Annotated in this window: 55 protein-coding genes, 1 tRNA gene, 1 other RNA gene and 3 pseudogenes (2 of these 60 running past the window's edge); 49 read left to right on the top strand and 11 right to left on the bottom strand. The window is 32.1% G+C overall.

What is annotated here, in order from left to right; genetic code table 11:
• From NST35_RS09870 to whiA, 18 genes are all read left to right on the top strand, one after another.
• Positions 1-676, top strand: partial view of a DEAD/DEAH box helicase family protein gene (locus NST35_RS09870; RefSeq protein WP_340747305.1) — the 3' portion only. It extends 407 nt beyond the left edge of the window; only the last 676 of its 1,083 coding nucleotides appear in the window; its start codon lies beyond the left edge, outside the window; its stop codon occupies positions 674-676.
• Positions 669-1,343, top strand: a complete 675-nt coding sequence (locus NST35_RS09865; RefSeq protein ID WP_002445941.1) for a ComF family protein — start codon at positions 669-671, stop codon at positions 1,341-1,343. The genes NST35_RS09870 and NST35_RS09865 overlap by 8 nt, the downstream gene beginning before the upstream one ends.
• A 60-nt stretch (positions 1,344-1,403) precedes the next feature.
• The gene (hpf, locus tag NST35_RS09860) at positions 1,404-1,973 is read left to right on the top strand and encodes a ribosome hibernation-promoting factor, HPF/YfiA family (RefSeq protein ID WP_002445942.1); all 570 of its coding nucleotides are present in this window, start codon (positions 1,404-1,406) and stop codon (positions 1,971-1,973) included.
• 667 nt (positions 1,974-2,640) lie between these two features.
• Positions 2,641-5,175 (top strand): preprotein translocase subunit SecA, encoded by a 2,535-nt coding sequence (gene secA / locus NST35_RS09855; RefSeq protein WP_002445943.1) that lies wholly within the window; start codon positions 2,641-2,643, stop codon positions 5,173-5,175.
• A 195-nt stretch (positions 5,176-5,370) separates the two neighbouring features.
• Positions 5,371-6,487 (top strand): peptide chain release factor 2 gene (gene prfB, locus NST35_RS09850; RefSeq protein ID WP_099816410.1). Its coding sequence is split into 2 segments (ribosomal slippage): positions 5,371-5,442 and positions 5,444-6,487, totalling 1,116 coding nucleotides; the frame shifts between segments, so codons are not numbered across the junction.
• 346 nt (positions 6,488-6,833) lie between these two features.
• Complete coding sequence (locus tag NST35_RS09845) at positions 6,834-7,634, top strand: COG3942 and LysM peptidoglycan-binding domain-containing protein (RefSeq protein WP_002445945.1); 801 nt, start codon at positions 6,834-6,836, stop codon at positions 7,632-7,634.
• Between the two features lie 308 nt (positions 7,635-7,942).
• Positions 7,943-8,584 carry a YfbR-like 5'-deoxynucleotidase gene (locus NST35_RS09840; protein ID WP_002445946.1) on the top strand — a complete coding sequence of 214 codons (642 nt, stop codon included), beginning with the start codon at positions 7,943-7,945 and terminating at the stop codon, positions 8,582-8,584.
• 5 nt (positions 8,585-8,589) lie between these two features.
• Complete coding sequence (locus NST35_RS09835) at positions 8,590-8,823, top strand: CsbA family protein (protein ID WP_002445947.1); 234 nt, start codon at positions 8,590-8,592, stop codon at positions 8,821-8,823.
• Positions 8,824-9,378: 555 nt separating this feature from the next.
• Positions 9,379-11,364, top strand: a complete 1,986-nt coding sequence (gene uvrB / locus NST35_RS09830; protein ID WP_002445948.1) for an excinuclease ABC subunit UvrB — start codon at positions 9,379-9,381, stop codon at positions 11,362-11,364.
• 7 nt (positions 11,365-11,371) lie between these two features.
• Entirely contained in the window at positions 11,372-14,206 is a 2,835-nt protein-coding gene (gene uvrA / locus NST35_RS09825; protein ID WP_002457588.1) for an excinuclease ABC subunit UvrA, read from the top strand.
• 352 nt (positions 14,207-14,558) lie between these two features.
• Positions 14,559-15,491 carry an HPr(Ser) kinase/phosphatase gene (hprK, locus tag NST35_RS09820; RefSeq protein ID WP_002445950.1) on the top strand — a complete coding sequence of 311 codons (933 nt, stop codon included), beginning with the start codon at positions 14,559-14,561 and terminating at the stop codon, positions 15,489-15,491.
• Positions 15,492-15,496: 5 nt separating this feature from the next.
• A complete protein-coding gene (gene lgt, locus NST35_RS09815; RefSeq protein ID WP_002457587.1) occupies positions 15,497-16,336 on the top strand; it encodes a prolipoprotein diacylglyceryl transferase in 840 nt (279 codons plus the stop codon).
• Positions 16,333-16,869, top strand: coding sequence for an acyltransferase (locus NST35_RS09810; RefSeq protein WP_002445952.1), 537 nt, complete (start codon positions 16,333-16,335; stop codon positions 16,867-16,869). The genes lgt and NST35_RS09810 overlap by 4 nt, the downstream gene beginning before the upstream one ends.
• On the top strand, positions 16,836-18,275 hold the full coding sequence (locus NST35_RS09805) for a tetratricopeptide repeat protein (RefSeq protein WP_002457585.1): 1,440 nt from the start codon (positions 16,836-16,838) through the stop codon (positions 18,273-18,275). Before NST35_RS09810 ends, NST35_RS09805 begins: the two co-directional genes overlap by 34 nt.
• Before the next feature lie 64 nt (positions 18,276-18,339).
• The gene (gene trxB, locus NST35_RS09800; RefSeq protein ID WP_002457584.1) at positions 18,340-19,272 is read left to right on the top strand and encodes a thioredoxin-disulfide reductase; all 933 of its coding nucleotides are present in this window, start codon (positions 18,340-18,342) and stop codon (positions 19,270-19,272) included.
• Between the two features lie 175 nt (positions 19,273-19,447).
• On the top strand, positions 19,448-20,356 hold the full coding sequence (rapZ, locus tag NST35_RS09795; RefSeq protein ID WP_002457583.1) for an RNase adapter RapZ: 909 nt from the start codon (positions 19,448-19,450) through the stop codon (positions 20,354-20,356).
• Positions 20,356-21,351, top strand: coding sequence for a gluconeogenesis factor YvcK family protein (locus NST35_RS09790; protein ID WP_002457582.1), 996 nt, complete (start codon positions 20,356-20,358; stop codon positions 21,349-21,351). The genes rapZ and NST35_RS09790 overlap by 1 nt, the downstream gene beginning before the upstream one ends.
• Positions 21,352-21,480: 129 nt before the next feature.
• Positions 21,481-22,425, top strand: a complete 945-nt coding sequence (whiA, locus tag NST35_RS09785; protein WP_002457581.1) for a DNA-binding protein WhiA — start codon at positions 21,481-21,483, stop codon at positions 22,423-22,425.
• 67 nt (positions 22,426-22,492) lie between these two features.
• Here whiA and NST35_RS09780 read toward each other — a convergent pair.
• Positions 22,493-22,564, bottom strand: a tRNA-Arg gene (locus tag NST35_RS09780).
• 188 nt (positions 22,565-22,752) lie between these two features.
• Between NST35_RS09780 and clpP the strand changes: the two genes are divergently transcribed.
• Positions 22,753-23,337, top strand: coding sequence for an ATP-dependent Clp endopeptidase proteolytic subunit ClpP (clpP, locus tag NST35_RS09775; RefSeq protein ID WP_001829659.1), 585 nt, complete (start codon positions 22,753-22,755; stop codon positions 23,335-23,337).
• Positions 23,338-23,489: 152 nt separating this feature from the next.
• Here the strand turns inward: clpP and NST35_RS09770 are convergent, their stop codons facing one another.
• A complete protein-coding gene (locus NST35_RS09770; RefSeq protein WP_002445958.1) occupies positions 23,490-23,681 on the bottom strand; it encodes a hypothetical protein in 192 nt (63 codons plus the stop codon).
• Positions 23,682-23,711: 30 nt separating this feature from the next.
• Positions 23,712-24,611, bottom strand: coding sequence for a TIGR01777 family oxidoreductase (locus tag NST35_RS09765; RefSeq protein WP_002445959.1), 900 nt, complete (start codon positions 24,609-24,611; stop codon positions 23,712-23,714).
• A gap of 866 nt (positions 24,612-25,477) precedes the next feature.
• On the opposite strand from NST35_RS09765, the gene NST35_RS09760 reads away from it, so the two are divergent.
• Entirely contained in the window at positions 25,478-26,098 is a 621-nt protein-coding gene (locus NST35_RS09760; RefSeq protein WP_020364599.1) for a DUF4887 domain-containing protein, read from the top strand.
• Positions 26,099-26,270: 172 nt separating this feature from the next.
• On the opposite strand, the gene NST35_RS09755 is transcribed toward NST35_RS09760, so the two are convergent.
• Positions 26,271-26,507: a hypothetical protein gene (locus NST35_RS09755; RefSeq protein ID WP_002445961.1), complete on the bottom strand. Its 237-nt coding sequence runs from the start codon at positions 26,505-26,507 to the stop codon at positions 26,271-26,273.
• A gap of 353 nt (positions 26,508-26,860) precedes the next feature.
• Here NST35_RS09755 and NST35_RS09750 point away from each other — a divergent pair, with 353 nt between their 5' ends.
• The 12 genes from NST35_RS09750 (at position 26,861) to ssrA (ending at position 39,516) form a co-directional block, all read left to right on the top strand.
• Positions 26,861-27,874: a sugar-binding transcriptional regulator gene (locus NST35_RS09750; RefSeq protein WP_002457579.1), complete on the top strand. Its 1,014-nt coding sequence runs from the start codon at positions 26,861-26,863 to the stop codon at positions 27,872-27,874.
• Between the two features lie 51 nt (positions 27,875-27,925).
• Positions 27,926-28,936 (top strand): type I glyceraldehyde-3-phosphate dehydrogenase, encoded by a 1,011-nt coding sequence (gap, locus tag NST35_RS09745; protein WP_001829667.1) that lies wholly within the window; start codon positions 27,926-27,928, stop codon positions 28,934-28,936.
• Between the two features lie 193 nt (positions 28,937-29,129).
• Positions 29,130-30,320 (top strand): phosphoglycerate kinase, encoded by a 1,191-nt coding sequence (locus tag NST35_RS09740; protein ID WP_002457578.1) that lies wholly within the window; start codon positions 29,130-29,132, stop codon positions 30,318-30,320.
• 130 nt (positions 30,321-30,450) lie between these two features.
• On the top strand, positions 30,451-31,212 hold the full coding sequence (gene tpiA / locus NST35_RS09735) for a triose-phosphate isomerase (RefSeq protein WP_002457577.1): 762 nt from the start codon (positions 30,451-30,453) through the stop codon (positions 31,210-31,212).
• A 2-nt stretch (positions 31,213-31,214) separates the two neighbouring features.
• Positions 31,215-32,732 (top strand): 2,3-bisphosphoglycerate-independent phosphoglycerate mutase, encoded by a 1,518-nt coding sequence (gpmI, locus tag NST35_RS09730; RefSeq protein WP_002457576.1) that lies wholly within the window; start codon positions 31,215-31,217, stop codon positions 32,730-32,732.
• 138 nt (positions 32,733-32,870) lie between these two features.
• On the top strand, positions 32,871-34,175 hold the full coding sequence (eno, locus tag NST35_RS09725; RefSeq protein WP_001829595.1) for a surface-displayed alpha-enolase: 1,305 nt from the start codon (positions 32,871-32,873) through the stop codon (positions 34,173-34,175).
• A gap of 165 nt (positions 34,176-34,340) precedes the next feature.
• Complete coding sequence (locus NST35_RS09720) at positions 34,341-34,799, top strand: hypothetical protein (protein ID WP_002457575.1); 459 nt, start codon at positions 34,341-34,343, stop codon at positions 34,797-34,799.
• A 68-nt stretch (positions 34,800-34,867) separates the two neighbouring features.
• Entirely contained in the window at positions 34,868-35,101 is a 234-nt protein-coding gene (gene secG, locus NST35_RS09715) for a preprotein translocase subunit SecG (RefSeq protein WP_001829669.1), read from the top strand.
• Between the two features lie 299 nt (positions 35,102-35,400).
• Positions 35,401-36,141: an alpha/beta hydrolase gene (locus NST35_RS09710; RefSeq protein ID WP_002457574.1), complete on the top strand. Its 741-nt coding sequence runs from the start codon at positions 35,401-35,403 to the stop codon at positions 36,139-36,141.
• Between the two features lie 34 nt (positions 36,142-36,175).
• Complete coding sequence (gene rnr, locus NST35_RS09705) at positions 36,176-38,554, top strand: ribonuclease R (protein ID WP_002457573.1); 2,379 nt, start codon at positions 36,176-36,178, stop codon at positions 38,552-38,554.
• A gap of 24 nt (positions 38,555-38,578) precedes the next feature.
• Positions 38,579-39,049: an SsrA-binding protein SmpB gene (gene smpB, locus NST35_RS09700; RefSeq protein WP_001829588.1), complete on the top strand. Its 471-nt coding sequence runs from the start codon at positions 38,579-38,581 to the stop codon at positions 39,047-39,049.
• A gap of 105 nt (positions 39,050-39,154) precedes the next feature.
• Positions 39,155-39,516, top strand: a transfer-messenger RNA (tmRNA) gene (gene ssrA / locus NST35_RS09695).
• Between the two features lie 93 nt (positions 39,517-39,609).
• Here the strand turns inward: ssrA and NST35_RS09690 are convergent.
• From NST35_RS09690 to NST35_RS09680, 3 genes are read right to left on the bottom strand one after another with little or no spacing between them, the layout of a single operon-like run.
• Positions 39,610-39,840: a hypothetical protein gene (locus NST35_RS09690; RefSeq protein WP_002457572.1), complete on the bottom strand. Its 231-nt coding sequence runs from the start codon at positions 39,838-39,840 to the stop codon at positions 39,610-39,612.
• A gap of 11 nt (positions 39,841-39,851) precedes the next feature.
• Positions 39,852-40,958: a site-specific integrase gene (locus NST35_RS09685; RefSeq protein WP_032604468.1), complete on the bottom strand. Its 1,107-nt coding sequence runs from the start codon at positions 40,956-40,958 to the stop codon at positions 39,852-39,854.
• A 9-nt stretch (positions 40,959-40,967) separates the two neighbouring features.
• Positions 40,968-41,264 carry a hypothetical protein gene (locus NST35_RS09680; RefSeq protein WP_002457570.1) on the bottom strand — a complete coding sequence of 99 codons (297 nt, stop codon included), beginning with the start codon at positions 41,262-41,264 and terminating at the stop codon, positions 40,968-40,970.
• 53 nt (positions 41,265-41,317) lie between these two features.
• Here NST35_RS09680 and NST35_RS09675 point away from each other — a divergent pair, with 53 nt between their 5' ends.
• The 7 genes and pseudogenes from NST35_RS09675 to NST35_RS09645 all read left to right on the top strand — a co-directional run bounded on the left by NST35_RS09675 (position 41,318) and on the right by NST35_RS09645 (position 47,805).
• Positions 41,318-41,794 carry a hypothetical protein gene (locus tag NST35_RS09675; RefSeq protein ID WP_002457569.1) on the top strand — a complete coding sequence of 159 codons (477 nt, stop codon included), beginning with the start codon at positions 41,318-41,320 and terminating at the stop codon, positions 41,792-41,794.
• Positions 41,795-41,854: 60 nt separating this feature from the next.
• A complete protein-coding gene (locus NST35_RS09670) occupies positions 41,855-42,313 on the top strand; it encodes a pathogenicity island protein (protein ID WP_032604466.1) in 459 nt (152 codons plus the stop codon).
• A 2-nt stretch (positions 42,314-42,315) separates the two neighbouring features.
• Positions 42,316-42,657 carry a hypothetical protein gene (locus NST35_RS09665; RefSeq protein ID WP_002457567.1) on the top strand — a complete coding sequence of 114 codons (342 nt, stop codon included), beginning with the start codon at positions 42,316-42,318 and terminating at the stop codon, positions 42,655-42,657.
• Positions 42,658-42,661: 4 nt separating this feature from the next.
• The gene (locus tag NST35_RS09660) at positions 42,662-43,153 is read left to right on the top strand and encodes a terminase small subunit (protein ID WP_002457566.1); all 492 of its coding nucleotides are present in this window, start codon (positions 42,662-42,664) and stop codon (positions 43,151-43,153) included.
• 159 nt (positions 43,154-43,312) lie between these two features.
• Positions 43,313-44,275, top strand: a complete 963-nt coding sequence (locus NST35_RS09655) for a Kiwa anti-phage protein KwaB-like domain-containing protein (protein ID WP_038812403.1) — start codon at positions 43,313-43,315, stop codon at positions 44,273-44,275.
• Between the two features lie 936 nt (positions 44,276-45,211).
• Complete coding sequence (locus tag NST35_RS09650; RefSeq protein ID WP_002457255.1) at positions 45,212-46,012, top strand: exotoxin; 801 nt, start codon at positions 45,212-45,214, stop codon at positions 46,010-46,012.
• 370 nt (positions 46,013-46,382) lie between these two features.
• Positions 46,383-47,805 (top strand): annotated as a pseudogene (locus tag NST35_RS09645) (IS1182 family transposase).
• A 53-nt stretch (positions 47,806-47,858) separates the two neighbouring features.
• Here the strand turns inward: NST35_RS09645 and sel are convergent.
• The gene (gene sel / locus NST35_RS09640) at positions 47,859-48,581 is read right to left on the bottom strand and encodes a staphylococcal enterotoxin type L (RefSeq protein ID WP_002457254.1); all 723 of its coding nucleotides are present in this window, start codon (positions 48,579-48,581) and stop codon (positions 47,859-47,861) included.
• An 877-nt stretch (positions 48,582-49,458) separates the two neighbouring features.
• Here sel and NST35_RS09635 point away from each other — a divergent pair.
• From NST35_RS09635 to NST35_RS09625, 3 genes and pseudogenes are all read left to right on the top strand, one after another.
• Positions 49,459-50,658 (top strand): IS110 family transposase, encoded by a 1,200-nt coding sequence (locus NST35_RS09635; protein ID WP_340747316.1) that lies wholly within the window; start codon positions 49,459-49,461, stop codon positions 50,656-50,658.
• A 771-nt stretch (positions 50,659-51,429) separates the two neighbouring features.
• Positions 51,430-51,803 (top strand): annotated as a pseudogene (locus NST35_RS09630) (DUF1433 domain-containing protein).
• Positions 51,804-51,836: 33 nt separating this feature from the next.
• Positions 51,837-52,109 (top strand): annotated as a pseudogene (locus NST35_RS09625) (terminase small subunit); the annotation flags it as partial.
• Between the two features lie 59 nt (positions 52,110-52,168).
• Here the strand turns inward: NST35_RS09625 and NST35_RS09620 are convergent.
• Positions 52,169-52,606, bottom strand: coding sequence for a DUF1433 domain-containing protein (locus tag NST35_RS09620; RefSeq protein WP_002457249.1), 438 nt, complete (start codon positions 52,604-52,606; stop codon positions 52,169-52,171).
• A 260-nt stretch (positions 52,607-52,866) separates the two neighbouring features.
• On the opposite strand from NST35_RS09620, the gene NST35_RS09615 reads away from it, so the two are divergent.
• The gene (locus tag NST35_RS09615; RefSeq protein ID WP_340747304.1) at positions 52,867-53,583 is read left to right on the top strand and encodes a hypothetical protein; all 717 of its coding nucleotides are present in this window, start codon (positions 52,867-52,869) and stop codon (positions 53,581-53,583) included.
• A complete protein-coding gene (locus NST35_RS09610; protein WP_002490713.1) occupies positions 53,538-53,780 on the top strand; it encodes a hypothetical protein in 243 nt (80 codons plus the stop codon). Before NST35_RS09615 ends, NST35_RS09610 begins: the two co-directional genes overlap by 46 nt.
• A gap of 131 nt (positions 53,781-53,911) precedes the next feature.
• On the opposite strand, the gene NST35_RS09605 is transcribed toward NST35_RS09610, so the two are convergent.
• Positions 53,912-54,340, bottom strand: coding sequence for a DUF1433 domain-containing protein (locus tag NST35_RS09605; RefSeq protein WP_002457247.1), 429 nt, complete (start codon positions 54,338-54,340; stop codon positions 53,912-53,914).
• A 39-nt stretch (positions 54,341-54,379) separates the two neighbouring features.
• On the opposite strand from NST35_RS09605, the gene NST35_RS09600 reads away from it, so the two are divergent.
• Entirely contained in the window at positions 54,380-55,894 is a 1,515-nt protein-coding gene (locus NST35_RS09600; RefSeq protein ID WP_002490745.1) for a hypothetical protein, read from the top strand.
• A gap of 11 nt (positions 55,895-55,905) precedes the next feature.
• On the top strand, positions 55,906-56,205 hold the full coding sequence (locus NST35_RS09595) for a hypothetical protein (protein ID WP_002457245.1): 300 nt from the start codon (positions 55,906-55,908) through the stop codon (positions 56,203-56,205).
• A gap of 268 nt (positions 56,206-56,473) precedes the next feature.
• Here the strand turns inward: NST35_RS09595 and NST35_RS09590 are convergent, their stop codons facing one another.
• On the bottom strand, positions 56,474-56,836 hold the full coding sequence (locus NST35_RS09590) for a DUF1310 family protein (RefSeq protein ID WP_002490716.1): 363 nt from the start codon (positions 56,834-56,836) through the stop codon (positions 56,474-56,476).
• A 101-nt stretch (positions 56,837-56,937) separates the two neighbouring features.
• On the opposite strand from NST35_RS09590, the gene NST35_RS09585 reads away from it, so the two are divergent.
• The 3 genes in view from NST35_RS09585 to NST35_RS09575 are tightly spaced (at most 4 nt apart) and all read left to right on the top strand, a layout consistent with a single transcriptional unit that may run on beyond the window.
• Positions 56,938-57,195: a hypothetical protein gene (locus tag NST35_RS09585; protein ID WP_002490755.1), complete on the top strand. Its 258-nt coding sequence runs from the start codon at positions 56,938-56,940 to the stop codon at positions 57,193-57,195.
• 4 nt (positions 57,196-57,199) lie between these two features.
• Complete coding sequence (locus NST35_RS09580) at positions 57,200-57,604, top strand: DUF1433 domain-containing protein (protein WP_002457242.1); 405 nt, start codon at positions 57,200-57,202, stop codon at positions 57,602-57,604.
• Positions 57,594-57,671 carry the 5' portion of a DUF1433 domain-containing protein gene (locus tag NST35_RS09575; protein ID WP_002490761.1) on the top strand. The gene runs 309 nt beyond the window's last position, so only the first 78 of its 387 coding nucleotides appear in the window; the start codon lies at positions 57,594-57,596; its stop codon lies beyond the right edge, outside the window. The genes NST35_RS09580 and NST35_RS09575 overlap by 11 nt, the downstream gene beginning before the upstream one ends.

Genomic DNA, 57,671 nt, shown 5'->3' with positions numbered 1-57,671 from the left:
TGTCGATGAGGTAGATGCTTTTCCGTTGTCTATGGATCCACAATTATCAAATGCAATACAACTTGCTTCAAAATTGAATCATTCACATATTTTCATGACGGCCACACCACCGCGTCATTTTTTAAAACAATTCCCCCCAGAAAAAATAATTAAGTTACCAGCCCGTTTTCACCGACACCCTCTACCTATTCCTAAGTTCAAATATTTCAAATTAAAATCAACACGAAAACAAAATTTATTACTTAATTTATTTAGAAATCAAATTAACCAACAACGTTTTACTTTGGTCTTTTTTAATAATATAGAGATAATGAATAAAACGTATCAACAGTATAAAATGGACATCGCTGATTTGATTTGCGTTCACAGTGAAGATGATTTACGATTTGAAAAAATTGAAGATTTAAGACGAGGACAATACAAAATTGTATTCACTACAACTATTTTAGAAAGAGGATTCACCATGACACACTTAGATGTTGTTGTAGTTGATGCAGGAAGTTTTCAACAAGAGGCTTTAATTCAAATTGCTGGTCGCGTAGGACGTAAACAGCAGTCTCCAAGTGGCTTAGTTTTATTTCTTCATGAAGGTGTTACATTATCGATGGTTTTAGCTAAAAGAAACATTATTTCAATGAATCGGTTGGCAATTAAAAGGGGATGGGTTGATGCATAAATGTATCCAGTGCAATCAAACTATTCAAGAAACCATTCATATTTATAACTTATTTAAACCACCTCAGATATTTTGTGAAAGATGTGAAACATTATGGCTTAACTCCAAAATTCATAAAGATGGTAGGTGTCCTAAGTGTCTTAATAACAAAATCTCTACTGATGGCGAATGTCATGACTGTCAATTTTTAAGTAAAACATTTTATTTAATGGAACAATTGTTTTGTGATTATAGTTATGATGGTGTGATGAAAGAAATCATACACCAGTATAAGATTATGCGAGACTTCTATTTAGCAGAAGTATTGGCAAGAAGATTAGTTTTACCTCAAACGCAATATGATTATATAGTTCCAATTCCTTCTCCAATTGAACGCGATATTGAACGTACATTTAATCCGGTGACCACTGTCTTAGATAAAATGGGCATCTCATATCAAGATGTATTAGGTACACATATACGTCCTAAGCAGTCAAAGTTAGGAAAGGTTGAACGTTCAAAAGCCTCTAATCCATTTTATATAAAAGATGAAGAGATAAATATCGAAGGGAAAGTAATACTACTCATAGATGATATTTATACAACAGGGTTAACGATTCATCACGCGGGGTGTAAATTATATGATAAAAAAGTCAGAAAATTCAAAGTGTTTGCGTTTGCACGATAACATAAACATGGTAAAATATAGGTAAGAAGTATCAATATAGAGGTTTAAGGAGAGATTACTATGATTAGATTTGAAATTCATGGAGATAACCTCACTATCACAGATGCAATTCGCAACTATATTGAGGAGAAAGTAGGTAAATTAGAAAGATATTTTAACAATGTGCCAAATGCTGTAGCACATGTTAGAGTTAAAACTTATTCTAATTCTACAACTAAAATTGAAGTTACAATTCCTTTAAAAGATGTCACTCTTAGGGCTGAAGAAAGACATGATGATTTATATGCAGGTATTGATTTAATTACTAACAAATTGGAAAGACAAGTACGTAAATACAAAACTCGTGTAAATCGTAAACATAGAGATCGTGGAGATCAAGATATCTTTGTTGCTGAAGTACAAGAGTCTACAGCAAACAATCAAGCAGATGATATAGAAAGTGAAAATGATATTGAAATTATTCGTTCTAAACAATTCAGCTTAAAACCAATGGATTCTGAGGAAGCAGTATTGCAAATGAATTTATTGGGACATGATTTCTTTATTTTTACCGATAGAGAAACTGATGGTACGAGCATTGTTTATAGACGAAAAGATGGCAAATACGGTCTGATTGAAACAACTGAATAAATTGACTTGTATATTATAGACTATAATATTGCCAAAGTTGAATTAAGAATTCTTATCAGTTTATTGAATAAGGTAATAATGATTAATAGAATCAGGGTTACCAATACACATATGTATTCTTAGTTTGCTTGACTACAAATATAGAAGTTAATAAACATAGGCTGGGGCATTGTTTTGATATGTTCACTTCAAAGTAGATATGACATTAATCAAGCTTTGGAGTTCGTATTCTTAATAAGTGTCTCAGCTTATTTTGTTTGCTTAAATTTTGAATTAATAACCTAAATGAGTAATTAATAGACAGTATGCTTACAAATATGCTAGTGTGATTTGACGATTTATATTTAAACTTTGATTTTAAATTCCTATATTAGTTAAAGGTATTGCGTTACATTATTTTTTAAAAACGTGTTTGATTGCGAGAAAAAAATGATTGCAACGTGTTAAAATAAAATTGTTGTTAATTGAAGTGTCTATAGACATTTTACAATATAAATGAGTGTCTATAAAAATAAGGCTGTTGCTAGTTGAATCAAAGTGAAGTGTTGTGAAATATTGAGTTAACACGCATTACTTCATGAGTATATAAGTATAAATTTAGCGATATAAATGATAAGATAAATTGTTGTAAGCCAAACAGTTTTTAGTTAAAGGAGCGACGCGTGCAATGGGATTTTTATCGAAAATTGTTGACGGCAATAAAAAAGAAATTAAAAGATTAGGTAAGTTAGCAGATAAAGTACTTGCTTTAGAGGAAGATACTGCGATATTAACCGATGAAGAAATACGTGAAAAAACAAAATCTTTTCAAAAAGAGTTAGCAGAAATTGAAGATGTAAAAAAACAAAATGATTATTTAGATAAAATTTTACCTGAAGCTTATGCACTTGTACGTGAGGGGTCAAAGAGAGTATTTAATATGATTCCTTATAAAGTACAAGTAATGGGTGGTATTGCTATACATAAAGGTGATATTGCGGAAATGAGAACAGGTGAAGGGAAAACATTGACTGCAACCATGCCGACGTATTTGAATGCTTTAGCCGGTAGAGGTGTACATGTTATTACAGTCAATGAATATTTATCAAGTTCACAAAGTGAAGAAATGGCTGAACTATATAACTATCTTGGCTTAACTGTAGGTTTGAACTTAAATAGTAAGTCAACTGAAGAAAAACGTGAGGCTTACGCACAAGACATCACTTATAGTACGAATAATGAACTTGGGTTTGATTATCTTAGAGATAATATGGTGAACTATGCTGAAGAGAGAGTAATGCGTCCTCTACATTTTGCAATTATTGATGAGGTCGATTCCATATTAATCGACGAAGCAAGAACACCTTTAATTATTTCTGGTGAAGCGGAAAAATCTACTTCTTTATATACTCAAGCAAATGTTTTTGCAAAAATGCTTAAAGCTGAAGATGATTATAACTATGACGAAAAAACCAAAGCTGTACATCTTACAGAACAAGGTGCAGATAAAGCTGAACGTATGTTCAAGGTAGATAATCTTTATGATGTTCAAAATGTGGAAGTGATTAGTCATATTAATACAGCTTTAAGAGCTCATGTTACATTACAACGCGACGTTGATTACATGGTCGTTGACGGTGAAGTATTAATAGTTGACCAATTTACTGGACGTACAATGCCTGGACGTCGTTTTTCTGAAGGTTTACACCAAGCAATTGAAGCTAAAGAAGGCGTAGCAATTCAAAATGAGTCTAAAACGATGGCATCCATTACTTTCCAAAACTATTTCAGAATGTATAATAAGTTAGCGGGGATGACTGGTACAGCGAAAACCGAAGAGGAAGAATTTCGTAATATCTATAATATGACAGTTACTCAAATTCCAACTAACAAACCTGTTCAACGTAAAGATAATTCAGATTTAATTTATATTAGTCAAAAAGGTAAGTTTGATGCGGTAGTTGAAGATGTTGTAGAAAAACATAAAAAAGGGCAACCCGTCTTACTAGGTACTGTTGCTGTTGAGACTTCTGAATATATTTCAAATTTACTAAAAAAACGTGGTGTCAGACATGACGTATTAAACGCTAAAAATCATGAACGAGAAGCTGAAATCGTTTCAAATGCTGGGCAAAAAGGTGCAGTTACAATTGCCACAAATATGGCTGGACGTGGAACAGATATTAAACTTGGTGATGGTGTTGAAGAGTTAGGTGGACTTGCTGTTATTGGTACTGAGCGTCATGAATCAAGACGTATTGATGATCAATTACGTGGACGTTCAGGACGCCAAGGTGATAGAGGAGATAGTCGTTTTTACCTATCTTTACAAGATGAATTAATGGTACGTTTTGGTTCAGAACGCTTACAGAAAATGATGAACCGTTTAGGAATGGATGATTCGACGCCAATCGAGTCGAAAATGGTATCTCGTGCTGTAGAATCAGCTCAAAAACGAGTAGAAGGTAATAACTTTGATGCGCGTAAACGTATTCTAGAATATGATGAAGTTTTACGTAAGCAACGTGAAATTATTTATAATGAGCGTAATGAAATCATTGATAGTGAAGACAGTTCTCAAGTCGTTAACGCGATGTTACGTTCTACATTGCAACGTGCGATTAATCATTTTATTAATGAAGAAGACGATAATCCGGACTATACGCCATTTATTAATTACGTTAATGATGTGTTCTTGCAAGAAGGAGATCTTCAAGATAGAGAAATTAAAGGTAAAGATTCAGAAGATATTTTTGAAATTGTGTGGTCTAAAATTGAAAAAGCGTATGCACAGCAACAAGAAACATTAGGAGACCAAATGAGTGAATTTGAGCGGATGATTTTATTACGTTCAATTGATACACATTGGACTGATCATATTGATACGATGGATCAATTGCGTCAAGGTATTCATTTACGTTCATATGCACAACAAAACCCACTTCGTGATTATCAAAATGAAGGTCATGAATTATTTGATATCATGATGCAAAATATCGAGGAAGATACATGTAAGTATATCTTGAAATCAGTGGTTCAGTTTGAAGATGATGTAGAACGTGAAAAATCTAAAAGCTTTGGTGAAGCAAAACATGTAACTGCTGAAGATGGCAAAGAAAAAGCAAAGCCACAACCGATTGTAAAAGGTGATCAGGTAGGTAGAAATGATCCATGCCCATGTGGTAGTGGTAAAAAATATAAAAATTGTCATGGAAAAGCGTAATCAATAAAATAGTTTAAATTTAAAGGCTGAGGCATATCTAATTATGAATGACTCAGTCTTTATTTACATCGCTTGTAAGTTAAATGCTTAGTAATATGATATAGAGATGAAATGGCCGTTTATTTTTAAAAAATAGGCATATACTGTATGATATAAATATTATGACATAGTATGATTAAATAGGAGAGAAGATGAATGGAATTATCTGAGATTAAACGAAATTTAGAAGAATATCAAAATCACTTAAATCAAATTAGGGGGTCTCTTTGACTTAGAAAATAAAGAGACCAACATACAAGAGTATGAAGAAATGATGACTGATCCCGATTTTTGGAATGATCAAACTAAAGCACAAGATATCATTGATAAGAACAATGCACTAAAATCTATAGTAAGTGGGTATTATCAACTGACAAATGCTGTCGACGATATGAGTGCGACGAGAGAGTTATTACAAGAAGAATATGATGAGGATATGAAGAAAGAATTAGAAGAGGAAGTTCAGCAATTTGAAGAACAAATCGATCAATATGAGTTACAATTACTCCTCGACGGACCACATGATGCAAATAATGCTATATTAGAGCTTCATCCCGGTGCTGGCGGTACAGAATCACAAGATTGGGCAAGTATGCTTCTTAGGATGTATCAACGTTACTGTGAACAAAATGGCTTTAAAGTTGAAACAGTTGATTATCTTCCAGGAGATGAAGCAGGCGTTAAAAGTGTTACATTACTTATAAAAGGGCATAATGCTTATGGATATTTAAAGGCAGAAAAGGGTGTTCATCGTTTAGTTAGAATTTCACCTTTCGATTCATCTGGTAGACGACATACTTCTTTTGCATCATGTGATGTTATTCCTGATTTTAATAATGATGAAATTGAAATTGAGATTAACCCAGATGATATTACAGTGGATACTTTTAGAGCTTCAGGCGCTGGTGGACAACATATTAACAAAACTGAGTCTGCAATTAGAATTACACATCACCCTACAGGTATTGTAGTCAACAACCAAAATGAACGATCTCAAATAAAAAATAGAGAAGCTGCAATGAAAATGTTGAAGTCCAAACTTTATCAATTAAAGTTAGAAGAGCAAGAGCAAGAAATGGCTGAAATTCGTGGCGAACAAAAAGACATTGGATGGGGAAGTCAGATTCGTTCTTACGTCTTTCATCCATATTCAATGGTTAAAGATCATCGTACGAATGAAGAAACTGGTAAAGTAGACGCTGTTATGGATGGAGAAATAGGCCCATTCATAGAAGCTTATTTAAGAAAAGAAATGGATCGACAAGACATATAATTGATACACGCATAATCATTATTTGATTTATCGATGATTATGCGTATTTTTCATTAAACAGAAAACAGACAAAATAGGGAGTTTATTTTTTAAGCTATATGTACTTTATATGTAGTCTGCATTTTCTAATGTTACCGAAGTAAATTTAGTCTCAGACGAGAATGACTTAAATTTGACCTGTACATCATAAGGTTAGGAACTAGTAGAGTAGATAATTATTTCCGGGTGTAAAAACACTCTTTTTAACTATTATATTACATCAATATAACAATACCCTTAGCCTCATTTGATTGTGCTATATTAAATTTGTGAATTAATAATCAACTAGCAAAGGAATGACAACTAGATGAAAAAAACGCTAACTGTAACGTTAAGTTCGATTGCAGCTTTTATTGCAATTAACACTGCAGCTAACGCACAAGAATCTGAGACGTCGCAACTAGACTCATATGCAACGAGTGATGTAATTACAAATCAATCAAACTTAGGTATTTACACTGTAAAACCTGGAGATAGTTTATATAAAATTGCTTTAGAACATCATCTTACTTTAGAAGAACTTTATGCTTTAAATCCTGGTATAGAACCTCTTATTTTTCCAGGAGATGAAATTGTAGTATCTGAAACTGCATTTGAACAATTTAATAACACAAACACATTCGTAAATTATGAAACTAACTATATTCCAGTAGGATATAATAATGTATCAACTGATACATCCAACACTACTTATGATAATTATAACAGTGAATCAACTGATACATACTCTGTGCCAAACGCCTACAATGGTCTAAGAAGTGTATCTAACTCAGGTAATTTATACACTACTGGTCAATGTACTTATTATGCATTCGATCGTCGCGCTGAGCTAGGGAAACCAATTGGAAGTCTATGGGGCAACGCTAGTAACTGGGCATATTCAGCTAATCAGGCTGGCTTTAATGTAGATCACACACCTGAGGTTGGTGCTGTATTCCAAAGTGGTTCGGGTCAAAATGGGGCTGGCGCTTATGGACATGTTGGCGTTGTTGAATCAATCAATTCTAATGGTTCTGTAACTGTTTCGGAAATGAACTGGAATGGTGGCGTTAACGTAAAATCTTACAGAACTATTAGCAATCCTAATTCATATAATTACATTCACTAAATGACTATTTATATTCAAGGTGTGAATGAATTTCGCGTATAACTGTCTCTTATGTTATATAAACGTTCTAGACAATTAAATTGAACATCATGTTGGTAGAACAACTTCTTCATATATATCAACATGTTTTATCCATAAGTTACGTATTAGAGTAGAATAGTGAGTTCAAAATGAATTCATTATTCTACTTTTTCTTTTATAATAAAATAGAAATGATTTACATGATAATTTACTTTCAATAATAATATTGATTGATATAATAACAATAAGAATATAGACTAATTTTAATATTAAGGAGGTGTCTTATTATGGGAATGCATCAATATTTTAAAAGACTATCAGATTTAGAAAAATTAACAAGATTACCAGGTAAATTTAAATATTTTGAACATAATGTTGCTGCTCATTCTTTTAAAGTAACTAAAATTGCGCAATATTTAGCTACTGTCGAAGAATATCATGGAAATAAAATCGATTGGAAGAGTCTCTATGAAAAGTCACTCAACCACGACTTTGCTGAAGTGTTTACAGGTGATATCAAAACACCGGTAAAATACGCAAGTAAGGAATTAAAACATTTATTCTCCCAAGTTGAAGAAGAAATGGTAGATACGTTTATCAAAGAGGAGATACCAACACAATATCAGCACGTGTATCGTGAACGTTTACAAGAAGGTAAAGATGATTCTCTAGAAGGACAAATTCTATCTGTTGCTGATAAAATTGATTTATTGTATGAAACATTTGGAGAAATACAAAAACGTAATCCTGAGCCACTATTTTTTGAAATATATGAAATGAGTTTAGAAACTATTATACAATTTGATCACTTAGAATCTGTAAAAGATTTTATTGAAAATGTAATACCTGAAATGCTCACAGAAAACTTTATTCCTCGAACTGAATTACGTGAAACAACAATGTCAATTCTAAGCAGAAGAAATGGGTGACGATAATGATTTGGTATGTTTGTGCGGCCTTCTTTCCTTGTATATTAGTTGTGCTGTTTAGTGTGGTGACTAGAAGTAAATGGATTGGTACATTAGTCACATTGATAATAATAGGTGCATCAGTTTATAAAGGATTCTTTCACAACGAATGGATTATTTTTATAGATGTGACAAGTTTATTAGCTGGTTATTTAATAATTGATCAACTTGAATTTCATAAGAACCAAAATGATTCTTAAGATGTGTTTATGCAAACAAAAATTTTGAAGTATTTGTTTTTTTGATTTATTATTATTTTAAACTGTAATTATAGTGATTCTGATTTAATTTAAAAATTGTTGGATTATTATTTATTGTTCATTTTTTACTTTAAATTAATGTTTATATTATTTTGAATATTAAGTAATCCATGGTGTAAACATTAATAACTAAATATTAAATAGTAAATATTTTAATGACAATAACATAATAATTGATACATTGTGAATATAAAAGCGAAAGATTTTAAAGTACAGTGTGTATATAATATGTATTTGATTGTACTTTTAAAAAAACATCGCACAGCATACATTACTGATAAATAAAGCTCTAAGACAATTTCTTGCATTAGAAATCATCTTAGAGCTCTTGTTTTAGAATAAGCATTAAAAATGTTAAATTTCACAAGCGAACAAATGTTTGTATTGTTCTTTTAGAATTTGTTAAAATAGAAAATGATATTCATGAAAAAGTAATTGATACGAGATGTGTAAAATCTTTATAAATGATAACAATAATAGGAGGCGTATTTTGGAATGGTAGAACATGTTCCATTTAAGTTAAAGTCTGAATTTGAGCCACAAGGTGATCAGCCACAAGCGATACAAAAAATTGTGGATGGCGTAAATGAAGGGAAACGTCATCAAACCTTATTAGGTGCAACTGGGACAGGTAAAACTTTTACTATGAGTAACGTAATTAAAGAGGTTGGTAAACCTACACTTATTATTGCACATAACAAGACATTAGCAGGTCAACTATATAGTGAATTTAAAGAATTTTTCCCAGAAAATAGAGTTGAATATTTTGTTAGTTATTACGACTACTATCAACCTGAAGCATATGTGCCTTCAACAGATACCTTTATTGAAAAAGACGCCTCCATTAACGATGAAATTGACCAACTACGACATTCTGCTACAAGTTCTTTATTTGAACGTGATGATGTCATTATTATTGCAAGTGTTAGTTGTATCTATGGTTTAGGTAATCCTGAAGAATATAAAAATTTGGTTGTTAGTGTACGTGTTGGTATGGAGATGGAACGAAGCGAATTGTTGAGAAAGTTAGTTGATGTACAATACTCACGTAATGACATAGATTTTCAACGTGGTACATTTAGAGTGCGTGGGGATGTTGTTGAAATATTCCCGGCTTCTAGAGAAGAAATGTGTATTCGCGTAGAATTTTTTGGTGATGAAATTGATCGTATCAGAGAGGTTAACTATTTAACTGGGGAAGTAATTCGAGAACGTGAGCATTTTACAATTTTCCCAGCTTCGCACTTCGTTACTCGTGAAGAGAAAATGAAAGTAGCTATTCAACGAATCGAAAAAGAATTAGAAGAGAGACTAAAAGAATTACGTGATGAGAATAAATTATTAGAAGCACAAAGGTTAGAACAACGTACTAACTATGATTTAGAAATGATGAGAGAAATGGGCTTTTGTTCAGGTATTGAAAACTATTCTGTTCACTTAACTTTAAGACCATTAGGTTCAACACCATATACATTACTTGATTATTTTGGAGACGATTGGCTTGTCATGATTGATGAGTCACACGTTACGTTACCTCAAATTCGTGGTATGTACAATGGGGATAGAGCTCGTAAACAAGTATTAATAGACCATGGATTTCGTTTGCCAAGTGCGTTGGATAACCGACCATTAAAATTTGAAGAATTTGAAGAAAAAACAAAACAACTTGTTTATGTTTCAGCTACACCAGGCCCATATGAGTTAGAACATACAGATGAAATGGTTGAACAAATTATACGACCTACTGGTTTACTTGATCCTAAAATTGATGTGCGTCCAACTGAGAATCAAATCGATGATCTTTTAAGTGAAATCCAAGATCGCGTTGACAAAGATGAGCGTGTACTTGTGACAACACTTACTAAAAAAATGAGTGAAGATTTAACTACATATATGAAAGAAGCCGGGATTAAAGTTAATTATTTACACTCAGAAATTAAAACATTAGAACGAATAGAAATTATTCGAGATTTACGTATGGGTACTTACGACGCAATAGTTGGGATCAATCTGCTGAGAGAGGGGATAGATATACCTGAAGTATCTTTGGTTGTAATTTTAGATGCGGATAAGGAAGGCTTCTTACGTTCTGATAGATCTCTTATTCAAACTATTGGGCGTGCAGCACGTAATGACAAAGGAGAAGTCATTATGTATGCGGATAAAATTACAGATTCCATGCAATATGCGATTGATGAAACACAAAGACGTAGAGAAATACAAATTGCCCATAACAAAGAACATGGCATCACGCCGAAAACAATTAATAAAAAGATTCACGACGTCATTAGTGCTACTGTGGAGAGCGATGAAACAAATCAACAACAACAAACTGAATTACCTAAGAAAATGACAAAGAAAGAACGTCAAAAAACAATAGAAAATATAGAAAAAGAAATGAAAAAAGCAGCCAAAGATTTAGATTTCGAAAAAGCTACAGAGTTAAGAGATATGTTATTTGAATTAAAAGCAGAAGGGTGACGATTAAATGAAAGGACCGTCAATTGTAGTAAAAGGTGCGCGAGCACATAATTTAAAAGGAGTAGATATTGAATTACCTAAAAACAAGTTGATTGTCATGACTGGACTTTCAGGCTCAGGTAAGTCTTCGTTAGCGTTTGATACTATTTATGCTGAAGGTCAACGACGTTATGTGGAATCGTTAAGTGCATATGCACGACAATTTTTAGGACAAATGGACAAGCCTGATGTAGATACCATTGAAGGTTTGTCACCGGCAATATCTATTGATCAGAAGACGACAAGTAAAAACCCACGTTCTACCGTTGCCACTGTGACTGAAATCTATGATTATATTCGATTATTATATGCGCGTGTCGGTAAACCGTACTGTCCTTATCACGGTATAGAAATTGAATCACAAACTGTTCAACAAATGGTTGATCGTATTTTAGAATTGGAAGAACGTACAAAAATTCAATTACTTGCACCAGTCATTTCACATAGAAAAGGAAGTCATGAAAAGTTAATTGAAGATATAGGTAAGAAAGGATATGTGCGTTTACGTGTTGATGATGAAATCGTCGATGTAAATGAAGTGCCTCAATTGGATAAAAATAAAAATCACACAATTGAAGTTGTTGTTGATAGACTTGTAGTTAAAGACGGCATTGAGACGCGTCTAGCGGACTCTATTGAGACAGCACTTGAACTTGCTGAAGGTAATTTAACAGTTGACGTTATTAATGGAGAGGAACTTAAATTCTCTGAGAACCACGCATGTCCTATTTGTGGTTTCTCTATTGGTGAATTAGAACCTAGAATGTTTAGTTTCAATAGTCCGTTTGGTGCGTGTCCAACTTGTGATGGTTTAGGTCAAAAACTAAAAGTAGACCTAGATTTAGTCATTCCAGATAAAAATAAAACTTTAAATGAAGGCGCAATTGAACCATGGGAACCAACAAGTTCCGATTTTTATCCAACTTTATTAAAACGTGTATGTGAAGTCTACAAAATTAATATGGATAAGCCATATAAAAAATTGACTGATAGACAAAAAAACATACTTATGAATGGTTCTGGAGAAAAAGAAATTGAATTTACATTTACGCAACGAAATGGTGGTACTCGTAAACGTAAAATGGTTTTTGAAGGTGTGGTACCTAATATTGACCGTCGATACCATGAATCTCCCTCTGAATATACACGCGAAATGATGAGTAAATACATGACAGAGTTACCGTGTGAAACTTGTCATGGCAAACGTTTAAGCAAAGAAGCGTTATCTGTATATGTAGGCGACTATAATATAGGTGAAGTCGTTGAATATTCAATTAAAAATGCACTTTATTATTTCGAAAACTTAAAATTAAGCGATCAAGATAAATCGATTGCAGATCAAATTTTAAAAGAGATTATTTCAAGATTATCATTTTTAAATAATGTTGGTTTGGAATATTTGACCTTAGAACGTTCATCCGGAACTTTATCTGGAGGGGAAGCACAACGTATTCGTTTAGCAACACAAATTGGTTCACGATTAACCGGAGTACTGTATGTTTTAGATGAACCTTCAATTGGATTACATCAAAGAGATAATGATAGATTAATTAACACTTTAAAAGAAATGCGTGATTTAGGTAATACACTCATTGTCGTTGAACATGATGATGATACAATGAGAGCAGCTGATTATTTAGTTGATGTGGGTCCGGGAGCCGGTAACCACGGTGGAGAGGTTGTCTCAAGTGGTACCCCTAATAAAGTAATGAAAGATAAAAAGTCCTTAACGGGTCAATATTTAAGTGGAAAAAAACGAATAGAAGTCCCTGAATACAGACGCGAAATCACCGATAGAAAGATTCAAATTAAAGGTGCTAAAAGTAATAATTTAAAAAATGTAAATGTAGACTTCCCACTATCCGTCTTAACTGTAGTTACAGGTGTGTCAGGTTCTGGTAAAAGTTCACTCGTCAATGAAATTTTATATAAAGCATTAGCTCAAAAAATTAATAAATCTAAAGTGAAACCTGGGAATTTTGATGAAATCAAAGGAATCGATCAATTAGATAAAATCATTGATATTGATCAATCGCCAATAGGTAGAACACCACGTTCTAACCCAGCCACATACACGGGTGTCTTTGATGACATAAGAGATGTCTTTGCACAAACGAATGAAGCCAAAATACGAGGTTATCAAAAAGGTAGATTTAGTTTTAATGTCAAAGGTGGACGATGTGAAGCTTGTAAAGGTGATGGAATTATAAAAATTGAAATGCATTTTTTACCAGATGTCTATGTACCTTGTGAAGTGTGTGATGGTAAACGCTATAATCGTGAGACTCTAGAGGTAACATACAAAGGAAAAAATATTGCGGATGTGTTAGAAATGACTGTTGAAGAAGCTACGCATTTCTTTGAAAATATCCCTAAGATTAAGCGTAAATTACAAACACTTGTAGATGTTGGGTTGGGGTACATTACTTTAGGTCAACAAGCTACTACATTATCTGGTGGTGAAGCGCAACGTGTAAAACTCGCATCAGAATTGCACAAGCGTTCAACGGGGCGTTCTATTTATATTCTTGATGAACCAACTACAGGATTACATGTTGATGATATAAGTCGTTTATTAAAGGTATTGAATCGTATAGTGGAAAATGGTGATACGGTCGTTATTATCGAACACAATCTTGATGTTATTAAAACGGCAGATCATATTATTGATTTAGGTCCAGAAGGTGGTGAAGGTGGAGGAACAATCATCGCAACTGGTACACCTGAAGAAATCGCTCAAAATAAAGAATCTTACACTGGTCAATACTTAAAACCAGTATTAGAGAGAGACAGAGTTGAATAGTAAGATGTATGACTAGTAATAAAATGATAAATTAACTTAAAAAGCTCTAAGATGACTTTTACACAAAGAATCTTAGAGCTTTATATATCAAATTAATTTCATTAATTTGAGCATAAATCATCAAATAGTTATTTGAATTTCGATTTAGATTGTTATTTAAGGTATATTTTTTAACTCAATCAATCAACTACTCAATTGTATAATGGAAAAAATCTAGTTTGTCTCAAAACAGTAATGATTTAAGAAACTTTTAAAATTTTAAATCATCATTTTAATATAAAACATGAGTTGATTTTTGATATGATAATAGAAAAGGAAGATACGAATGGCTTATGAAATTTGAGGTGAATGCATGTTAACAACAGATAGATTAGTTAATACGTTAAATTTAGAATTACTTACTGGTGAAGAAGGTTTAGATAGACCAATTAAAAACACAGATATTTCACGTCCAGGTTTAGAAATGGCTGGATATTTTTCACATTATGCTTCAGACCGTATTCAATTATTAGGGACAACGGAGTTATCATTTTATAATTTACTTCCAGATGAAGAGAAAAAAGGAAGAATGAGAAAGTTATGCCGACCTGAAACTCCAGCGATTATTGTTACACGTGGGTTAGAACCACCAGAAGAACTCATACGTGCATCTCAAGAAACGCATACACCAATTATTGTTGCGAAAGATGCCACAACGAGCTTAATGAGTAGGTTAACGACATTTCTCGAACATGAACTCGCGAAAACCACTTCTTTGCACGGTGTACTTGTTGATGTTTACGGAGTAGGTGTACTAATTACAGGAGATTCTGGCATTGGAAAAAGTGAAACTGCATTAGAATTAGTCAAACGTGGTCATAGATTAGTGGCTGATGATAATGTAGAAATCAAAGAAATTACTAAGGATGAACTTGTAGGCAAACCTCCTAAACTTATCGAACATTTGCTAGAGATTCGTGGTCTCGGTATCATTAATGTTATGACTTTGTTCGGAGCAGGATCAATATTAACTGAAAAACAAATTCGATTAAACATTAATTTAGAAAATTGGAATAAGAATAAGTTATACGATCGTGTAGGTCTTAATGAAGAAACATTGAAAATTCTTGATACGGAAATCACTAAAAAAACGATACCAGTTAGACCAGGGCGCAATGTAGCAGTAATTATTGAAGTAGCGGCTATGAATTATCGTCTTAATATCATGGGTATTAATACAGCAGTTGAATTTAATGAGAGACTTAATGAAGAAATCGTTCGAAATAGTCATAAAAGTGAGGAGTAACACACATGAATATTACATTAGGATATATCGATCCTGTTGCCTTTAGCTTGGGACCAATCCAAGTTCGATGGTATGGAATTATTATTGCTTGTGGTATCTTACTTGGATACTTCATTGCACAAGCAGCATTGAAACAGGTTGGATTACATAAAGACACTTTAATCGATATTATATTTTATAGCGCGATTGTTGGATTCATAGTTGCGAGAATATATTTTGTTACATTTCAATGGCCATATTACATGAATCACTTGAGTGAGATACCAAAAATTTGGCATGGTGGTATAGCCATACATGGCGGCTTAATTGGTGGGCTTATCACGGGGATTATTGTTTGTAAAATCAAAAATCTACATCCATTTCAAATAGGAGATATTGTGGCACCAAGTATTATTTTAGCTCAAGGGATAGGACGCTGGGGAAACTTTATGAATCATGAAGCGCATGGAGGACCAGTATCTAGAGCTTTTCTAGAACATTTACATTTGCCAGACTTTATTATTAGAAATATGTATATTGAAGGCCAATATTATCACCCAACATTTCTATATGAGTCAATTTGGGATGTGATAGGTTTTGTCATTTTAATTACTTTAAGGAAACGTCTAAAACTTGGAGAGACATTCTTTGGTTATCTTATTTGGTATTCTATAGGACGCTTCTTCGTTGAGGCGATGAGAACCGATAGTTTGATGCTTACGAGTCATATACGTGTAGCGCAACTTGTTTCTGTCGTGCTTATTATGATTAGTGTGATATTCGTAATTTATAGAAGAGTTAAATATCAACCAATAAAATATAAAAATTCAGGACCATTAACATGGCCGATTAAAAAGGCTAAGTGATTATTTTGAGAAGATTAAGTAAAGAGAAGTATCATCAAGTGAATCCTTTATGGCATATATATAGAAAAATTAAATTCATAAAAGTGCTAAAGCAAACGTTGATTATAGAAATTGCAAGATTTATTCCTAGTATGAAACTTAAAAATAAAATATATAAAAAGCTTTTAAAAATGGATGTCGGGAATCATACTTCATTTGCATATAAAGTGTTGCCTGATTTGTTTTATCCAGAATACATTTCGGTTGGCAAGAATACAGTCATTGGTTATAATACAACAATATTAACTCACGAAGTACTAGTTGATGAGTGGAGAGTGGGAAAAGTCATTATAGGCGATTACACTTTAATAGGTGCAAATACGACAATATTGCCAGGAATAACTATAGGAAAGCATGTTAAAATTGGTGCGGGTACGGTTGTGTCTAAAGATGTTCCCGATTACAGTTTTGCATTTGGTAATCCTATGCAAATACAATTAGATTCAGGAGGTGACAACGAATGGCACAAAAAGAAAATAACATCATTCCAATGATTTTTGATGAGGCTTTTTACCGTAAAATGGCTAACCAAAAGTGGCAACAACAGGACTACAAGAAAGCGGCAGAATATTATGAAAAAGTGCTTGAGTTGTCACCTGAGGATTTTGATATTCAACAACACTATGCGCAATGTTTAGTTAAATTAAATATCGGTAAAAAAGCAGAACATCTTTTTTATGAGAATATTGTTAAAGACTTTCATGTAGAAGAAAGCTTCTATGAACTAAGTCAATTAAATATAGAATTAAACGAGCCAAACAAGGCATTCTTGTTTGGTATTAATTATGTAATATTGTCAGATGATAAAGATTTTAGAGAAATGCTTGAAAAAACATTCGAAGTCACGTATACAAGTGAACAAAAAATTGAATTAGAAGCACAATTGTTTTCAACACAACTTTTATTTCAATTTCTCTTTTCGCAAGGTAGGTTAGAAGAAGCCCGAACATTTATTTTGAATCAATCTTACGAGATACAACAGCATAGGGTGATTAGGAATTTACTTGCAATGTGTTATTTGTATCTAGGTGAGTATGATAGTGCCAAAGTAATGTTTGAAGAACTTTTAAAGGAAGATAATTCAGATGTGCATGCACTTTGTCACTACACATTATTACTTTATAATAAAAAAGAAACAGATAAATATCAAAAATATCTTAAAATACTTAATAAAGTAGTACCACTAAATGACGACGAAACCTTTAAATTAGGAATTGTATTGAGTTATTTAAAACAGTATCGTGCTTCTCAGAATTTACTTTATCCACTTTATAAAAAAGGTAAATTTGTCTCTATTCAACTGTATAATGCATTGAGCTTCAATTTTTATTACCTAGGAAATAAAGACGAAAGTATTGAGATGTGGAACAAGCTCACTCAAATTTCTAAAGTTGATGTAGGTTATGCACCTTGGGTAATTGAGGAAAGTAAAACGGTATTTGAATCACGAGTGTTACCATTATTACTAGATGATAATAATCATTATCGACTTTACGGTATTTTTTTACTTCATCAATTAAATGGAAAAGAAATACTAATGACTGAAGATATTTGGTCAATTCTTGAATCAATGAATGACTATGAGAAACTTTATCTCACATATTTGGTACAAGGCCTCACACTCAATAAATTAGATTTTATACACAGAGGTATGCAAAGGTTGTATAATTTTAAGCAATTCAAATATAACACGTCTTTATTTACAGATTGGATTAATCAAGCAGAAATGATTATAGCTGAAAATGTAGATTTAGTAGATGTCGATAGATATGTCGCTGCATTTGTTTACCTATCATATCGTCGTTCTAGCCAACCATTTACTAAGAGACAATTGATGGACGATTTTAATGTTTCTAGATACAAACTGAATAAAACAATTGAATTTATATTGAGCATATAAATTTATGAAATGAAAAGTATGATATATAATGCGCATAATGATTAATAAGTAGGAGGCATTTAAAATGACTGAAGTAGATTTTGACGTAGCAATAATCGGTGCAGGTCCTGCCGGCATGACAGCAGCAGTATATGCATCACGTGCCAATTTAAAAACTGTCATGATTGAACGCGGTATGCCAGGCGGTCAAATGGCAAACACTGAAGAAGTAGAGAATTTTCCAGGATTTGAGATGATCACAGGCCCTGATTTATCTACGAAAATGTTTGAACATGCAAAAAAATTTGGTGCGGAATACCAATATGGCGATATTAAATCTGTTGAAGATAAAGGTGACTATAAAGTTATCAATTTAGGGAATAAAGAAGTAACAGCTCATGCAGTTATTATCTCAACTGGAGCAGAGTATAAAAAGATTGGCGTTCCTGGTGAACAAGAATTAGGAGGACGTGGAGTAAGTTATTGTGCGGTTTGTGATGGAGCATTCTTTAAAAATAAACGTCTTTTCGTAATTGGCGGTGGAGATTCAGCGGTAGAAGAAGGAACTTTCTTAACTAAATTTGCAGATAAAGTAACGATTGTTCATCGTAGAGATGAATTACGTGCACAAAACATCTTGCAAGAACGTGCTTTCAAAAATGATAAGGTTGACTTTATTTGGAGTCATACACTTAAAACAATTAATGAAAAAGATGGTAAAGTTGGTTCAGTTACACTTGAATCAACTAAAGATGGTGCTGAACAAACTTATGATGCCGATGGTGTATTCATTTATATTGGAATGAAACCACTCACAGCGCCATTCGAAAATCTTGGTATTACAAATGACGCAGGATACATTGTCACACAAGATGACATGAGTACTAAAGTACGAGGTATTTTTGCTGCAGGTGACGTTCGTGATAAAGGATTACGTCAAATTGTTACTGCTACAGGAGACGGTAGTATTGCGGCGCAAAGTGCAGCTGATTATATTACAGAATTAAAAGATAATTAAAATTTAACTCATTTTACACATAGCTAGAACATTGTTTGCGTCAAAGTATCGTCATCAATGATTCTAGCTTTTTTAATTACAATATAAGTATGTTACTTTGCATATTTGAGTGTGATAAGATGAATTTAATATAATGATATTGATTGAAGATTATAATTGGCGGTGACTTAAGAAAATGGCAAGCAATGAAAAAGAAATGGGTAAAAGTGAATTGTTAGTTGTTACAGGTATGTCTGGAGCGGGTAAATCATTGGTGATTCAAAGTCTCGAAGATATGGGCTTTTTCTGTGTAGATAATTTACCACCTGTACTGTTACCTAAATTTGTAGAATTGATGGCTCAAGGAAATCCTTCATTGCAAAAAGTAGCAATTGCAATAGATTTAAGAGGTAAGGAATTATTTAAATCTCTAGTTAAAGAAATTGATATTATTAAAAGTCGCAATGACGTGATTTTAGATGTTATGTTTTTGGAAGCTAAAACTGAAAAAATTATTTCGCGTTATAAAGAATCAAGAAGAGCGCACCCACTAAATGAACAAGGACAAAGATCATTAATAGATGCAATAAATGAGGAACGTGAACATCTATCAGAAATCCGAAGTATCGCTAATTACGTAATTGATACAACAAAATTAAAACCTAAAGAATTAAAGCAACGCATTTCAAAGTTTTATTTAGATGAAAACTTTGAAACATTTACTATCAACGTGACAAGTTTTGGTTTCAAGCATGGTATACAAATGGATGCTGATTTAGTTTTTGATGTCAGATTTCTACCTAATCCTTACTATGTAGAGGAATTGCGTCCATTTACTGGTTTAGATGAGCCAGTGTACAATTACGTTATGAAGTGGAAAGAAACCCAAATATTTTTTGATAAATTAACAGATTTACTAAAATATATGATTCCTGGCTACAAAAAAGAAGGTAAATCGCAATTGGTTATTGCTATAGGTTGTACGGGTGGACAACATCGATCAGTTGCATTAGCTAAACGTTTAGCTGAATATCTTAACGAGATTTTTGAATATAATGTTTATGTGCATCATAGAGATGCGCATATTGAAAGTGGAGAGAGATAATGAAACAAATGAATGTAGTACTTATTGGTGGTGGCACTGGACTTTCTGTCCTTGCTAGAGGCCTTAGAGAATTTCCAATAGACATTACTGCCATTGTTACTGTAGCGGACAATGGTGGGAGCACGGGGAAAATCAGAGATGTCATGGATATTCCAGCGCCTGGTGATATTCGTAATGTCATTGCTGCTTTAAGTGACTCGGAATCGATATTAACTCAATTGTTCCAGTACCGTTTTGGTGAAAATCAAGTAGATGGACATTCATTAGGTAATTTAGTTATTGCTGGAATGACTAACATTACCAATGACTTTGGGCACGCTATTAAAGAATTAAGTAAAGTTTTAAATATTAAAGGCCAAGTCATCCCTTCAACAAACACAAGTGTGCAACTCAACGCGGTGATGGAAGACGGTGAAATTGTACATGGAGAAACCAATATACCTAAAACACATAAAAAAATAAATCGTGTGTTTTTAGAGCCAAGTGATGTTGAACCAATGAATGAAGCGGTAGAAGCTTTAGAAAAAGCAGATTTAATCGTCTTAGGACCAGGTTCATTATATACAAGTGTTATATCAAATTTATGTGTCAAAGGCATTTCAGAAGCATTATTACGTACCTCTGCCCCAAAACTTTATGTATCTAATGTTATGACACAACCAGGCGAGACAGATAATTATGATGTTAAAGAGCATATTGATGCACTTACTCGACAAGTTGGTGAACCATTTATTGATTTTGTCATATGTAGCTCTGAATCCTATAGTAAAGATGTTTTACAACGATATGAAGAAAAGAATTCAAAACCAGTAGCAGTACATAAAGAACAATTAAAAGATAGTGGAATTAGAGTTTTAACGGCGTCTAATTTAGTTGAAATATCTAATGAACACTATGTCAGACATAACACAAAAGTATTATCAAAAATGATTTATGAACTTGCCTTAGATTTAACAAGTACAATTCGCTTTACTCCTAGTGATAAAAAGAAATAATTATAAGCGAAATCGTAGTTTATGATATGATAACTTAAGTGTTTGTTTAGAATTAGAAAATAACTTTACACCTCATTGGCGATACTATAAATAAGAATAGAAAAAAGGATTAGGAAGGATGAGTGTTCAATGAGCTTTGCATCAGATATGAAAAATGAACTAACACGCATAGAAGTTGACGAATCGAATGCTAAAGCAGAGCTCAGTGCATTAATTCGCATGAATGGCGCACTTAGTCTATCAAATCAACAGTTTGTAATTAATGTACAGACAGAAAATGCAACAACAGCTCGTCGAATATACTCTCTTATCAAACGTATATTTAATGTTGAAGTTGAAATTTTAGTTAGAAAAAAGATGAAATTGAAAAAAAACAATATTTATATATGTCGAACAAAGATGTTAGCGAAAGAAATACTAAATGATTTAGGTATTTTAAAAGAGGGAGTTTTTACTCACGATATTGATCCGGAGATGATCAAAGATGATGAAATGAAAAGAAGTTATTTAAGAGGGGCTTTCTTAGCAGGTGGTTCTGTAAATAACCCTGAAACGTCTTCATATCATCTCGAAATTTTTTCACAATATGAAGATCATTCCGAAGGTCTTACTAAATTGATGAATAGTTATGAACTCAATGCGAAACATTTGGAACGTAAAAAAGGGAGTATTGCGTATCTTAAAGAAGCTGAAAAAATTTCCGACTTTCTTAGTTTGATAGGTGGCTATCAAGCATTACTAAAGTTTGAAGATGTAAGAATTGTCCGTGATATGCGTAATTCGGTTAACCGTCTCGTAAATTGTGAAACAGCAAATCTTAATAAAACTGTTAGCGCAGCAATGAAACAGGTAGAAAGTATACAATTAATTGATGAAGAAATTGGGCTTGAAAATTTACCTGATCGTTTGAGAGAAGTAGCGAAACTCAGAGTAGAACATCAAGAAATATCGTTAAAAGAATTAGGTGAGATGGTTTCTACAGGGCCTATATCTAAATCAGGTATGAATCACCGTTTAAGAAAGTTGAATGAATTAGCGGATAAAATAAGAAATGGTGAACAAATTGAATTATAAAAAAATGAGATTTTAAGACTGAGATTACAAATAATCTCAGTCTTAAAATCTCAACATTATTAAGCAACCCCCTCGAGAGGAATCGAACCTCTATTTTAAGAACCGGAATCTTATGTGTTATCCATTACACTACGAGGAGTAAATAGTGAAATAATCACATTTCTGTACGTCGTTCAATAATGACGGTACAATAAAAACGATAATTCTAGTTTACAAATGAAAAGGTTAAGCGTCAAATTGAATTTTTGATTAATAAGCTTAATCTTTGACCATTTTTGACTTTTAAGGTAAAATAATTTTAACAGTTATTATAAGGAGGAAAAATAAATGAATTTAATTCCTACAGTTATTGAAACAACTAACCGCGGTGAACGTGCGTATGATATATATTCACGTTTATTGAAAGACCGTATTATCATGCTAGGTTCTCAAATTGATGATAACGTAGCTAACTCTATTGTGTCACAATTATTATTCTTGCAAGCGCAAGATTCTGAAAAGGATATTTATTTATATATTAATTCACCAGGTGGCAGTGTAACTGCTGGATTTGCTATTTATGATACTATCCAACATATCAAACCAGACGTACAAACAATCTGTATTGGTATGGCAGCGTCTATGGGTTCATTCTTGTTAGCAGCAGGTGCAAAAGGTAAACGATTTGCACTACCTAATGCTGAAGTTATGATTCACCAACCTTTAGGTGGTGCACAAGGACAAGCAACTGAAATTGAGATTGCAGCAAATCATATTTTAAAAACACGTGAAAAATTAAATCGTATTTTATCAGAACGTACAGGTCAATCTATTGAAAAAATTCAACAAGATACTGATCGCGACAACTTCTTAACAGCTGCAGAAGCTAAAGAATATGGATTAATTGATGAAGTAATGGAGCCAGAAAAATAATAAAATAAACGTTTCATTATTATTGATTAATACACAAAACCCTAGTAGACGATAATGTATATTTTATCATTAGTCTACTAGGGTTTTTGTTTTAAAAAATATATGAATGTAGATTTAGAATGAAATGATTATTTTCTTTAAACCGATGAAATTTAACGTTTAGAGTGTTTTGATGTTTGATACATGGTATTCAATGTTGTTGATAATAAAATGATTCCAACTAATATAAACAATATCGACATTAATATCATTGATAACGTACGTTCAAATGCAAATATACCATTAGCAATTAGTAAAACACTTGCAATGATTAATAATATATATGTTAATTGAGTATCTTTCATTTCATACCCCTTCTTCTTATGGTGTAATTCTTAAGCTTTAATTAAATCATCTAAAGCATTTCTTAAATTATTATACTTAAACTCAAAACCTAGTGCATGTAATTTATTTGGAAGTACTTTTTGTGTATCTAATATGACAGTAGACATCTGACCTAACACTGTACGTAGTATCAATTTAGGTGCCCACGTTTCATGTGGTTTATGCATCGCACGTGCTAATGTATAACCGAATAAATTTTGTCTTTCAGGAATAGGTGCAGTTAAATTAAATGGACCTTCAGCGTTATCGTGATTGATAGTAAATAAAATACCTCTAATTAAGTCATCTATATGAATCCATGAGTACCATTGTCTTCCAGAGCCGAGTTTTCCCCCAACGTATAAACGATACGGAAGTTTCATCATTTCAAGAGCGCCACCATCGTCTGATAGAATAAGGCCGAATCGACCTAAAACGACACGTGTACCGAATTGCTTAAATTTATTAGCAAAACGTTCCCATTGATATACGATTTCTGATAAGAAATCAAATGGAAGTGTTTGATATAACTCCGTATAACTTGTAAATAAATCTGGAGGGTAGTAGCCCATTGCACTTGCGTTAAATAAAACTTCTGGTTTGTGTTCACGTGTTTCAAAAAGTTCAAATAGTGTTTGCGTTGATTGAATACGACTAAGCATCATCGCTTGTTTGTGGGAAGATGTCCAACGTTTATTCAACGTTGCACCAGCTAAATTAATAACAATATCTATATCTGGTACTTGATGTTGCCAATCCTCTTTTGACCAGTTGATATACGTGATTTTTGGATGATTAGAAGTTTTATCCTGTCTGGTTAAAATTGTAATATGTGCATCGGTTTGTTTAATTTCATTGACTAAGTGTGAACCGACCATGCCAGTTCCACCAGTGATTAAATAGCGTTTCATAGTTTCACCTCGTCTGAAAATAAAAAGCTGTCATCTTATTGATAGTTATTATTATTATTCATATTTTATACATTTTTTAGCCAATAAGATGTCAAAGACTTTTTTTAATATGCATTTAAAATAAAAACAGATTAGTTATAATAAAATTGTACCTTCGATAATTAATTAAACATCTCTTAATTAGTATGAGTATACCCCATAATATACTAACGAAGGTAAATTTTGACTCCCTTTAGTAGTGGATCCGTGCGAGCAACGTATGGATCCTTTTTTCTATTCTAAAATACATATACCCCTTTTAATAGTAAATACTGTATAAAAGATTAATTTTTAACATTGTTTATTCCGTAAAATAAAAGGTTAAAGTGGTAATAAAATAAAGTATCTATGTTCTAACTATAAAAGTTTTTTAAAATAATTATAAACCAGTAAAAAAAGAAGTTAAAACTAATTCTACTTTTTATACTTGTGAAATAGTTTCATTTTATATCACTATTTATTTTAAACTTTTTTAAAAGATGTTGTGAATCATTTTGCACAGGTAAATGTAATAGGTAAATCTAAGAACTCTCGTGTTAAGATTTGATTAAGTTATTTAAAAATGATGTTAATCAATCAGTATGATGTTATCATGTATGAGATAATTAAATATAAAGTTGTATTGATTGATTAAACTCAAATATCACTGTTATATAATCTCATTGAACTTTGTTATTTAATTATTCCCAAAGGATCTGTTAAAAATAATTTTAGGGAAATACTACTTTTAATTATTGAAAATAGTTGAGATTTGATTTTTTACAATGATTCAATAGTATTGTTTTTAAGATAAATTCGTGTTTAAGAATGAAAGAGAGGTAAACAAGATGAGCGGTATCTCCAAATTTATTAGTGCGATTGTAGTTTTGCTATTATTAATAGGTTTAGCATTTGGTATTTACTCATTTGTCGATAGTTCAAAAAAAGGCAACGAACGACTCAGTAATCAAACAACACAGCAAGAAAAGAAAAAAGACGATAAAGATAAAAAGGAAAAAAAAGACAAAAAATCGGAGGAAGAAAAAAAGGATAATACACAACAAACGCAACAAGTTCCTCAAACTCAACAAACTCAACAAACGCAGCAAACTGTTCAAACGCCACAAAGACCTACGACTCAAACTCCGGTGAAACAAAATCCACAAACAGGAGAAAAGAGAGCAAAAGAGCCAAAAACTGACGAAAGAAAAAAATCTAGACAAGACAGTTCAAATTCTAAAGAAAGCCCAAGTCAAAAAGATCAATCGCCAACACAACAAAAGCCACAACAAAATAAATCTAACCAGTCATCAGCAAATCGTCAAAGCACCCAAAATAAATCAAATCAAACACAGCCAACCAGACCACAAAACAATGGAAATAGTGGCAATCAAAATGCTAGTTCGGGCCAAAATACACAAAAACAAAATAATAACAATCAAAATTCTCAAAGCTCAAAAAAGGATTAATAAGAAAGAACTTAAAAATTTTTGGAAAGTTCATCTTGTGACTATTCCTAAAAATAGGTTTAAGGTCACTTGAGTAAGCCATGATTCGTTCATTTTAATCTTTATTAACTCGAGTTAGCCCAAAGGGTGGGACTTCGAATTCAAAATGAATTCAGTCCCACCCTTTTTATGTTTATATAATCCAAAAAATTAGTAATGAAAGTAAGAATGAAATAAGTGAAATAGTTAAACAGCCTAACATACAGCCGCATCCTGAATGCGTGCAACTATAAGAATAAGTTTGATTAAAAGTTTTTAAATTTTGATTGTTTTGAGATGAATTTTTATTAAAATAATCATCTCCTTTATATCTATCATCACTCGGATCTATAACTTCGATTTTTTCGTCAGAATAATTATGATTCGACATTGTTTTACCTCACTCTAGTTTTATTCATATTCAAATTATAGTTAATCATAACAACTAAATAAAACAAATGTATGAATAAAATTTAATTTGGGTAGAGTTATTTAGAAAGCGAACAATGATTAAATTACTATACAAGAATGGGGTCTATACTTTGTTTGTAATCGTTTTCCTACAAACTTTTATAATTTAACTTAGAAATTGAGTGAATTCACTTGCAATTTATAATACGTAATAGTAGTATTGCAAGTGTAAAGAGGTTAGATTTTGTCCCGGGCGGGACTTAAAAAGTCAAAGCTTAGTTATGATTGCCTCTCAGGTACCTTTGTTACAAAGATATAAGGAGGAAGGTAGTAGTGAAAGACTTAATTAAAGTTCAACAAAAGCTTATACCTGATCTTATTGATAAGATGTATAGACGCTTTTATATTTTATCTACTATCTCTCAAAATCAACCTGTAGGAAGACGAAGTCTAAGTGAACATATGGATATGACTGAGAGAGTATTACGGTCGGAAACAGACATGTTAAAGAAGCAAGAATTAATTCGTGTCAAGCCTACGGGAATGGAAATTACTAATGAAGGTACTGAAGTATTAGCACAACTAGGTGAATACTTTAACGTATACAGCGATGACCATAAATTGGCCAGAGCTATCAAAGATAAATTTCATATTAAAGATGTACATGTCATTCCAGGAGATTCCGATTCTAATCGAACTGTAAAACGTGAAATGGGTCAACAGGCTGGACAACTTTTAGAAGGCATACTTTATGAAGATGCTATTGTATCAGTAACTGGTGGTTCAACAATGGCGTGCGTGAGTGAGTCGATACATTTATTACCTTTTAACGTATTTTTTGTTCCAGCTAGAGGTGGACTTGGAGAAAATGTCGTTTATCAAGCGAATACTATCGCTTCGAGTATGGCCCAACAAGCTGGCGGTTATTATACCACACTCTATGTCCCAGACAACGTGAGTGAGTCCACATATGATACGTTAATGTTGGAACCTTCTGTTATGCATACACTGGATAAAATCAAGCAAGCTAATATAACAATACACGGCATTGGTGATGCGCTGAAGATGGCGCATCGACGTCAATCATCTCAAGATGTGATTGATAACCTTCAACATCATCAAGCTGTTGGTGAAGCTTTTGGGTATTATTTTGATGCTCAGGGTCAAATAGTTCATAAGGTCAAAACGATTGGCCTTCAACTAGAGGATCTTGAGAACAAAGACTTTATCTTTGCGGTTGCTGGTGGACAATCAAAAGGAGAAGCTATTAAAGCTTATCTTTCAATTGCACCGGAAAACACTGTATTGATTACAGATGAAGCCGCAGCAAAAGTCATTTTACAATAGTAATAAAAAGTTTAATACTTTTTAAATATCATTTTAAAGGAGGCCATTATAATGGCAATTAAAGTAGCAATTAATGGTTTTGGTAGAATTGGTCGTTTAGCATTCAGAAGAATTCAAGATGTAGAAGGTCTTGAAGTAGTTGCAGTTAACGACTTAACAGATGACGATATGTTAGCTCATTTATTAAAATACGATACTATGCAAGGTCGTTTCACTGGAGAAGTTGAAGTTATCGAAGGTGGATTCCGTGTGAACGGTAAAGAAATTAAATCATTCGATGAACCAGATGCTGGTAAATTGCCTTGGGGCGATTTAGATATCGACGTAGTATTAGAATGTACTGGTTTCTATACTGATAAAGAAAAAGCACAAGCTCACATCGATGCAGGTGCAAAAAAAGTATTAATCTCAGCTCCAGCTAAAGGTGATGTAAAAACAATCGTATTCAACACTAACCATGATACATTAGATGGTTCAGAAACAGTTGTTTCAGGTGCTTCTTGTACTACTAACTCATTAGCACCAGTTGCAAAAGTTTTAAGTGACGAATTCGGTTTAGTTGAAGGTTTCATGACTACAATTCATGCTTACACTGGTGACCAAAATACACAAGACGCACCTCACAGAAAAGGTGACAAACGTCGTGCACGTGCAGCAGCAGAAAATATTATCCCTAACTCAACAGGTGCTGCTAAAGCTATCGGTAAAGTTATTCCAGAAATCGATGGTAAATTAGACGGTGGAGCACAACGTGTTCCAGTTGCTACTGGTTCTTTAACTGAATTAACTGTAGTATTAGACAAACAAGATGTAACTGTTGACCAAGTTAACAGTGCTATGAAACAAGCTTCTGACGAATCATTCGGTTACACTGAAGACGAAATCGTATCTTCTGATATTGTTGGTATGACTTACGGTTCATTATTCGATGCGACTCAAACTCGTGTTATGACTGTTGGAGATCGTCAATTAGTTAAAGTTGCAGCTTGGTACGACAATGAAATGTCTTACACTGCTCAATTAGTACGTACATTAGCTCACTTAGCTGAACTTTCTAAATAATTGAAGCTTAACGGATAAGCACGTTATTTAAAGTTATAGCGTGAAGAGTGTAAAGCTCTTCTACACGTTCATAATTTGACTAGTGCTCTGTACTGTTTAATTAGATATATAAGCTTATGAGTAAGCGGGGAGCACATACGCTTCTCCGCTTATTTTTATATAAAGTTTTCCTATACGAAGGAGGAAATAGATAATGGCTAAAAAAATCGTTTCAGACTTAGATTTAAAAGGTAAAGTTGTTCTTGAGCGCGCTGATTTTAACGTTCCAATTAAAGATGGTGAAATCACTAATGACAACAGAATTGTTCAAGCATTACCAACAATCAAATATATTATTGAACAAGGTGGTAAATTAGTTTTATTCTCTCACTTAGGTAAAGTTAAAGAAGAAAGTGATAAAGAAGGACTTTCACTTAAGCCTGTTGCTGAAAACTTATCTAAGAAATTAGGTAAAGAAGTTATATTCGTTCCTGAAACACGTGGCGAAAAACTTGAAACAGCAATTGAAAACTTAAATGAAGGCGATGTTTTATTAGTTGAAAATACACGTTTCGAAGATTTAGATGGTAAAAAAGAATCTAAAAATGATCCTGAATTAGGTAAATATTGGGCGTCATTAGGTGATGTATTTGTTAATGATGCATTTGGTACAGCGCACCGTGAACATGCGTCAAACGTAGGTATTTCTACTCATCTAGAAACAGCAGCTGGTTACTTAATGGAAAAAGAAATTAAATTTATTGGTGGCGTAGTGAATGATCCACAAAAACCAGTAGTTGCTATTTTAGGTGGCGCTAAAGTTTCAGATAAAATAAATGTTATCAAAAATTTAGTTAATATCGCAGATAAAATCTTAATCGGTGGCGGTATGGCTTATACGTTTATTAAAGCGCAAGGTAAGGAAATAGGTCTTTCATTATTGGAAGAAGACAAAATTGATTTTGCTAAAGACTTGTTAGAGAATAATGGCGATCAAATAGTATTACCTGTAGATTGTAAAATAGCTAAAGAATTTTCTAATGATGCAAAAATCACTGAAGTATCTATCAATGAAATTCCTTCAGATCAAGAAGCAATGGACATTGGACCTAAAACAGTAGAATTATTTAATAAAGAATTACAAGGTGCACATACTGTAGTATGGAATGGACCTATGGGTGTATTCGAATTTAGTAATTTTGCTAAAGGTACAATCGGTGTATGTGAGTCTATTGCTAAATTGGAAGACGCTACTACTATTATTGGTGGTGGTGACTCTGCCGCAGCAGCAATTTCATTAGGTTTCGAAGATGACTTCACACACATCTCTACTGGTGGAGGAGCATCATTAGAATACTTAGAAGGTAAAGAATTACCTGGTATAAAAGCTATTAATGATAAATAAGTTTTTAAATACTTTGATGTGGGAATAAAACAACAGAAAGTCATTTTTGCTTTCAACGTTTATTTCGAAATAAGCAAGTATTTGGATAAAAGCTTACAAATTTAACACTAAAAATTAAGGAGTGTAATGAATGAGAACACCAATTATAGCCGGAAACTGGAAAATGAATAAAACAGTTCAAGAAGCTAAAGACTTTGTAAACGAATTACCAACATTACCTGATCCTAAAGAAGTAGAATCAGTTATTTGTGCACCAACAATCCAATTAGACGCTTTAGTAACAGCTGTTAAAGATGGTAAAGCAAAAGGGTTAAAAATTGGAGCACAAAACGCTTACTTTGAAGAAAGCGGTGCTTATACTGGAGAAACTTCACCAGTAGCATTATCTGAATTAGGTGTTAAATATGTAGTGATTGGTCACTCAGAGCGTCGTGACTATTTCCACGAAACTGACGAAGAAGTAAACAAAAAAGCGCATGCTATCTTCAATCACGGTATGACACCTATTATTTGCGTAGGTGAATCTGATGAAGAACGTGAAGCTGGTAAAGCAAATGAAATCGTAGGTAATCAAGTGAAAAAAGCTGTCGAAGGTTTATCAGATGATCAACTTAAAGAAGTTGTTATTGCATATGAACCAATTTGGGCTATCGGTACTGGTAAGTCATCTACATCTGAAGATGCAAATGAAATGTGTGCTCACGTACGTCAAACATTAGCTGACTTATCTAGTCAAGAGGTTGCTAACGCTACACGTATTCAATATGGTGGTAGTGTTAAACCTAATAACATTAAAGAATATATGGCTCAATCAGATATCGATGGTGCTCTTGTAGGTGGCGCATCATTAAAAGTTGAAGATTTCGTACAATTGTTAGAAGGTGCAAAATAATTATGGTAAAACAACCAACTGCCTTAATCATCTTAGATGGTTTTGCAAATCGTGAAAGTGAACATGGCAATGCAGTTAAGCAAGCACATAAACCTAATTTTGATCGATATTATGAAAAATATCCTACAACACAAATAGAAGCTAGTGGCTTAGATGTAGGTCTTCCTGAAGGTCAAATGGGTAACTCTGAAGTAGGACATATGAATATTGGTGCAGGACGCATCGTATATCAAAGTTTAACTCGTATTAATAAATCGATTGAAGACGGAGAATTCTTTGATAACACTGTATTAAATAACGCTGTTAAACATGTTAAAGACAATGGCTCTGCGCTTCATGTATTCGGATTGCTTTCTGATGGTGGTGTACACAGTCATTATAAGCATCTATTTGCTATTTTAGAATTAGCTAAAAAGCAAGGAATAGATAAAGTATATGTCCACGCATTTTTAGATGGTCGTGATGTTGATCAAAAATCTGCTTTGAAATATATAGAGGAAACTGAAGATAAATTTAAAGAATTAGGTGTAGGTCAATTCGCTTCTGTTTCAGGACGTTATTATGCTATGGACCGTGACAAGCGTTGGGATCGTGAGGAACGTGCCTATAATGCTATTCGTAACTTTGAAGGCCCTACATTTACTTCAGCTAAAGCAGGCGTTGAAGCTAATTATAAAAATGATGTGACTGATGAATTCGTCGAACCGTTTATAGTTGAAGGCCAAAATGATGGTGTGAACGACGGTGACGCAGTAATCTTTTATAATTTCCGTCCAGATAGAGCAGCTCAACTTTCAGAAATCTTTACTAATAAAGCGTTTGATGGATTTAAAGTTGAACAAGTGGACAACTTATTCTACGCTACATTCACGAAATATAATGACAATGTAGATGCTGAAATTGTATTTGAAAAAGTTGACTTAAATAATACAATCGGTGAAGTTGCTCAAGATAATGGCTTGAAACAATTACGTATCGCTGAAACTGAAAAGTATCCACATGTAACATACTTTATGAGTGGTGGACGAAATGAAGAGTTTGAAGGAGAACGTCGTAGACTTATCGATTCTCCTAAAGTAGCGACTTATGATTTGAAACCTGAGATGAGTGCATATGAAGTTAAAGATGCATTATTAGAAGAGTTAGACAAAGGTGACTTAGATTTAATTCTATTGAACTTTGCTAACCCAGATATGGTTGGACATAGTGGTATGCTAGAACCAACAATTAAAGCAATCGAAGCAGTAGATGAGTGTCTTGGTGAAGTCGTTGACAAAATTATTGATATGGGTGGTCATGCCATCATCACTGCAGATCACGGTAACTCAGATCAAGTGTTAACTGATGACGACCAACCTATGACGACACACACAACTAATCCTGTTCCAGTTATTGTAACTAAAGACGGTGTTACATTAAGAGAAACTGGACGCTTAGGAGATTTAGCGCCGACATTATTAGATTTATTAAACGTTAAGCAACCATCTGAAATGACAGGTGAATCATTGATTAAACATTAGTATAGATGCATTAAGGTTAAGAATTTACAGCAACGTATAGATGTTCAAATTTTCTTAATTTTATATGTATTATCATTTTATAAAAGTTTAGAAAAAGGCTATAATAGTCATATAATATAATTAAAGGAGATATTAAACATGCCAATTATTACAGATGTTTACGCTCGCGAAGTCTTAGACTCACGTGGTAACCCAACAGTTGAAGTTGAAGTATTAACTGAAAGCGGTGCTTTCGGACGTGCATTAGTACCTTCTGGTGCTTCTACTGGTGAACATGAAGCAGTTGAATTACGTGATGGAGATAAATCACGTTATTTAGGTAAAGGTGTGACTAAAGCGGTAGAAAATGTTAACGAAATGATCGCACCAGAAATCGTTGAAGGTGAATTTTCAGTTTTAGATCAAGTATCTATTGATAAAATGATGATTCAATTAGACGGTACACACAACAAAGGTAAATTAGGTGCAAATGCCATTTTAGGTGTTTCTATTGCCGTAGCTCGTGCAGCTGCTGACTTATTAGGTCAACCATTATATAAATATTTAGGTGGATTTAATGGTAAACAATTGCCAGTACCTATGATGAATATTGTTAATGGTGGTTCTCACTCAGATGCACCAATTGCTTTCCAAGAGTTCATGATTTTACCTGTAGGTGCTGAATCATTCAAAGAATCATTACGTTGGGGTGCAGAAATCTTCCATAACCTTAAATCAATCTTAAGTGAACGCGGTTTAGAAACTGCAGTAGGTGATGAAGGTGGTTTCGCTCCTAGATTTGAAGGCACTGAAGACGCTGTAGAAACTATTATTAAAGCTATCGAAAAAGCAGGATACAAACCAGGTGAAGATGTATTCTTAGGATTTGACTGTGCTTCTTCTGAATTCTATGAAAATGGTGTTTATGATTACACTAAATTCGAAGGTGAACACGGTGCTAAACGCAGTGCAGCAGAGCAAGTTGACTACTTAGAAGAATTAATTGGTAAATATCCAATCATCACTATTGAAGATGGTATGGATGAAAACGATTGGGAAGGTTGGAAACAATTAACTGATCGTATCGGTGATAAAGTTCAATTAGTTGGTGATGATTTATTCGTAACTAACACTGAAATTTTATCTAAAGGTATCGAACAAGGTATTGGTAATTCAATCTTAATCAAAGTAAACCAAATCGGTACATTAACTGAAACATTCGATGCTATTGAAATGGCTCAAAAAGCTGGATATACTGCGGTTGTATCTCACCGTTCTGGTGAAACTGAAGATACTACAATTGCTGATATCGCAGTTGCTACAAATGCAGGTCAAATTAAAACAGGTTCATTATCTAGAACTGACCGTATTGCTAAATACAATCAATTATTACGTATTGAAGATGAATTATACGAAACAGCTAAATTTGAAGGAATTAAATCTTTCTACAATTTAGATAAATAATATCTCTTTAATTTTTATAAGAGTTCACGCTTATGATTTAATATCTTAATTGAATTGTCCGTTGCAGAGTTGAGGCTGCAACGGGCTTTTTTAGTTAAGTACATTTTAAATTATTAATGTAAACTGATATAATAATGTGAGTAATTTTGTAAAAGGAGTACAATTATGACAGACTCAAATGCTAAAGAAATAAGAACTGGACGTTTAATTGCGATAAGTTCATTAGTGTTTTGTATTTTACTTATCTTTCACCACTTTATTGTATTAGATGAATCAACAGCTAAATCAATTTTATCTTTAGCTGGTCAAAAAACATCAGATACAGCAGTGAAAAATATTTTAAATAGTGACCGATACACTGGCATTATGTATATTTTAGCTTATTTAGCAGGTACTGTTGCTTTCTGGAATCGCCATCCATATTTATGGTGGTTTATGTTTGCCGTATATATTTCTAATGCACTATTTACACTCGTAAATCTTTATTTATTTATTCAAGGTATTTTAGATGTAAAAAATGTACTTGCAGTTTTACCAATTTTAATTGTAGTGATTGGATCTATTATTCTAGCAATTTATATGCTAGTTGTTTCTATTACACGTAAAAGTACTTTCAATAGATAGAAGTTTGATTACATCAATAAAGATGTGTTATAATTTCTTTCGTATATAATGAACGGAGGACAATTTTTATGCATACATTAATCATCGTTTTATTAATTATAGATTGTATTGCATTAGTGACTGTTGTATTACTCCAAGAAGGTAAAAGTAATGGACTTTCAGGTGCTATTAGTGGTGGCGCTGAACAATTGTTTGGTAAACAAAAACAACGTGGCGTCGATTTATTCTTGCATAGATTAACAATAATTTTAGCTATTTTATTCTTTGTACTTATGTTTTGTATTAGTTACTTAGGTATGTAGAGAATATTATATTTGTTTTAATGAAGTAAATGAATCTTAACCAAGACTGATAAATGATAGGGCAAATGAATCACATTTGCTATTAAGTATTATCAGCCTGAGTCCGACGATATACTTGTCGGACTTTTTTATTTTATAATTAAGACAACCATGTTTTTAAATCATATGTTAAAGGGAATAATGATTTATCAAGTCATTTTGATAATAATGAAGAGTTTTTAAATATATCTAATATAATGAAAGACTTAACTTATTTAGGATAGATTGAGTACTTATCATAAGGGAGAGGGATTTTAATCATGCAAATTAAACTACCAAAACCATTCTTTTTTGAAGAAGGTAAACGTGCAGTGTTACTTCTTCACGGCTTCACAGGTAACTCTGCTGATGTAAGACAACTTGGGCGTTACCTTCAAAAAAAGGGCTATACATCTTATGCTCCACAATATGAAGGACATGCAGCGCCTCCAGAAGAAATATTAAAATCTAGCCCTTTTGTTTGGTTTAAAGATGTTTTAGATGGTTATGATTATTTAGTAGACCAAGGTTACGAAGAAATAGCAGTAGCTGGTTTATCATTAGGCGGCGCCTTCGCATTAAAACTAAGTTTAAATCGTGACGTGAAGGGGATTATAACTATGTGTGCACCTATGGAGAATAAAACAGAAGGTTCGATTTATGAAGGATTTCTTGAATATGCACGTAACTTTAAAAAATATGAAGGCAAAGATCAACAAACAATTGATCAAGAAATGGAACAATTTCATCCAACTGAAACACTGAAAGAACTGAGTGACACACTAAATGGAGTTAAAGAACATGTCGATGAAGTAATTGATCCAATACTTGTCGTACAAGCAGAACAAGATACAATGATTGATCCTCAATCAGCAAATTATATATATAATCATGTCGATTCTGATGAGAAAGAAATCAAATGGTATCAACATTCAGGTCATGTGATTACCATTGATAAAGAAAAAGAGAAAGTCTTTGAAGATGTATATCAATTTTTAGAATCATTGGAATGGACAGAGTAAAAAATAAAGATGTAGGAGAGAAAGGAGGGGCATAATGAATTTAAAGCAATCCATCGAAGAAATGATAAAACAACCTGACTATGAACCCATGTCAGTATCTGACTTTCAAGATGCGTTAGGTTTAAACAGTGCCGACTCATTTAGAGATTTAATTAAAATACTCGTTGAATTAGAACAGTCTGGTTTAATTGAACGTACAAGAACAGACAGATATCAACGTAAACAATCCAACAAAACAAATTCAAAACTAATCAAAGGAACGTTAAGTCAAAATAAAAAAGGCTTTGCTTTTTTAAGACCTGAAGATGACGAGATGGACGATATTTTTATTCCACCAACTAAAATCAATAGAGCATTAGATGGAGATACCGTCATCGTGGAAATTCAAAAATCTCGTGGAGAACATAAAGGTAAAATTGAAGGTGAAGTAAAATCTATTGAAAAGCATTCAGTTACACAAGTTGTTGGAACGTATAGCGAAGCAAAGCATTTTGGTTTTGTATTACCGGATGACAAACGTATAATGCAAGATATCTTTATACCTAAAGGACAAAATTTAGGTGCTATAGATGGGCATAAAGTATTAGTACAAATTACGAAGTATGCCGATAGTACAGACAATCCAGAAGGCCACGTTTCAGCAATATTAGGTCATAAAAATGATCCAGGTGTAGATATACTTTCCATCATTTACCAGCATGGAATAGAAATCGAGTTTCCAGATGCTGTATTACAAGAAGCTGAAGAAGTACCGGATGTAATAGAACCCTCTGAAATCGAAGGGCGTCGTGATTTAAGAGATGAATTAACAATCACTATAGATGGTGCAGATGCTAAAGATTTAGATGATGCCATTGCTGTAAAAAAATTAAAAAATGGCAACACCGAGCTTACAGTTAGTATTGCAGATGTAAGTTACTATGTAAAAGAAGGCTCAGCTTTAGATAAAGAAGCATATGATCGTGCGACAAGTGTGTATCTTGTCGATCGAGTAATCCCGATGATTCCACATCGTCTAAGTAATGGAATATGCTCATTAAATCCGGAAGAAGATCGTTTAACATTAAGTTGTCGAATGGAAATAAATGAACGAGGCGAAGTTGTAAAACATGAAATCTTTGATAGTGTAATACATTCAAACTACAGAATGACATATGATGCTGTTAACAAAATTATCACTGATCAAGATTCTGAAATACGTTCACAATATAAAGATTTAACACCTATGTTAGATTTAGCGCAAGATTTATCAAATAGATTAATTCGTATGCGTAAACGTCGTGGAGAAATTGATTTTGATATTAATGAAGCGAAAGTACTTGTGAATGACGAAGGTATTCCAACAGAAGTGCTAATGAGAGAACGCGGCGAAGGAGAACGTTTAATTGAATCGTTCATGTTAGCAGCCAATGAAACAGTAGCTGAACACTTCAATAAATTGGAAGTACCATTTATTTATCGTGTTCATGAACAACCAAAATCCGACCGATTAAGACAGTTCTTCGACTTTATTACCAATTTCGGTATAATGATTAAAGGTACAGGTGAAGATATTCATCCGACAACATTACAAAACATTCAAGAAGAAGTTGAAGGTAGACCGGAACAAATGGTTATTTCAACGATGATGTTACGTTCTATGCAACAAGCACATTATGATGATGTTAATTTAGGGCATTTTGGTTTGTCTGCTGAGTACTATACTCACTTTACGTCTCCAATACGCCGTTATCCTGATTTAACAGTGCATAGATTAATTCGTAAATATTTAATAGAGAATTCCATGGATAAGAAAGAAATACATCGTTGGGAAGAGACGTTGCCAGAATTAGCCGAGCACACATCACAACGTGAACGCCGTGCCATTGAAGCCGAACGTGATACTGATGAATTGAAAAAAGCTGAGTATATGATTCAACATATTGGTGATGAATTTGAAGGTATCATTAGCTCGGTTGCTAATTTTGGTATGTTTATAGAATTACCTAATACTATTGAGGGTATGGTTCATATCGCCAATATGACAGACGATTATTATCATTTTGATGAACGACAAATGGCACTAATCGGTGAACGTCAAGCAAAAGTCTTTCGCATTGGTGATGAGGTCAAAGTTAAAGTGACACATGTTGATGTGGAAGAACGCATGATAGATTTCCAAATTGTTGGCATGCCATTACCTAAAAAGACATCATCTCAACGACCTGCTCGTGAGAAAACCATTCAAGCTAAAACACGTGGCAAATCTTTAGACTATACTAAAAGTGATCGTAATGGTAAAGGTAAAAAGAAAAAACGTAAGCAACGTAAAGGTAAAAATGCTCGTAAAAAAGATAAACAAGGTAATACGCACCACAAACCTTTTTATAAAGATAAAAGTGTGAAGAAGAAATCACGTCGAAAGAAAAAATAGTCAGCAAAGATGAGGTGAGTAATAGTGGCTAAGAAAAAATCAAAATCACCAGGTACGTTAGCTGAAAACCGTAAAGCAAGACATGACTACAATATTGAAGATACAATTGAAGCGGGTATTGCTTTAAGAGGTACTGAAATTAAATCCATACGTCGTGGTAGTGCCAATTTAAAAGATAGCTTTGCGCAAGTGAGACGAGGCGAAATGTACCTGAATAATATGCATATTGCACCATATGAAGAAGGGAATCGTTTTAATCATGATCCTTTACGTACACGTAAATTACTCTTGCACAAAAAAGAAATTCAAAAATTAGGTGAGCGTACACGAGAAATAGGTTATTCTATTATTCCGTTGAAGTTATATTTAAAACATGGTCAATGTAAAGTTTTATTAGGCGTTGCTAGAGGTAAAAAGAAATACGACAAACGTCAAGCACTTAAAGAAAAAGCGGTAAAACGAGATATTGATCGCGCAGTTAAAGCCCGTTATTAAGCAATATCATTGCTTAATCGGGCCATCTTTGATATGATTGATTGCAGTGTCAAATTGTTTTATTAATGATTTAACAAAGTATTTTGTTAGATTGATTTGAATTGAGGGGACGTTCTTGGATTCGACAGGGGTCCCCCGAGCTTATTAAGCGTGTCGGAGGGCTGTCTCCGTCATCAACACATTTCGGTTAAATATAACTGACAAATCAAACAATAATTTCGCAGTAGCTGCGTAATAGCCACTGCATCGCCTAACAGCATCTCCTACGTGCTGTTAACGCGATTCAACCCTAGTAGGATATGCTAAACACTGCCGCTTGAAGTCTGTTTAGATGAAATATAATCAAGCTAGTATCATGTTGGTTGTTTATTGCTTAGCATGATGCGAAAATTATCAATAAACTACACACGTAGAAAGATTTGTATCAGGACCTCTGGACGCGGGTTCGAATCCCGCCGTCTCCATTATATAGCCTGCAACCCATGTGGTTGTGGGATTTTTGTTTTCGTTGCCCCAATATTGCCCCAGATATGCCCCAGCACATAAAAAGCGCCCTATAATTAGGACGCAATATTATCATAAATCGTGATTGATTTATCCATAGTATTAATTTGTGTAATTACTTTATGAACCTTTTCATCTTCAGTATAAATATCTTCTTTAATATTGTACTTAAAGTATACGAGTTGTCTATTTGTTGCTTTATCAACAATGATTATATCTTTTGAAAAGTAGTCACAAGTGATATCGAAACCAGTTTCATTAATAATATTCCAATTAAATATTTTCATATATAATCTCCTTATAAGTATTTAACTATTTCTTTCTGTGTACTGGGGTATAAATGACCGTATCGGTTATATACTTCATTACTATCAGCATGGCCTAAACGCTGTGCTATTACCATGATACTTGCACCATGATTGACTAGCATAGACGCATGGCTATGTCTTAACTCATGAATTACAATTCTAGGGAATGTATGACCGTCTGGCAGTTGTTCATCTAACACTTTTAATGCAGTGGTAAACCAACGATCTATAGTTGATTCACTGTATGCTTTGAAGAATGTACCGAATAATACATAATCATCTTTATATACATTGTTTTCTTTGTACCAATTTAAATAATCTTTAATATCATTCATCATGTGAGTAGGTAAGTATATATCACGTATGGCTGATTTTGTTTTAGGGGCTGTCACTTCACCGTGATAGTCCGTTTTGTTTATATGGATAAATTCATCTTCAAAGTTAATATCACGCCATGTGAGAGCTCTAATTTCCCCCTTACGTGCACCAGAGTAAAACAGTAGCTTAAAGAATAACTTTTGTTGTTGTGTAGCTAAAGCCTCATAGAATTGATTGAATTGTTCTAATGTCCAATAGTTCAAACGCTTATTTGATTCAATTTCAAAGTTACCTACTAGAGAGGCTACATTTTGCTTTAGATCATGAAACTTCATAGCATGGTTAAGTAACGATACTAGGAACACGTGCATTTTTTTTAGGTACTCTCCAGAGTGTCCCTCTTTTAACTTAGTATTCTGAAACTTCATAACATCCTGTGTAGTCATATTAAAGACATCCATAGACTTAAAATAAGGTAGCAAATGGTTGTTTGTATGTGTCTTTAATGCTTTAACACTAGATGACTTGCGACGTGCAGAATACCACTCTATATACTCATCTACGAGTTTATCGAAAGGAAGTTTATTTATTTGTCCAATACCCTCTAACTCGTCCATAAGTTCATTACATTTCTTCAACGCTTCTTTACGTTGTTTAAAGCCACTCTTTTTTATTTCTTTACGTTGATTCTTCTTATCATAGTATTTAATACGAAAGTAATAAGTGCCACGTTTAGCGTCTTTATATATATTGTGGGATAGGTTTAAGTTGTGTTCTATGGTAATCACCTACTTGATATTTATGTATTCTTTTAAAAATTTATCGAAATCATTTAAGATTTCTTGATAATATTCATTGTTTTGAGAATTTTTATTATGATATAAATTTGAAATTAGTTGACCTAGTTTAATAATAAAATCTGTCGAATAATATTCATTTTCATTCACATCATTCATCTCAGTAATTAAAAAATTATAAGTATGTTTTAAATATTGAATTTCATCGAACTCTAATTTTTTGTTTAGTAAATTTATATAGTTATCCTTTATCTCTGTTTCATTATCATTTGATATATTTTCTATCATATTTGATAGGACTTTCTTTTGCACTTCACGTGGTGTATTAGGTAATTCAGATAATGATGGTAATAATCCAGAAAGATTTAATGGAAGATATCAAAAATAGATTAGATACATTAACCGAACAAGCACAACAAGATTATAGCAATCCTCAATCTGAAATGTTAAAGCGTCAAGATCTATCAGCCAAAATTGATTTATTAGATAACACTGAAGTTATCGCAATGATTGTAAACGCTAGTGCTACTAATACGATGGTATATGAAGTGAAGTTATTCCAAGATGTCATCAATAAGCGATTTACTGAAAGCGAAAAAAATAAAGTAACCATGAGTTTTGAAACATTGATACAAAATGTTTTATATCCAGAGCGTAACAACGATGAATATGCTCAATTGGAGTATAACTATAACGTGATTAATCAAACGGTAATGGCAAACAGTGGTGTGGTTGTAACAGAAAATGAGTACGGTTCAGTGGATTTCAAAACAATTAATGACCGATACACTGACACAATCAATAGTGTGACAAAATAATCAATTTAACGCCTATCCTTTATTGGGGTAGGCTCATTCTATATTATTGGGGGTATTATCGTGCAGGAACGTACTAATGAATCATATCAACAAACAAAGATATCTGAATATGAGTTATTAACAAAATATAATCCTAAATATATTAATTCTAAAATTAAGACGGCACAGTCACATATTGATGAAATGTATCACTTAAGCACATCAATAACAACATGTGACGATATTATGGGTGTTATTTCTGTATCTTATCCCGTTGATAATTTAGTGATATGGATTAGTGAAACTAAAGATAATTTGAAACGTTTTAAAGATGATTCAGCAATGCGATTGTATTTATTAAAACAAATACTCAATACCTATTCACAAGAAGAGCAACGGCAGGTTGTTAGATATATGCAATCACATGGACGTATCAAGTCACATGAGCTCATTGAACGTTTGCAGGTAGATTTATACAACATTAGTCATGATAAGGCTTTAACAAAGGCTAATGAGCCACAACATACAATGGTGGTGTGATTATGTTTGTTGGTGATAAGGAGACACTGAAAGACTTTATATTAAACTACCATAATAATGTGTATGATGATTATAAGGACGTATCAACTAATGAATTCTTTACGTTAAATGATGATGTAGAAGAATATTCATATCAAACAATTAATGCAGATGAACATATATTTATGAATGAGCTAGATATATTAGTTGATCGTATTGCGGATTTTAGAGAATACAATATTTTTATGTTTCTGTGTAATGGACGTACATTTAATGATATAGCTCAAATACTAGAAATGTCTAAAACAAGAGTCCAACAGTTATTTGATGGTTTACTAAATAAAATAATAAAACAAGGAGCGTGATTCAATGGACAAATTAACGCCAAAACAAGAGCGTTTTGCGAATGAGTATATTAAGACACTCAACGTTACTCAAAGCGCTATAAAGGCAGGATATAGCCCGAATAGTGCACATGTAACGGGAAGTAGGTTATTACGAAAAGATAAAGTAGACGAATACATTAAAAGTAAGAAAGACGAGATTATGGACGATACTATTTTATCAGCTAAAGAAACATTGTATCTGTTAACACAATCAGCAATAGGTGATGAGATGGAGACTAAAGAGGTTGTGGTTAAGAGGAGCTCATTTGAGCGTAATCCAGACACTGGACGCATGAACCTTGTATATAGCGAGCATGTCGAAACTGTAGAAGTACCTATTAAGCCGAGTGATCGTTTAAAAGCTCGTGATTTACTGGGGCGTTACCACAGCATATTTACTGATAAGGTAGATGTGAATATGACAATGCCTACATTTATTGATGATATAGGGGGAAGTTTGAGGAGTGATGATTAAATAATTAGTACTAGCTACTAAAATATAGTACAATGATATTGTGTAGTTGCAACTAATATCATTCCCCGATATTAGTTGCTTTTTTCATATATAACCTTTTTATTTTGTGGTTTTAAATATATAATGTATAAAACTACACATGAAAGAGGTTTAGGGGAAATGAATGATATCAAGTCAATAAAAAATATAATAGATGATTACAAAAATATAAACATAGATAACGTAGTGACCAAAAGCGATATATATTTTATTAAAAAATACAGTATTAATAATGAAAGAGCTTGGATTTCAATGAAAATGGAGCAAAACAGCACTTTAAATCGTTTATATAATACTTTTAAATATGGGCTTGATAAAAAAATATATTATCGTTCTAATGGGAAAAATTACGAAAAAAAAGTATTACCATACTCTCCGACTACAACTGGAGACAGTGAAAAGATATACTATACTACTGAATCTTATTTAAATAGTCAATTAAATAAATTCAAAGCGCAGTTACTATCTAAAGAACTGAATAAATTAGAATTAAAAGACATGCAATACTATACTTATAAAGTTTCATTAGACGATAACTCTTTATATTTAGTAGGAAGAATAGACAAAATTAATCGTATAAATGACGGTTTTGTAGCTAAGTTTAAAGGAAAGGAAATAGAAATCACTAAAAATGATAAATTCGGTATAAGCGAATATTTTGACTTTATTATATATAATGATCAGATTTATATCTTTAATAAAAATAATTTTGAAAATTTCTTTGATTTAGAAGAAAAGTTTAAAGATGAAACGCGCAAACACGTTAAAGAGATTAGCAAATCAAATTATTTTATTGGGTTAGAAGATTATTTAAAAGAAATCGAAGATAATAAAGCTTATACTAAAAGAATCAGTAAAGCATTAGATGAATTTAGAGAAAAAAATATTGATTATAGCAAAATTGATGAAGAAGATTTTAAAGAAAGAATAGGAATTATAGCTGAAAATTTCGAAGGGATTAAAATTAATAATGAGGGCAAAGTTGTATATAACGATAAAGAAGATATAGAAAGTATAACTAAATTAATAATTGACGATTATTTTATTTCTATTATATCTCAAACTTTTGGCTCCTCAGATTAGAAGGGAATGGGATATGTATTATTTAAAGAGATTGTTATTTTTTCTTAGTTCTTATTTACCATTATTTTTTATCTTGTTTTTTGCCAATTTAAACTATTATACTGCAATAAAACAGAAAAATATAATTCAACTTTTAGGAAATGATTTTAAATTTAAGGTTTTGATTAGTCTATTTATTCTTATAGTTATTATTGTATTATTACTATTCATCAATCATAAATGCACAAAAAAAAGTGAAGAAACTTTCAGTGAAAACTCTCGAATATCATATACAGATTATAATTTTTTAAATTACTTTGGCACATTTATAATTCCATTGACTACCTTTAAACCTAGTGACCATCAATCAGTTATATTAAACATATTACTTTTACTTTGTATATATATATACTATGTGCAAACAGATTCATTTTATTATAATCTATTTGCTATGAGAAAAAACAGAAAAATTTATAAAGATCAATTTAATAATTTTTTTATATCAGATTATTCTTTGAATGAAATACAAATGTTGATATCTAGTAATAAAAAAATAATAGTTATGCCTATCACTAATAAAATACAGCTAGTTTTAAAGAAGAATAATAACCAATAGTTGTTCATAAGAATTCTATTAATTTTTAACTTATATCAAATAACAAAAATAGATATGTATTTTTAAACAACAGATAAATATTTGGAAATTTCAATAATAGTAAGAAAAAGATGAGGCTGAGAAACGACCTGTGTTTCCTTGAGAAAGAGTTTTGTATATAAGTTCAGATGAAGTATAGTTAATTAATTTCCAAGCATAACTTAATTCCTAGAAATAACGCGAAATCATTAAATATAATTAATTTTCTTTTAACATTTTTTTAATTGAATATTTTAGATTATAGCATATATTTAAAGTGTATCTAGATACTTTTTGGGAATGTTGGATAAAGGAGATAAAAAATGTATAAGAGATTATTTGTTTCACGTGTAATTTTGATATTCGCACTGATACTAGTTATTTTTATACCCAACGTTTTAGCAGAGAGTCAACCAGACCCTATGCCAGATGATTTGCACAAATCAAGTGAGTTTACTGGTACGATGGGTAATATGAAATATTTATATGATGATCATTATGTATCAGCAACTAAAGTTAAGTCTGTAGATAAATTTTTGGCACATGATTTAATTTATAACATTAATGATAAAAAACTGAATAACTATGACAAAGTGAAAACAGAGTTATTAAATGAAGATTTAGCAAATAAGTACAAAGATGAAGTAGTTGATGTATATGGATCAAATTACTATGTAAACTGCTATTTTTCATCCAAAGATAATGTAGGTAAGGTTACAAGTGGTAAAACTTGTATGTATGGAGGAATAACAAAACATGAAGGAAACCACTTTGATAATGGGAACTTACAAAATGTACTTATAAGAGTTTATGAAAATAAAAGAAACACAATTTCCTTTGAAGTGCAAACTGATAAGAAAAGTGTAACAGCTCAAGAACTAGACATAAAAGCTAGGAATTTTTTAATTAATAAAAAAAATTTGTATGAGTTTAACAGTTCACCATATGAAACAGGTTATATAAAATTTATTGAAAGTAACGGCAATACTTTTTGGTATGATATGATGCCTGCACCAGGCGATAAGTTTGACCAATCTAAATACTTAATGATATACAAAGACAATAAAATGGTTGATTCTAAAAGTGTGAAGATAGAAGTCCACCTTACAACAAAGAATGGATAATGTTAATCCGATTTTGATATAAAAAGTGAAAGTATTAGATATATTTGAAAGGTAAGTACTTCGGTGCTTGCCTTTTTAGGATGCATATATAAAGATTAAGAGGCTGGGACATAATTCCTAGCAAAATAGCCAGTAAATGAGTTTTTTATAAATTCATTTACTGGCTTCTTTATTTACAATACTTCGTATTGTTGGCTCGCTTTCTTAGGGGACAGCTTCAGCCTGTAGTCTTCAGCTTGTCCTGTTCCCTCAAGAGTCTCGCCAAAATACTTTGTATTCATATGTAATTTTACATTGAAATACTTTAAAAAAATAAGGCCCTTTCGTATAATTTAATAAATACCAATAAACTAAATTAACGAGGTGCCTTATGTATAAAGATTATAACATGACTCAACTTACTCTACCAATGGAAACTTCAGTTCTTATCCCCACAAATGATATTTCACGACATGTAAATGATATTGTAGAAACAATTCCCGAGACTGAATTCGATGAATTCAGACATCATCGAGGTGCAACATCATACCACCCAAAAATGATGTTAAAAGTAGTTCTATATGCCTATACACAATCTGTGTTTTCAGGACGTAAGATAGAAAAATTACTCAATGATAGTATTCGAATGATGTGGCTATCACAAAATCAAAAACCTTCTTATAAAACAATCAATCGATTTAGAGTAAATCCCAAAGTAGATGCTTTATTAGAATCATTATTTATTCAATTTCATAGTCAGTGTTTGAAACAAAATCTTATAGATAATCAGGCCATTTTTATTGATGGTACGAAAGTTGAGGCAAATGCCAATCGATATACATTTGTATGGAAAAAGAGTATTCAAAACCATGAGTCAAGGATGAATGAAGATTCTAAAGCACTCTATCATGAATTGGTGACAAATAAAATCATACCTGAGATTAAAAAAGATCACGATAATAACTTAACAAAAGAAGAAATAGATTTGATTGGTAGTCATTTAGATAAAGAAATCTAAGATTTAAACCAACATATCGATAATGAAAAATGTACTAAAACAAGAAAACAAATACGACTCAAAAGAACTAAAATTAAAAAATACAAAAAACAAATTAATGATTACTCTGAGCGAAAGCATAAATACGAAGTTCAAAAATCTATTTTAAAGGATAGAAATAGTTATTCTAAAACAGACTATGATGCCACATTTATGAGAATGAAAGAAGATCATATGAAAAATGGGCAACTTAAGCCAGGGTATAATTTACAAATAGCGACAAATTCTCAATTCGTTTTATTTTATGATGTGTATCAAAATCCGACTGATACAAGAACACTGATACCTTTTTTAAATTCAATTCAAGAGACCTACGGTCATTTACCTGAATATATTGTAGCTGATGCAGGTTATGGTAGCGAAGCCAATTATATGGCAATTATAGATAATTTTAATCGAACGCCACTCATAACTTATGGAATGTTCAAAAACAAATAAAAAAATAATGAAGAATTATAATTGGGAATATTTTAAAGCCCAAATTAATAAAAAGCTTTTAGAACCAAAAACAAAAACCATCTACAGTCAAAGAAAAATTGATGTGGAGCCTGTTTTTGGATTTATGAAGGCTATTTTGGGTTTCACTCGAATGTCCGTTCGAGGGATAAATAAAGTCAAAAGAGAACTAGGATTTGTGCTGATGGCACTTAATATAAGAAAAGTAACAGCTCAACGAGCTGAAAATAATCAAAAAAAATATAAAAAAGACAATTTCTATATTATTTCAATAGAAATTGTCTTTATCTACTTATCCTAGAACTTTATGTCTCAGCCTCTATTTACAGTGAATCTTAACTATAATAATTGGAATCATTTTTTTGAAATTTCGACATCTAGATGAAATTGTGTTGAATCAACAGTTTTATTATCTTTGTAAATTTTTAAGAAGCTTTCTGGAAGACCGTATCCTGTGTAAAATAAATCATACGAGAAATTAGAACCATCATTCATATGGAATACTACACTCCCCTTATCAAAACCACTATAAAATTTTGAAGAAGTGCCGTATTCTTTACCTTTACCAGTATCATTGTGTCCATAAATATTAAATTCATCTTGCAAGTATTTTCTTAGTTTGACATCTATTTCTTGTGCAGTAACCATTTTTTTATCTGTAGAAACACTTTTAGTTGTAACTGTTTGATGCTTGCCATTGATATTTAAATTTATAGGTATTATTCTTGACGAATCTAATTTATTGTTTTCTGCTTTAGTAACACCACCATATATAGTACGAGAGTTAGAACCATCTTTATAGCTTATACCAAAAACATCGACATTTTTTCCCTTTAGATCACTAGTTATATATTCATTGTCAAATTCAGCATACAATGTATCATTTTTATACGAGTATTCTAAGCGGTGTGATTCTGGTGAATTTTTGTCTTTAACATTCTTTAAATTCACATATTCATATTTAGTATAAAAATTTCTTAGGTTTCCTGGACCTACATCGCCGTTAGATAAGGCTGTATGATTAGAAGAAAAAATAAATAAAGAAATAACAATTACAAATAATAATCTTTTTTTCATATTAGACACTTCCTTTTCATTTTATTTATAATAACATTATAAATAAAAGTTGAATAATAAATTTTAAAAAATTCATAAAAAATACAAAAGATTATAAAGGAAGATTTCATGAAAAATATGTATTATCCCACATGTTGCAGGCAGTGAATACGTAATTGAATACGTTAATTATGAAGTGATGTGAATTTATGAGAAGTATATAGTTGTTAAAACACTGTAATATCAATTATTATAAATTAATATAAACTAACGAAAAACACTTATTTCATCGAGTGGGAATAGAATTATAAAATCAAGGAATCCCTTAGCTATAGGCTTAAGGGGTTGTTTTTGTGTTTTTGTAAATAGAAAAAGAGCGTAATTTTGAAATAAAGGGTAAGAGTGTGAGCAGTAGTATAATCAAACCTACTCGTTGCCACAAATCTATCTTATTTTTTCAATTTTAACATTTTACACACAACTTGATAGACAATGTAAACGTTGATACGACAATAGTTATAACGATTTTTAAAAGTAATGGTAAACGGTTTAATGAACTCCCGCCGTCTCCATTATGTAGCCTGCAACCCATGTGGTTGTGGGCTTTTTGTTTTTGGGTGCACAAAAAGTGCACAGCACATAAAAAACATACTAAGATTAGCTATGAAGAAATCTATGACGATAGATTTTTTCATAGCTATTTTTTATAGTTATAGAGAGGAGTAGACTGTCCAGACTCTTGGATTTTAAATCCGTATAAAAAACAAGTCAGCTTTACTCTCGCCTTTTGAAATTCGTTTGTAGTATGTTGGGTTCCTGAAACCGTGTATAGGAAAATGAAATGAGAAAGGTTAAGTAAAGTTTTTAGCTTCTCAACTATTCAAAGGAGTTTTTTTTTATCGATTACTTAGGCGTTGATATTAGTAAAAGGCGTAGTGTAGTTGCACATTATAAAAATGGTAAATTCCAAAAAGCGTTTTTCATCCAAAATAATAAAAATGGCTACAATTTTTTACTCAAGTATTTGAATGACTTAGACCACCCACAACTCATTTTTGAATCTACAGGTATCTATTCAAGAGGTATGGAACGATTTTGTTGTGTAAATCAAATTAACTATATTCAAATGAATCCGTTAGAAGCCAAATTTAAAACGAGCGCTCTAAGATCTTGGAAAACTGATCAGGCAGATGCTCATAAGCTTGCTTGTTTAGAACCGACGCTCAAACAAACAGACAGCTTACCTATACATGAGTTAATATTCTTTGAATTAAGAGAACGCGTCCGTTTTCATCTAGAAATCGAAAATGAACAAAATCGACTTAAATTTCAGATTCTCGAATTACTCCATCAAACATTCCCTGGTTTAGAAAGATTATTTAGTAGTCGATATTCAATCATTGCACTCAACATCGCAGAAATCTTTACTCATCCAGACATGGTGCTTGATATCGACAAGGATGTACTTATTACACATATATTCAATTCTACAAATAAGGGAATGTCAATGGATAAAGCTACAAAATATGCACTTCAATTAAGAGTGATTGCTCAAGAAAGCTATCCTAATGTCGATAGACATTCCTTTCTAGTCGAAAAATTACGCTTACTTATTCAACAATTAAAACAATCTATTCATCATCTCAAACAATTAGATGATGCCATGATTCAATTAGCACAACAACTCGATTATTTTGAAAATATTCATTCGATACCTGGTATTGGTAAGCTAAGCACAGCTATGATTATTGGGGAGATTGGTGATATTAAGCGATTTAAATCAAATAAACAACTCAATGCTTTTGTTGGCATTGATATCAAACGATATCAATCAGGTCATACACACTGTAGAGATACCATCAACAAGCGTGGTAATAAAAAAGCGAGAAAACTTTTATTTTGGGTGATTATGAATATAATAAGAGGGCAGCATCATTATGACAATCATGTCGTCGATTATTACTACAAACTAAGAAAGCAGCCTAATGAGAAATCTCATAAGACTGCCATCATTGCTTGTATAAATCGATTATTAAAGACGATTCATTATCTGGTAATGAATCATAAATTGTACGATTATCAAATGTCACCACATTAGCCAAACGTACAATCAAATACAGTTTAACACCTTATTCAAAAAAATTAAAATGAACGGTTTAGTTAAGTAATGCTTATTTTAATTATAAGTACTTGACTAATCGTAGGAAACGAGAGGCTGGGACATAATTCCTAGCAAAATAGCCAGTAAATGAGTTTTTTATAAATTCATTTACTGGCTTCTTTATTTACAATACTTCGTGTTGTTGGCTCGATTTTTTAGGGGACAGCTTCAGCCTGTAGTCTTCAGCTTGTCCTGTTCCATCAAGTTATTCAAAACTGACTGAGGCCGAAGATAAGATTCGTTAAATTGATCAGCTTCTTTTGCATTATTTTGATCAACCATTTTCAGCCATTTATTATTTCCAACTGTATTCGGGTTAATTTCTTTTAAGGTAGTGTCTCTGTAAATAGCTGCATTTAAAATTTTATCTGGATTAGTTTCAATTTCAATATCATTGGTACCTAAATATATATCAGTGGTAATATCAGCAGATTCATATCGATCTGTTCAAGCATAAACAAAACATCCAGTTTAATTATCTACATTTCCTTTACTGTCTTTTTGGATATACTGCTATTGCTTGAAAGTCGTTAACTTTATCCACCCGCGAAGCTTGAATTTTAAAAATTTGTTGAGTTCCATTTTTGGGTTCAATTGCTATCTTTTTATCTGATGGATGTATATTATAAACACTACTAACTAGTTCGTGATATGTGTTGTTTTTAGTATGAAGATTGTCCGTTATTTCACCTCAAAGGATTGGTTATATTGAATAGAAAAATGATTATTATATTTATTAGTATAATATTAATATCTGGAGGGGGCTATTTAAAATGAAACATGATGAAAAACAAAAAGAAAGCATAATAATTTATATGAAGTATAATGTTAAAGATTATAAAGAAATAAAGTTTGAGGAACATAAAGAAAATTCTTTAGATGGATTTGTTATTACAGGTTTTATAAATAATGACAAGACTAATACTTTTTCAGCACATATGTGGTCTGAAGATGATTATCAATTTGAATATCTTTCAACTTATAGTGGCTATATAGCTAAAAATATGCCAGAAAATCCTAAATCAGTGTCTGAAATAAAAAAAGAACAATCTAATAAAGAAGATAAAAAGAAAGATAATTAATTAGTGATACTTTTACAGAGACTCTTACGCTGAGAAACTGGACGCATGAACATTGTATATAATGAACATGTAGAAACCGTTGATGTACCAATTAAGCCAAGTGACCGTTTAAAAGCTCGTGATATGTTGGGGAAATACCATAAGTTATTTACTGATAAGCAAGAAATTTTAGGAGACGTGCCTATATTTATTAATATAGGTGAATGGAATGAGGAAGATGAAGAATTAGACAATGAGGTAAATAAAGTAGCAGACGAACATCCAACCAGACCGGTATTTGTTGATGATGTATCGTTGGAGGACTAATAATGAAATTTAAAAGCACTAACTATTCATTAGGTTGAGTAGTTAGTGCTTTTCTGATGTTAAAATCCCCAAATTAGAGGTGGGTCTACTTTATAGTCTTTTTTATTAAGGTTTTCTTTTTTTATAATATCATTTGGTGTTAATTTATCTTTAGCATTTTTTTCTTTAAAAAGTTTACCTACGCCGTCTGTGTCATATCCTACGTCTCCAGTAAACTGATGATTATCTGCACTTGATATATAGGCCTCAAACTCTAAAGTTTTATCATCATTAATATAACCATCGATAAAGTATCCTTTCATAGGACTCTTTTTGAAATTGTTAATTTTCATAGTTTGATAATTTTTTAGATTATGTTTGAAGTATAAATCTATACGCTTTTCTTGTGTCGTAATGTAAGTCTCTTTTTTATTTTTGTTCAAAGTATACCCTCCTAATCCAATAAATGTTAATATCAATATAATAATGAATATAAGAATTATAATTTTTGCTTTCATTGTCCACCTTTTACTTTTGAAATATTAAGGAGTATTTTATTATGAAATTTTCTGATGAATTGTCATTTAAAGTTGCTGATGAGTCTTATAACAATTTGAAAAGGGTCATGAATATGACTTGAATGGTCAGAATTTTAAGGTCATTGAAAAACGCGATGATACACAAAACGGCTTGAAAACCTATGCATTTGCACCAGTTGTGAATGGTAAAGTAGACTAGTCACATTTATATGGGCTATGCTGGTACAGAACTTACCAGTATGAAAGACTGGAAAACCAATGCAAATCTTCCCTTTCATAATAACACAACTAATTTGAAAATTGATGAACGTTATAAAGATCTAAAAAATACTACTATAACTGAAAAATACAACAAGCCAACTGACGACAATGATGTACTAAATACAATGGATACGATTGGCGAAACAATTATTAAAAAAGTAACGCATTCAAATGTTCCTAATGATATCTATACAAAAGGTACTCCGAGCCAAACAGATGAAAGTGTAGCCTTCACCCAAGCTGTGAAAGATAAATACCCTAATAGTAATTTTCATAGTGGGGCACATAGTTTAGGAGGCTATCTAGCACAATATAATGCTGTGAAGTTTAACTTTGATAGTACGACAACCTATGCTGCGCCTAACCCTTATGGTGCATTTTCTGGTGATATCAAGAAGCAAATTGATGAAGGAAAGTATAATGGGAAAATCAAAAATGTAGGGCATGAAGACGACATCGTTAATAGTTTGGATTTTTTTAAACCTAGAATAGGTTCTAACATAATTACAGCACCCAAGTATGATGGATTTTTAACATCGTTACCTTTTGTAGGACAACATTTTGTAGGCACTTATGATAGTTTTGAAAAAAAGGTAATGCAAAAGAAATGTCAAAAGGTGAATTGGCTGCATATAAAAAAGCGAAGAAGATGTTTAATCAATTCAATATATTTAATACTGATAAAGACCCAGTAGGGCTTGATGATACGAAAAGTGCTTTTATTAAAAAACTTAATAAAAAAGCTAAAGCTGATAAAGCGTCCAAAACGAAAAAAGGCTCTAAATCTACAAGTAAATCATCGAAAAGTGTTAAAGCGGATTCGGATGCTTCTGCCAAAAAAGGAAATGGTGGCTCTGGTGGTTCGGGCAAAAAGATAAAGATACAAACGTAAGCTGTACATGCTATTGTAAGTAATCTACGTGATCGAATACATAAATATGATGATGTATCGTTGGAGGACTAATAATGAAATTTAAAAGCACTAACTATTCATTAGGTTGAGTAATTAGTGCTTTTCTGATATTAAAAGCCCCAAATTAGAGGTGGATCTGCTTCGTAGTCTTTTTCATTTAATTTTTTTTCTTTGATGATTTGGCTAGGGAATTTATCAAGATCATTTTGTGTTTTGAACATATTTGATAAATTTTCTGACATACTCATTTGATTATCAAATTGGTAATCACTTGTTTCATTCATAGTAGCTGTAAAATATAATTCCTTATTATTATTTACATACCCTTTAATTAAATAATCTCCCATTGGGTTTTTTTCGGTTTTTACAATCGTAAAGTGTTTATAATGATTTACGTTTTCATTGAAAAATAAATCGATTCGCTTTTTTTGAATATCTAAGTAATAATTGCGTTTATTTTCATGTAACATATAGAAGCCTCCAATTATAAGTGATACTATAATTATAGATGTAATTAACATTATATTTTTTTTAAACATAATTGCCTCCACAAATATTTATACAGAATGGTGAGATGCATGAAAATAACAGATGAAACAAAAAGAAAACTTTCTGCCGAAAGTTACAACGACCACAATGTGAATAGTGTAATAACTACGCCAGCGAGTAAATTTAAAGTCCTTGAAAAAAGAGAGGACACAAGAAATGGTTTAAAGGCTTATGCTTATGCACCAATTGTTAATGGAAAACCTGATACAAGTAATATTGTTATGGGTTACGCTGGTACAGACCCTCTTAGTATGAAGGATTGGAAAACAAACTTATCTCTTCCTTACCATAATAACACAGATGATTTAAAAATTGATGAACGTTATAAAGATCTAAAAAATATTACTATAACTGAAAAATACAACAAGCCGACTGACGACAATGATGTACTAAATACAATGGATACGATTGGCGAAACAATTATTAAAAAAGTAACGCATTCAAATGTTCCTAATGATATCTATACAAAAGGTGCTCCGAGCCAAATAGATGAAAGTGCAGCCTTCACCCAAGCTGTGAAAGATAAATATCCTAATAGTAAATTTCATAGTGGGGCACATAGTTTAGGAGGCTATCTAGCACAATATAATGCTGTGAAGTTTAACTTTGATAGTACGACAACCTATGCTGCTCCGAACCCTTATGGTGCATTTTCTGGTGATATCAAGAAGCAAATTGATGAAGGAAAGTATAATGGGAAAATCAAAAATGTAGGTCATGAAGACGACATCGTTAATAGTTTGGATTTTTTTAAGCCAAGAATAGGTTCTAACATAATTACAGCACCCAAGTATGATGGATTTTTAACATCGTTACCTTTTGTAGGACAACATTTTATAGGAACTTATGATAGTTTTGATAAAAAGGGCAATGCAAAAGAAATGTCAAAAGGTGAGTTGGCTGCATATAAAAAAGCGAAGAAGATGTTTAATCAATTCAATATATTCACTACTGATAAAGATCTAACAGGACTTGATGATACGATAAGTGCTTTTATCAAAAAACTTAATAAAAAAGCTAAAGCTGATAAAGCATCAAAAGCGAAAAAAGGCTCTAAATCTACTAGTAAATCATCGAAAAGTGTTAAAGGGGATTCAGATGCTTCTGCCAAAAAAGGACATGGTGGCTCTGGAGGTTCGGGCAAGAAGATAAAGATACAACCGGAAGCTGTACGTGCTATTGTAAGTAATCTACGTGATCGAATACATAAATATGATGATGTACTAAGAACCATTGAGGAATATGAAAGGGAGACAAAGAAAAGCTCCCAACGCATCCTAGACAAATATGAATCTGAATTGTTGAGTGGTTCCCATAAATTTATAAGTCCGAATGATTTGGCCGAGTATATGGAAGCCCTAGCACAAGGAGGGTCTGTAGGGAACTTAGAATTTTATGATAATCATTTAATGGAACAAGTAACGCAAGATATACATCAAAATAAAAAAGCGTTACTACAATTTGCAGAAAAACTAGAATATGCAGCAGATAAATTTGAAGAAAAAGATTTAGAGGAAAGCGATGTATTTGGACTATTTAGTTAGGGGTGACATAGATGAGTTCGAAAGATGCAGAAAAGAAACAAAGAGAATTGGCGAGACTGGAACAATTAAAACAAGCTATGCGATCAGAAACAGAAAGTATGGTAGAGCAAGCCAAATCAGATGTAGAAACACGTAAAAACGACATTCAACAAATCATTGAAGTCATCAACAGTGCAGGGCAAGAATTAGATGAAGTATTTGAGGGCGAAGCAAGTGAAGCTGCACAAACAAATGTAACGAAATTAAAAAGTAAGAATATTGATATGAATACAGATTTTGAATTCTTAGTCGACTCATTTGAAGTATATTAAGCAAAGCCCACCCATCAGCAGAAGTGTTGGTGGGTGTTTTTACATTAAATAGAGGTCAATAACATAAATAAGCTACGGACACACCAATTTTCATTAATATAGGTGAGTGGAATGAGGAAGATGAAGAATTAGACAATGAGGTAAATAAAGTAGCAGACGAACATCCAAGCAGACCGGTATTTGTTAATGATGTATCGTTGGAGAACTAATAATGAAATTTAAAAGCACTAACTATTCATTAGCTTGAGTAGTTAGTGCTTTTCTGATGTTAAAACCCCAAAATTAGAGGTGGATCTGCTTCGTAGTCTTTTTTATTAAGTTTTTTCTCTTTAATTAATTCGGAAGGAGTTTTCTGTTTATCAGAAAAGGTTTTTATATATTTTTCAGTCAAATCCTTAGACTGGCCTAAATCTCCATTAAATTGATAATTTGTTTCTTTATTTAGCTTTACGTTAAAATATAAATTTTTTTTATTATTGATGTGTCCTTTTAATTCAATGCTTCCCATTGGAGTTTTTTGTATTGAATCAATTGAAGAATTTTCGTAATTCCTTAAATTATTTTGAAAAAAAAGATCTATCCTTTTTTTTTGAGTATCAATATAGTGTTTTTCTGTGTTTTTATTATACATATACAATCCCCCTAAGATTAATGTTATTATACATACAAATAGGAATACAATTTTTTTATTCATACAAGTACCCTCTTTTCAAAAATAGTAAGGAGCAAATTATGGTACATACTGATCAAGACTTTAGAAACCTGTCAGAAGAAAGTTATGAAAATTATGAAATTGGAGATACAGTAAAACATGATGGTAAGACTTTTGAAATTATGGAAAAACGAGATGATACCCAAAATGGTTTAAGATCTTATGCATTTGCACCAGTTGTTAATGGAAAGCCAGACACGAATAATATTGTGATGGGTTACGCTGGTACAGGCCCTCTTAGTATGAAGATTGTATGTTATTTCACTTCAAAGGAATGATTGTTTGAATAAAAAAATAATTTTAATATTCATTGTATTAATTAGTATAGTATTAATTATAGGAGGCGTCTATTTAAAAATGAAGAATGACAAACAAAAAGAAAAAGAGCAACAATACTATGATGAACAAAAAGAAAGGATAACATTATATATGAAATATAATGTTAAAGATTTCAAAAGTATTGATTTTACAAGTTGCGAAAGAGATCCAATGGGAGGTTACGCAATTAAAGGTTATATTAATAATAATAAAAAATTAAGCTTTACTGCGTCTGCTTATTTAGATGAAAAAAATCAATTTGAAGGAGATTACTCAAGTACTGAAGAATTTGATAAAATAATTATTAAAAATCCTAAAACAGTTTCAGAAATAAAAAAAGAAGAGAAAAATAAAGAAAATGAAAATTAAAACTCTAGTTTTATTAATACTAGTAATTGTAATTATAGGTTCAAGTGGTTATTTAAAAATGAAGAAT

This window comes from Staphylococcus sp. FSL W8-0304 (assembly GCF_038006565.1).
In the GTDB taxonomy this organism is placed as follows: domain Bacteria; phylum Bacillota; class Bacilli; order Staphylococcales; family Staphylococcaceae; genus Staphylococcus; species Staphylococcus epidermidis.
Note: the sequence above shows the minus strand (reverse complement) of the source record. Positions and strands in the feature narration are given on the sequence as shown.

Bases quoted from the DNA above. Each gene is read 5' to 3' on its own strand.
- NST35_RS09760 (WP_020364599.1), top strand. From the start codon at position 25,478: ATGAGCGGTATCTCCAAATTTATTAGTGCGATTGTAGTTTTGCTATTA.
- eno (WP_001829595.1), top strand. From the start codon at position 32,871: ATGCCAATTATTACAGATGTTTACGCTCGCGAAGTCTTAGACTCACGT.
- NST35_RS09845 (WP_002445945.1), top strand. From the start codon at position 6,834: ATGAAAAAAACGCTAACTGTAACGTTAAGTTCGATTGCAGCTTTTATT.
- NST35_RS09835 (WP_002445947.1), top strand. From the start codon at position 8,590: ATGATTTGGTATGTTTGTGCGGCCTTCTTTCCTTGTATATTAGTTGTG.
- NST35_RS09690 (WP_002457572.1), bottom strand. From the start codon at position 39,840: ATGAAAATATTTAATTGGAATATTATTAATGAAACTGGTTTCGATATC.
- hpf (WP_002445942.1), top strand. From the start codon at position 1,404: ATGATTAGATTTGAAATTCATGGAGATAACCTCACTATCACAGATGCA.
- NST35_RS09650 (WP_002457255.1), top strand. From the start codon at position 45,212: ATGTATAAGAGATTATTTGTTTCACGTGTAATTTTGATATTCGCACTG.
- rapZ (WP_002457583.1), top strand. From the start codon at position 19,448: ATGGCAAGCAATGAAAAAGAAATGGGTAAAAGTGAATTGTTAGTTGTT.
- NST35_RS09585 (WP_002490755.1), top strand. From the start codon at position 56,938: ATGGTACATACTGATCAAGACTTTAGAAACCTGTCAGAAGAAAGTTAT.
- NST35_RS09805 (WP_002457585.1), top strand. From the start codon at position 16,836: ATGGCACAAAAAGAAAATAACATCATTCCAATGATTTTTGATGAGGCT.
- NST35_RS09840 (WP_002445946.1), top strand. From the start codon at position 7,943: ATGGGAATGCATCAATATTTTAAAAGACTATCAGATTTAGAAAAATTA.
- uvrB (WP_002445948.1), top strand. From the start codon at position 9,379: ATGGTAGAACATGTTCCATTTAAGTTAAAGTCTGAATTTGAGCCACAA.
- NST35_RS09770 (WP_002445958.1), bottom strand. From the start codon at position 23,681: ATGAAAGATACTCAATTAACATATATATTATTAATCATTGCAAGTGTT.
- NST35_RS09720 (WP_002457575.1), top strand. From the start codon at position 34,341: ATGACAGACTCAAATGCTAAAGAAATAAGAACTGGACGTTTAATTGCG.
- secG (WP_001829669.1), top strand. From the start codon at position 34,868: ATGCATACATTAATCATCGTTTTATTAATTATAGATTGTATTGCATTA.
- NST35_RS09600 (WP_002490745.1), top strand. From the start codon at position 54,380: ATGAAAATAACAGATGAAACAAAAAGAAAACTTTCTGCCGAAAGTTAC.
- NST35_RS09765 (WP_002445959.1), bottom strand. From the start codon at position 24,611: ATGAAACGCTATTTAATCACTGGTGGAACTGGCATGGTCGGTTCACAC.
- trxB (WP_002457584.1), top strand. From the start codon at position 18,340: ATGACTGAAGTAGATTTTGACGTAGCAATAATCGGTGCAGGTCCTGCC.
- NST35_RS09790 (WP_002457582.1), top strand. From the start codon at position 20,356: ATGAAACAAATGAATGTAGTACTTATTGGTGGTGGCACTGGACTTTCT.
- NST35_RS09610 (WP_002490713.1), top strand. From the start codon at position 53,538: ATGTTTAATCAATTCAATATATTTAATACTGATAAAGACCCAGTAGGG.
- NST35_RS09615 (WP_340747304.1), top strand. From the start codon at position 52,867: ATGAAAGACTGGAAAACCAATGCAAATCTTCCCTTTCATAATAACACA.
- gap (WP_001829667.1), top strand. From the start codon at position 27,926: ATGGCAATTAAAGTAGCAATTAATGGTTTTGGTAGAATTGGTCGTTTA.
- sel (WP_002457254.1), bottom strand. From the start codon at position 48,581: ATGAAAAAAAGATTATTATTTGTAATTGTTATTTCTTTATTTATTTTT.
- hprK (WP_002445950.1), top strand. From the start codon at position 14,559: ATGTTAACAACAGATAGATTAGTTAATACGTTAAATTTAGAATTACTT.
- whiA (WP_002457581.1), top strand. From the start codon at position 21,481: ATGAGCTTTGCATCAGATATGAAAAATGAACTAACACGCATAGAAGTT.
- NST35_RS09740 (WP_002457578.1), top strand. From the start codon at position 29,130: ATGGCTAAAAAAATCGTTTCAGACTTAGATTTAAAAGGTAAAGTTGTT.
- NST35_RS09590 (WP_002490716.1), bottom strand. From the start codon at position 56,836: ATGTATAATAAAAACACAGAAAAACACTATATTGATACTCAAAAAAAA.
- tpiA (WP_002457577.1), top strand. From the start codon at position 30,451: ATGAGAACACCAATTATAGCCGGAAACTGGAAAATGAATAAAACAGTT.
- uvrA (WP_002457588.1), top strand. From the start codon at position 11,372: ATGAAAGGACCGTCAATTGTAGTAAAAGGTGCGCGAGCACATAATTTA.
- NST35_RS09755 (WP_002445961.1), bottom strand. From the start codon at position 26,507: ATGTCGAATCATAATTATTCTGACGAAAAAATCGAAGTTATAGATCCG.
- NST35_RS09665 (WP_002457567.1), top strand. From the start codon at position 42,316: ATGTTTGTTGGTGATAAGGAGACACTGAAAGACTTTATATTAAACTAC.
- NST35_RS09675 (WP_002457569.1), top strand. From the start codon at position 41,318: ATGATGGTAATAATCCAGAAAGATTTAATGGAAGATATCAAAAATAGA.
- clpP (WP_001829659.1), top strand. From the start codon at position 22,753: ATGAATTTAATTCCTACAGTTATTGAAACAACTAACCGCGGTGAACGT.
- NST35_RS09620 (WP_002457249.1), bottom strand. From the start codon at position 52,606: ATGAAAGCAAAAATTATAATTCTTATATTCATTATTATATTGATATTA.
- NST35_RS09680 (WP_002457570.1), bottom strand. From the start codon at position 41,264: ATGATAGAAAATATATCAAATGATAATGAAACAGAGATAAAGGATAAC.
- NST35_RS09605 (WP_002457247.1), bottom strand. From the start codon at position 54,340: ATGTTTAAAAAAAATATAATGTTAATTACATCTATAATTATAGTATCA.
- NST35_RS09710 (WP_002457574.1), top strand. From the start codon at position 35,401: ATGCAAATTAAACTACCAAAACCATTCTTTTTTGAAGAAGGTAAACGT.
- NST35_RS09865 (WP_002445941.1), top strand. From the start codon at position 669: ATGCATAAATGTATCCAGTGCAATCAAACTATTCAAGAAACCATTCAT.
- NST35_RS09660 (WP_002457566.1), top strand. From the start codon at position 42,662: ATGGACAAATTAACGCCAAAACAAGAGCGTTTTGCGAATGAGTATATT.
- NST35_RS09655 (WP_038812403.1), top strand. From the start codon at position 43,313: ATGAATGATATCAAGTCAATAAAAAATATAATAGATGATTACAAAAAT.
- secA (WP_002445943.1), top strand. From the start codon at position 2,641: ATGGGATTTTTATCGAAAATTGTTGACGGCAATAAAAAAGAAATTAAA.
- rnr (WP_002457573.1), top strand. From the start codon at position 36,176: ATGAATTTAAAGCAATCCATCGAAGAAATGATAAAACAACCTGACTAT.
- NST35_RS09595 (WP_002457245.1), top strand. From the start codon at position 55,906: ATGAGTTCGAAAGATGCAGAAAAGAAACAAAGAGAATTGGCGAGACTG.
- gpmI (WP_002457576.1), top strand. From the start codon at position 31,215: ATGGTAAAACAACCAACTGCCTTAATCATCTTAGATGGTTTTGCAAAT.
- lgt (WP_002457587.1), top strand. From the start codon at position 15,497: ATGAATATTACATTAGGATATATCGATCCTGTTGCCTTTAGCTTGGGA.